The sequence below is a fragment of the Streptomyces sp. NPDC045956 genome (genome assembly GCF_056430705.1).
On sequence record NZ_JBWKKZ010000010.1, the window covers coordinates 230105 to 287775 of the forward strand.

At 74.8% G+C, this 57671-nt stretch carries 14 protein-coding genes (2 of these 14 running past the window's edge); 1 reads left to right on the top strand and 13 read right to left on the bottom strand.

Translation table 11 applies throughout. The features are described 5' to 3' along the window. From AC07FV_RS26030 to AC07FV_RS26085, 12 genes are all read right to left on the bottom strand, one after another. Positions 1-9880 carry the 5' portion of a type I polyketide synthase gene (locus tag AC07FV_RS26030; protein ID WP_479089653.1) on the bottom strand. The gene continues 7400 nt to the left of window position 1, outside the view, so only the first 9880 of its 17280 coding nucleotides appear in the window; the start codon lies at positions 9878-9880; the stop codon falls past the left edge of the window. Positions 9881-10109: 229 nt separating this feature from the next. Further along, on the bottom strand, positions 10110-10763 hold the full coding sequence (locus AC07FV_RS26035; protein ID WP_384694735.1) for a response regulator: 654 nt from the start codon (positions 10761-10763) through the stop codon (positions 10110-10112). Then, positions 10753-12051 carry a sensor histidine kinase gene (locus tag AC07FV_RS26040; RefSeq protein ID WP_479089654.1) on the bottom strand — a complete coding sequence of 433 codons (1299 nt, stop codon included), beginning with the start codon at positions 12049-12051 and terminating at the stop codon, positions 10753-10755. Before AC07FV_RS26040 ends, AC07FV_RS26035 begins: the two co-directional genes overlap by 11 nt. A gap of 26 nt (positions 12052-12077) precedes the next feature. Continuing rightward, positions 12078-12863: an ABC transporter permease gene (locus AC07FV_RS26045; RefSeq protein ID WP_479089655.1), complete on the bottom strand. Its 786-nt coding sequence runs from the start codon at positions 12861-12863 to the stop codon at positions 12078-12080. After that, the gene (locus AC07FV_RS26050) at positions 12860-13762 is read right to left on the bottom strand and encodes an ABC transporter ATP-binding protein (protein WP_383635732.1); all 903 of its coding nucleotides are present in this window, start codon (positions 13760-13762) and stop codon (positions 12860-12862) included. Before AC07FV_RS26050 ends, AC07FV_RS26045 begins: the two co-directional genes overlap by 4 nt. A gap of 156 nt (positions 13763-13918) precedes the next feature. Continuing rightward, positions 13919-14653 (bottom strand): class I SAM-dependent methyltransferase, encoded by a 735-nt coding sequence (locus AC07FV_RS26055; protein ID WP_479089656.1) that lies wholly within the window; start codon positions 14651-14653, stop codon positions 13919-13921. Then, positions 14650-15189 carry a sugar 3,4-ketoisomerase gene (locus AC07FV_RS26060; RefSeq protein ID WP_479089657.1) on the bottom strand — a complete coding sequence of 180 codons (540 nt, stop codon included), beginning with the start codon at positions 15187-15189 and terminating at the stop codon, positions 14650-14652. Before AC07FV_RS26060 ends, AC07FV_RS26055 begins: the two co-directional genes overlap by 4 nt. 118 nt (positions 15190-15307) lie before the next feature. Then, positions 15308-32965: a type I polyketide synthase gene (locus AC07FV_RS26065; RefSeq protein WP_479089658.1), complete on the bottom strand. Its 17658-nt coding sequence runs from the start codon at positions 32963-32965 to the stop codon at positions 15308-15310. Positions 32966-32969: 4 nt separating this feature from the next. Continuing rightward, positions 32970-43658 (bottom strand): type I polyketide synthase, encoded by a 10689-nt coding sequence (locus AC07FV_RS26070; protein ID WP_479089659.1) that lies wholly within the window; start codon positions 43656-43658, stop codon positions 32970-32972. A 35-nt stretch (positions 43659-43693) separates the two neighbouring features. Next, positions 43694-53149: a type I polyketide synthase gene (locus AC07FV_RS26075; RefSeq protein WP_479089660.1), complete on the bottom strand. Its 9456-nt coding sequence runs from the start codon at positions 53147-53149 to the stop codon at positions 43694-43696. 731 nt (positions 53150-53880) lie between these two features. Further along, positions 53881-54267, bottom strand: coding sequence for a hypothetical protein (locus AC07FV_RS26080; RefSeq protein WP_479089661.1), 387 nt, complete (start codon positions 54265-54267; stop codon positions 53881-53883). Positions 54268-54357: 90 nt separating this feature from the next. Beyond that, complete coding sequence (locus AC07FV_RS26085) at positions 54358-55092, bottom strand: translation initiation factor IF-2 (RefSeq protein WP_479089662.1); 735 nt, start codon at positions 55090-55092, stop codon at positions 54358-54360. A 359-nt stretch (positions 55093-55451) separates the two neighbouring features. On the opposite strand from AC07FV_RS26085, the gene AC07FV_RS26090 reads away from it, so the two are divergent. Beyond that, entirely contained in the window at positions 55452-55799 is a 348-nt protein-coding gene (locus tag AC07FV_RS26090; protein ID WP_479089705.1) for a DUF1330 domain-containing protein, read from the top strand. A gap of 46 nt (positions 55800-55845) precedes the next feature. Here AC07FV_RS26090 and AC07FV_RS26095 read toward each other — a convergent pair whose 3' ends face one another. Beyond that, positions 55846-57671: the 3' portion of an SDR family NAD(P)-dependent oxidoreductase gene (locus AC07FV_RS26095; RefSeq protein ID WP_479089663.1), read on the bottom strand. 8875 nt of this gene lie beyond the right edge of the window; the window shows 1826 of its 10701 coding nt (coding positions 8876-10701); its start codon lies off the right edge, out of view — the gene reads right to left on this strand; the stop codon is at positions 55846-55848.

Here is a 57671-nt window from a genome sequence, read left to right on the forward strand (position 1 = left end):
ACGCGAACAAACCCGCCTGCGCGAACACCGTCCGCTCCAGCAACCCGGTGTCCTCGCCGAACACCACCTCACGCAACGGACGCCCCACGTCCACCCGGGCGCACACCCCGTCGAAGGCATCCGCGAACACCGGGAACGCCTCGTACAGTTCCCGGCCCATCCCCACGCGCTGCGACCCCTGACCGGTGAACAGGAAACCCGTACGCCCGGGCGCGGCGGCTCCGCCCGGCGCGTTGCCGCGTCCCGCCGCCAGCGCGTCCAGTGCGCGCAGCAGTTCCTCGCGCCCCGTCCCCAGCACCACCGCGCGGTGCTCCAGTGCCGCGCGCCGGGTCGCCAGGGAGAGCCCGATGCCGACAGGCTCCTCGGCCGCGGCCGTTTCGCGCAGCCGGGCCGCCTGGGCGCGCAGGCCCTCCGGCGAGGCACCGCTCAGCACCCAGGGCACGAGCGTGTCCGGCCCTCGGGTGTCCCGACGGGGGGCCCGTCCGTCCTCGTCCGGTGCCTGTTCGATCACGGTGTGTGCGTTGGTGCCGCTGATCCCGAACGACGAGACCGCCGCGCGGCGGGGTCGCCCGGCCGACGGCCATGCCCGCTCCTCGGTGAGCAGTTCCACCGCTCCCGCCGACCAGTCCACGTGCGACGAGGGCTCGTCGGCGTGCAAGGTGCGGGGCAGCACGCCGTGGCGCAGCGCCAGGATCGTCTTGATGATGCCGCCGACGCCCGCCGCCGCCTGGGTGTGCCCGATGTTGGACTTCAACGACCCCAGCCACAGCGGCCGTTCCGCGTCCCGCCCCTGTCCGTACGTGGCCAGCAGCGCCTCCGCCTCGACCGGGTCGCCCAGCTTCGTGCCGGTACCGTGCGCCTCCACCATGTCCACGTCGCCGGGGGCCAGGCCGGCGTCGGCGAGAGCGGCGCGGATGACCCGCTGCTGCGAGGGGCCGTTCGGCGCCGTGAGGCCGTTGGACGCGCCGTCCTGGTTGACGGCCGAGCCGCGTACCACCGCGAGGACGGTGTGCCCGTGGCGTCGCGCGTCGGACAGCCGCTCCACCAGCAGCACGCCGGCGCCCTCCGACCAGCCGGTGCCGTCCGCGTCCGCCGAGAAGGACTTGCAGCGGCCGTCGGGCGCGAGTCCCCGCTGCTTGCTGAAGTCCACGAACACGCCGGGTGCGGACATCACGGTGACGCCGCCGACGACGGCCATCGAGCACTCGCCCGCACGCAGTGACCTGGCGGCCAGGTGCAGCGCCACCAGGGACGACGAGCACGCCGTGTCCACCGTCACGGCCGGGCCCTCCAGGCCGTACGTGTAGGCGATCCGGCCGGACACCACGCTGCCGGCGCCCCCGGTGGCCCGGTAGCCCTCGGTCTCGGGAAGGGCCTCGGCGGCCTGCGCGTAGTCGTGGTACATGACGCCGGCGAAGACACCGGTGTCGCTGCCGCGCAGGCCGGCCGGGTCGATGCCGGCCCGCTCGAAGGCCTCCCAGGACAGCTCCAGCAGAAGCCGCTGCTGGGGGTCCATCGCCAGCGCCTCGCGCGGCGAGATGCCGAACAGCTCCGCGTCGAAGTCGGCGGCGTCGTGCAGGAAGCCGCCGTGCCGTGCGTAGGTGGTGCCAGGGCTGGACGGGTCGGGGTCGTAGAGGCGCGCGAGGTCCCAGCCGCGGTCGGTGGGGAAGCCGGTGATGCCGTCGCGGCCCTCCCGGACCATCCGCCACAGTTCCTCGGGGCCGTCCACACCGCCCGGGTAGCGGCAGCTCATCGCGACGACGGCGATCGGCTCGTCCGCGGCGGCGTTCCGCGAGCGCGGTACGGCCGTGGCCGCGGTGGTGCCGCTCAGCTCCTCGCAGAGGTGGGCGGTGAGCGCGGCGGGGCTGGGGTGGGAGAAGACCAGGGTGGCGGCCAGCCGCAGCCCGGTGGCGGCGGCCAGCCGGTTGCGCAGTTCGACACCGGTGAGGGAGTCGAAACCGAGGTCCTTGAAGGTGCGGCCGGTGTCCACTCCGGTACCGGAGGAGTGGCCCAGAACGGCCGCGACGGTCGTCCGTACCAGCTCCTCCACGGCGCGCGTCCGTTCGGGAGCGGGCAGTGCGGCGAGGCCGTCGGCGTCCGCCGACGACCGGGCGGCGGCCGAACGGAGCACGGGCCGCGCCAGGTGCCGCAGCAGCGGCGGTACGTAGTCGTCGCCGGGGGCCGGTTCGGCGGCCGTGGCCAGTACGTGGGCGGGCCCGGCGGTCACGGCCGCGTCGAGCAGCCGCACACCCCGGTCGGGGTCGAGCGCGCCGCCCAGCCCGGCGAAGCGCGCACGGTCCGTCGTACCGAGTCCGGCGGCCATGCCCTCGGTGCCGCCCCACAGCCCCCAGCCCACCGACACGGCGGGCAGGTGCTCGGCGCGCCGGCGGGCGGCGAGCCCGTCGAGGAAGGCGTTGGCCGCCGCGTACGACGCCTGGCCGGCGGTGCCGAAGGAAGCGGCCACGGACGAGAACAGGACGAAGGAGGTGAGGCCGAGGTCGCGGGTCGCCTCGTCGAGGAGGGCGGCCGCCTCGGCCTTGGGGCGCAGCACCGCGGCGGCGCGTTCGGGGGTCAGCCAGGTGAGCAGGCCGTCGTCGAGGACGCCCGCGGTGTGGACGACGGAGGTGACGGGGTGGCCGGCGAGCACCCGGTCGAGGTCGCCCCGGTCGGCGGCGTCACCGGCGACGACCACCACGGTGGCGCCCAGCGCGGTCAGTTCGGCGGCGAGGGCGGCGGCACCCGGCGCGTCGGGGCCGCGCCGGCTGAGCAGCACCAGACCCGCGACCTCGTGCGCGGAGACCAGGTGGCGGGCGACGCGGGCGCCGAGCGCCCCCGTACCGCCCGTGATCAGGACGGTGTCGTGCGGGCCCCACGGCGGGTTGGCTCCGGCCCGCAGCCGGGACGCGCGCGGGGTCAGCGGGGTGCCGGCGCGGAGGGCGGCCTGGGGGACGTGTGCGGGCAGGCCCGCGGCGAGGGCGGCGGCCGACGCGGCCGTGCCGTCCAGGTCCACGAGGCCGAACCGGCCCGGGTGTTCGGCCTGCGCGGACCGCAGCAGGCCCCAGACCGCGGCGGCGGCGGGATCGACGCTCTCACCGTCGGCCGTGGCGACGGCGTTCCGGGTGACGACCAGCAGCCGGCTGCCGGAGCGGCGCTCGTCGTCCGCCCAGTCGCGCACCAGACGGAGTACGGCAGCGACCGTGTCGTGGGTGCGCCGAGCGAGGGCCGCGCCGGTCGCGGACGGTTCGGGACCGGCGCCCACGCAGGCGAGCACCGTGCCGGGCACGGCCGCCACGTCCGCCAGGGCTGCCGGGCCGGGGAAGGAGCCCGCCGCGACGACCGTGTGGAGGAGGTCGGTGGGGCCCACCGGTACGGCGGCGAACGGCACTTCGCGTTCCCCGTCGCCGGCGGGGGTCCAGTCGACGCCGTGGAGCACCCCGGAGGCCGTGTCGCCCAGCCGGTCGGCGGTCACGGGCCGGAAGGCGAGCGACCGCACCGTCAGCACGGGCGCGCCCGCCGGGTCGGCGAGGCGGACCGCGTACTCGTCGGCACCGCGCCGGGTCAGGGTGACGCGCAGCGCGGTGGCGTCGAGGGCGTGCCGGGTCACGCCGGACCAGGCGAACGGCAGCAGGGTCGCGCCGTCCTCGCGGAGCAGGCCGGTGGCACCGAGCGCGTGGAGCGCGGCGTCGTACAGCGGGGCCTGCGGCCCTTCGGGCAGCTCGACCTCCGCGTACACGGTGTCCCCGTCGCGCCAGGCGGCGCGCAGGCCCCGGAAGGCGGGGCCGTAGGAGAGTCCCGCGGCCGCGAGCGCGTCGTAACCGGGTGCGGTGGCCGTACCCGCGGGGTGCCAGGGGTCGGGTGTCCCGGGGGCGTCCACCAGCGGGTGGACCGGCTCCAGGACGCCGGCGGCGTGGGTGGTCCAGAGCGCACCGGGATCACCGTCGGGACGGCTGTGGATCTCGACGGTCCGGGCGGCCACGGTCATCTGGAGCTGGACGGCGCCCTGTTCGGGCAGGAGCAGGGGCTCACGCAGGGTCAGCTCGGCGAGCCCCGGCAGCCCGGCGCCGGCTCCCGCGTGGAGGGCGAGATCGACGAGGGCGGTTCCGGGCAGCACGACCCGGCCGTGGACCATGTGGTCGGCCAGCCAGGGGTGGGTGGCGAGACCGACGACGCCGGTCCATACCAGCCCGCCGTCGCCCGCCAGGGGCACGACGGCGCCCAGCAGCGGATGGCCGGCCGTGTCCACGCCCGCGGCGGCGAGCGCGGTGGTGGAGGCGGTCCGGGGGGTCCAGTAGCGGGTGCGCTGGAAGGCGTAGGAGGGCAGTTCCACGAGGCGGGAGGCGCCCGTACCCGCGACGGCCGCCCAGTCCAGTGGCACGCCGTGGGTCCACAGCACCGCGGCGGCTTGGGCGGGCCCGGTGCCGTCCTGGCCGCGACGCAGCAGCGGTACGGCGACAGCCTCCTCCAGGAGGGCCGGGGCGAGGGCGGACAGCACCCCGTCGGGGCCGAGTTCCAGGAAGGTCCGCACCTCGGGGAGCGAGGCGAGTGCGTCGGCGAACCGGACGGGCTCGCGTATCTGCCCCACCCAGTACTCCGGGGTGTCGATCGCACCGGGGGCCGTGGTGCGGACCGGGATCCGCGGGGCGTGGTACGTCAACGACTCCGCGACGGCAGCGAACTCCGCCAGCATCGGCTCCATCAGGCGGGAGTGGAAGGCGTGCGAGACCGCGAGCCGCTTGACGCGTACCTCCCGCGCCCGCAGCCGCTCCTCCAGCTCCGCGACCGCCTCCGCATCGCCCGAAACCGTCACCGAGGTGGGCCCGTTGACCGCCGCCAGGTCCACCCCTTCAGGCAGCTCCAGATCCTCCTCGGCCACCTCCACCGCCAGCATCGCCCCACCCTCGGGCAACGCGTCCATCAGACGCCCCCGCGCCGACACCAGAGCGCAGGCGTCGTCGAGCGAGAGCACTCCCGCGCAGTGCGCCGCCGCCAGCTCACCGATGGAATGCCCCACCAGCACGTCCGGGACCACACCCCAGGACTCCACCAGCCGGAACAGCGCCACCTCCAGCGCGAACAACCCCGCCTGCGCATAGACGGTCCGCTCCAGCAGCCCCTCGTCCTCGCCGAACACCACCTCCCGCAACGGACGCCCCACAGAAACCCGCGCACACACCGCGTCGAAGGCCTCCGCGAACACCGGAAACGCCTCATACAGATCCCGGCCCATCCCCAACCGCTGCGAACCCTGACCGGTGAACAGGAACCCCGTGCGCCCGGGCGACGCGACACCGTGCAGCACGCCGGCCGCCTCGTGGCCCTCCGCCACCGCGTCCAGGCGGGCCGCCAGTTCCTCACGGTCGGCCGCGAAGAGGGCCGCGCGGTGGTCCAGGGGGAAGCGGGTGGTCGCCGCCGACCGGGCGATCGCGGCAAGGGGTACGGACGGTTCGGCGTCCAGGAAGGCGCGCAGCCGGGCCGCCTGGGCGCGCAGGGCGGCGGCCCCCTGCCCGGAGAGGAGTACGGGCAGTGCCAGGCGGGGCTCGGGTTCCTCCTCGTCCGGGACGGCCGGTTCGGGTGCCGCCTCGATGACCGCGTGTGCGTTGGTGCCGCTGATGCCGAACGAGGAGACACCCGCCCGGTACGGCCGGTCCGCGGGGGGCAGGGTCACGTTCTCGGTGAGCAGCCGCACGGCACCCGCCGACCAGTCCACGTGCGGCGTCGGCTCGTCGGCGTGCAGGGTGCGGGGCAGCACGCCGTGCCGCAGCGCCAGGACCGTCTTGATGACGCCGGCGACACCGGCGGCGGACTGGGTGTGCCCGACGTTGGACTTCAACGACCCGAGCCACAGCGGCCGTTCCGGGTCCCGGTCCTGCCCGTACGTGGCCAGCAGCGCCTGCGCCTCGATCGGGTCGCCCAGCCGTGTCCCGGTGCCGTGCGCCTCCACCACGTCCACGTCGGAGGGTTCCAGACCGGCCGCGTCGAGGGCCGCCCGGATGACCCGCCGCTGGGCCAGGCCGCTGGGTGCGGTCAGCCCGTTGGAGGCCCCGTCGGAGTTGACGGCGGATCCCCGCAGCACGGCCAGCACGTGCTGCCCGTCGGCCAGCGCGTCGGACCGGCGGCGCAGGACGAGCATGCCCGCGCCCTCGGACCACCCGGTGCCGTCGGCACGTGCTCCGAACGCCTTGCAGCGGCCGTCCGGGGAGAGGCCGTCCTGCCGCGCGAACTCGACGAGGACACCGGGCGTCGCCATCAGGGTGACGCCACCCGCCAGGGCCGTGGAACACTCCCCCGCGCGCAGCGACTGCGCCGCCAGGTGCAGCGCCACCAGCGACGACGAACACGCGGTGTCCACGGTCACCGCCGGGCCGTCGAACGCGAAGGCGTAGGCGATCCGGCCGGAGGCGACGCTGGCGGTCGTACCGGTCAGCAGGTAGCCCTCGGAACTCTCGGCGGGCTCGTGCATCCGGGGGCCGTAGTCCTGCGCGGTGGCTCCGACGAAGACGCCGGTGCGGCTGCCGCGCACGTCGGCCGGGTCGGTGCCGAGCCGCTCCAGCGCCTCCCACGTGACCTCGAGGAGCAGCCGCTGCTGCGGGTCCATGGCGACGGCCTCGCGGGGCGAGATGCCGAAGAGCCCGGCGTCGAAGCCCGCGATGTCGTCCAGGAACCCGCCGGCCGTGGGAAGCGCGGTGTCCAGGGCGGCGAGGGCGGACTGCCAGCCCCGGTCCTCGGGAAGGCCGGTCAGTACCTCGCGGCCCTCGCTCAGCGCCTCCCACAGTGCCGCGGGCGAGTCGATGCCGCCGGGGAAGCGGCAGGCCATGGAGACGATGACGACGGGGTCGTCGGCGTCGGCGGGCTGCGGGGCGGGCGTGGCGCGGGAGGGGCGGGGGGCGTCCTCACCGCGCAGCGCGTCGCACAGGTGGCGGGCGGCCGCGGCCGGGGTGGGGTGGTCGAAGAGGAAGGTGGGCGGCAGGGAGAGCCCGGTGGCCGCGGCGAGCCGCGTCCGCAGCTCGACCAGGGTCAGGGAGGCGATCCCGAGGGCCTTGAAGGTCTGTTCCGGGTCCACGTCCCCGGCCGCGGCGAACCCGCCGACCACGGCGGCGTGGGACCGGATCAGCTCGCGCACCGTGCTGCGGGCGGACTGCGGCGAGAGGGCGCGCAGCCGGTCGCGCAGTGAGTCGTCCGGGGCGGCGGCCGTGTCCGGTTCGGCGCCGGTGGCCGGGTCGGCGGCGTTCCGGACGGGCTCGCCGGTGCCGTTCCAGGACGCCGCGGCCTCGCCGGGCCGCCAGTGGCGCTCCCGCTGGAAGGCGTACGTGGGCAGGTCCACGACCGTGCCCGGCGGGGCGGGCAGCCGGACGTCGCGGCCGTGGGCGAGCAGTTCGGCGGCGGAGCCCAGCAGCCGCGCGCGGCCCCCTTCGCCGCGCCGCAGCGAGCCGACCACCGCGGTGTCGGGCGCGTCCAGCTCGGCCAGGGTGTCGCGTACGGCGGCCAGCAGCACCGGGTGCGGGGTGGCCTCGACGATGAAGCGGAAGTCCTCGTCGGCGAGCCGCCGGACGGCGGCGGCGAACTCGACGGTGGACCGAAGGTTCCGGTACCAGTAGGCGGCGTCCAGGCCGGCCGTGTCGGTCCACTCGCCGGTGACGGTGGAGAGGAACGGCACCTCGGACGTCCGGGGTTCGATGTCCGCGAGCGCGGTCAGCAGCTCGTCCCGGATCAGCTCGACGTGCGAGGAGTGCGAGGCGTAGTCCACCGGTACGCGCCTGGTCTCGACGCCGTACGCGACGCACCGTGCCGCGAAGTCGTCGAGGGCGTCGACCGGCCCCGAGACCACGACCGCGGTGGGTCCGTTGTCGGCGGCGATCGAGAGGGCGGGTGCGGTCTCCAGCCACGGGCGGACCCGTGCCGCCCCGGCCTGCACGGACAGCATCCCGCCCGATCCGGCCAGGGCGCCGATGGCGCGGCTGCGCAGGGCGACCACCTTGGCCGCGTCCGGCAGCGACAGCGCGCCCGCCACGCAGGCCGCGGCGATCTCGCCCTGGGAGTGTCCGGCGACGGCGTCGGGGACGACCCCCAGTGACCGCCAGGTCTCGGCCAGCGCCACCATCACGGCGAAGAGCGCGGGCTGCACCACGTCGACCCGCTCCAGCGTGGGCGCGCCCTCGGCGCCGCGCAGGACGTCCGTCAGCGAGAAGTCGGTGTACGGGGCGAGAGCCTCGGCGCAGGCGTGGATCGTGCGGGTGAACACCTCGTCGGTGTCGAGGAGTCCGGTGGCCATGGCGGGCCACTGCGAACCCTGCCCGGAGAAGATCATGGCCAGCCGTCCGGTGCGCGCGGCACCCTCGCTGACGCCCGTCGCGGGCAGTCCGGCGGCCACTGCGGAGAGCTGGGCGAGCAGCTGCTCCCGGTCCTCGGCGAGGAGCACGGCGCGCCGGGCGAAGCGGGTGCGGGTGGTGGCCAGGGAGTGCGCCACGTCCGCCACGGCCAGGTCGGCTCCCTCCACCGCGTCCTTCAGCCGGGCGGCCTGGGCGCGCAGCGCCCGCGCGGTGTGGCCGGAGACCAGCACGGGCACGGGAGGAGTGGTCCCGTCGGCGGCCGGAGCCGGCGGTTCGGTGGCCGGCCGGGCCACCGGGTCGGGTGCGGGGCCCAGCACCAGGTGGCAGTTGGTCCCGCCCATGCCGAAGGAGCTGACCCCGACGAACCCCTCGCCGCCCAGCGGCCCCGCCTCGGTCTGCACCCGCAGGTTGAGCCGTTCCAGCGGGATACCGGCGGGCGGGGAGGCGAAGTTGAGGCTCGGGGGGACGACGCCCCGCTCGACGACGAGCGTGGCCTTCAGCAGGCCCGCGATGCCGGCCGCGCCCTCCAGGTGCCCGATGTTGGTCTTCACCGAGCCGACCGGCAGCGGCGCGGTGCGTGCGGTGCCGAGGGCGGCGCCGAGGGCGGCGGCCTCGACGGGGTCGCCGACCGGGGTGCCGGTGCCGTGCAGTTCGACGTAGCCGACGGCGTCCGGGGCGATCCCGGCGCGGGCGTGCGCGGCGCGCAGGACGGCTTCCTGGGCGGCGGCGCTGGGGGTGGTGAGACTGGGGCCGCCGCCGTCGTTGTTGACGGCGCTGCCGCGGACGACCGCGTGGATCCGGTCGCCGTCGGTGAGGGCCCGGGCCAGCGGCTTGAGGACGACGACCCCACCGCCCTCACCGCGTACGAACCCGTTGGCGCGTGCGTCGAAGGTGAAGCAGCGGCCGTCCGGGGAGAGTCCGCCGAAGCGCAGCGCGGAGACGGTGCTGTCGGGGGCCAGGACGAGGTTGACCCCACCGGCGAGGGCCAGCTCGGACTCGCCGCGCGCCAGGCTCTGGCAGGCGAGGTGGACGGAGACCAGGGAGGAGGACTGGCCGGCGTCCACGGTGAGGCTGGGGCCGTGCAGCCCGAGCGTGTAGGACAGGCGGTTGGCGATGAGGCCGCGCTGGAGTCCCGGCATGGAGTGCCGGTCGACGACCGCGTCCCCCGCACGGTGCAGGAGGGCGGCGTAGTCGTCCCAGATGGCGCCGAGGAAGACACCCGTGCGGCTGCCGCCGAGGCCGGCCGGGAGGTGCCGGGCGTCCTCCAGCGCCTCCCAGGCGAGTTCGAGAGCGAGGCGCTGCTGGGGGTCGGTGGCGGCGGCCTCGCGCGGGGACATGCCGAAGAAGCCGGCGTCGAAGTCCGCGGCCCGTTCGATGAACCCGCCGCGCGTGACCGAGGGAACGCGCGCGCGGTCGGAGGGTATGTCGGTGAGCGCGTCGGTCCCCGTGGCGAGCAGGTCCCACAGCGGTGCCGGTCCGGGCGCGCCGGGCAGCCTGCACGCGTACCCGATGATCGCGAAGGCCTCGGAACCACCGGTGTACGTATCCGACATGAATGCCCCGAAATCACTTGACGGCGCGAGATCGCCGGACCCGACCGGCCGGCTGCCAGGGCAGACGGTTGCGCGCCCACCGTGTTCCGGCCGCTCTTCCCCGGCTGAAGCACTCCGACGCTAGCCAGGGGGCCGACGAGCGGCCAACCCCTAGCCTGCGCGCCGCCGCCCCTGACCAGGCGACTAGGGGGAGGCGGCGCGGTCCGGCCCAGGGGGTACGGGGGCGTGGTCAGCCCAGGAGGCCGCGACGGTAGGCGACGGCGACCGCGGCGGCCCGGTCCCTCGCGTCCAGCTTGTCGTAGATGTGGGTCAGGTGCGTCTTGACGGTCGCCTCGCTGATGAACAGCTCGCGGGCGATCTCCCGGTTGGACGTGCCGCGCGCCACGTGCTCCAGCACTTGCAGTTCCCGGGCGGAGAGCGTGTCGTCGACCGGCCGCCGGGCGGGGCCGCGCACCGCCGTGACGAGGCGTGAGGCGACCGCCGGGGACAGTACGGTGCGGCCCTCCGCCGCCGCCCGGATGGCCGCGAACAGCTCGTCGCGCAGCGCGTCCTTCAGCAGGTACCCCGTCGCCCCGGCCTCGATGGCGGGCAGGGTGTCGGAGTCGGTGTCGTAGGTGGTGAGCACCAGCACGCGGGCCCGTGCGCCCCGCCGGGTCAGCTCGGCGATGGCCTCCACGCCGCTGCCGGCCGGCATGCGCAGGTCCATCAGGACGACGTCCGGGTCCATGCGCAGCGTCATCTCGACCGCTTCCGTGCCGCCGGACGCCTCTCCGAGCACGGTGAAGCCGTCCGCGGGCTCCAGCATGCCGCGCAGGCCGTCGCGCACCACCGGGTGGTCGTCGGCGATCAGCAGGGTGATCGTCCCGTTGTTCTCAGCGTCCATAGGGAACCGACGGTACGCGTGCGGACACGGCGGTGCCCAGGCCCGGCTCGGACTCCACGGTCAGCTCCCCCGCCAGCCGCTCCGCGCGGGCCCGCATGCCCTTGAGGCCGAACCCGGACGCGGTGTCGCGCTCGGGCAGGGCGGACGGGTCGAAGCCCCGGCCGTCGTCGCGCACGTCGAGCACGACCTCCTCGCCCATGTAGGAGAGGGTCACGCCGACCCGGGTGGCTCCGGCGTGGCGTGCCGTGTTGGACAGGGCCTCCGCGGCGATCCGCAGCAGCGTCCCCTGTACTTCCTCGTGCAGCGGTTCGTCGGAGCCGGTGAGGGCGAACTCGGCCTGCACCCCGGTGCGTTCGGACCAGCGGACGACGGTCTTCTTCAGCGCCTCGGGCAGGTCGTCCTCGGCCAGCGCGACGGGCGCGAGGTTGGCGACGGCCCGGCGTGCCTCGCCGAGGCTGTGCCGGGCCAGGTGCAGGGCGCGTTCGGCGTGCACGCGGGCCGGGCCCTGTTCCTGGGTGTCGGTGACGACCTGGAGCTGGGTGATGACGCCGGTCAGGTCCTGGGCGACGGTGTCGTGGATCTCCGCGGCGAGCCGGCGGCGCTCGTCCGCGATCCCGGCCTCCCTCGCCTGGAGCATCAGCTGGTCGTGCAGGGCCGCGTTCTCCACCAGGGCCCGCTCCAGCGCGATGTTGGCGTGTTCCAGCTCGCGGATGGTCTCCACCCGTTCGCGGGCGCGGTCCTCCTCCTTCTCCGTGTCCTGCTGGACGGTCAGGAAGATGCCCGTGTTGACGGCGACCAGCATGCCGTAGAACACCCAGCTCGCCGTGTCGTCGGGGGGCAGGCCCCCGATCTGCGCGCCGGCGATCGTCGCGGCGGTGGCCAGCAGGCCGAGGGGAACCCAGCGGCGGGGCACCAGGCGCTCGGTGTCGAAGCATCCGACCGCGGCGTAGAAGGCGCAGAAGGGGTTGATCCAGGCCAGGCCGAACGCCAGGACCGAGCGCAGCGCGTAGTACAGGGCGCCGGCCGGGCCGGGGCCCGGGCGGCCGCGTGCCGCGCGGTCCCACCACAGTTGCAGGGCGAGCGCCGCGGCGGCCAGTATTCCGGCCGCCGTCCACTCGGCGCCGTCCATGCCGACCAGGGACGAGGTCGCCGCGGCGAGCACCAGGCCGACGCCGAGGAGGACGGGAGGGCTGAAGCGCAGGAGCAGCCGGGGCTGCGCGGGGGGCGCGGCCTGCGGCTCGGGGACGGGGAGGGTCGCGTCGGGTGCCACGCCCTCAGTGTCGGCCATGGCACCCGGCGCGCGGGACACGTTCGTCACTCCCAGCGGAACCAGCGCGTGGCGGAAGCGGACAGCACCAGCGTCCACAGCGCCAGTACGCCGAGGTGGATCCAGTCCGGCCAGTCGCCGGCGGTGGCCTGGTTGAGGGCCTGGGCGGCGGCGCCGAAGGGCAGCGCCTCCACGATGGAGGCCATCAGGTCGGGCATCTGCTGGACGGGCATGTAGACACCGGCCGCGAGCATGGCGGGGAAGAACACCGTCAGGCTGACCGCCTGGGCGATCTTCGCGGTGGGGGACAGCGCGGAGATCAGCGCGCCGAGCGCCATCAGGCACACCACCGCCAGCAGCAGGGTCAGCGCGTAGCCCAGGACCTCGCCCGGCAGGCCGACGTCGGAGACGATGCGCCCCACCGCGAGGGTGAGCACGGCGGAGATCAGCGAGGCGACGGCGTGCAGTCCCACCTGGGCGCCGAGAACGGCGGTGGGGCGCACCGGGGTGGTGGACATCCGGCGCAGGATGCCGCGCTCGCGGTAGCCGGTGATCACCGGGGGCATGGCCATCAGACCGGCCATGATCATCGAAAGGAGTACGGCGACGGGCACGTAGGCCTCGACCGTGGTGAGACCGCCGAGTTCGTCCATGGGCTCCGTCATGGAGGGGATGAAGCCGAGGACCACCAGCAGCAGCGTGGGGAAGGCCATGACCCAGAACACCGAGCCGGGCTCGCGGAAGAACAGGAGCAGTTCGGCGCGGAGCACGGCCCGCCCGGGGCGGGGCGTGGCGGTGGCGGAGGGTACCGGGGGTGCGGTGGCGGCGCTCATGCGTCGGCTCCCGTCAGGTTGAGGAAGGCGTCGTCGAGGGTGGAGTCGGTGACGCGCAGCTGGTGGGCGCTGACCCGGTTGCGGGCGAGCAGGGTGATCACCGCGTTCACGGTCTCGTCGGTTCCGGCGAGGGTGATCCGTCCGTCGTGGTGGGAGACGGAGGCGAGGCCCGGCAGGGCCGCGAGGACGTCCTCGTCCAGCGGGCGGGAGGGGGTGAAGGAGATGACGGTGCCGCTCGCGGACTGCGCCACCAGCCCGGACGGGGTGTCCAGTGCGGCGACCCGCCCCCGGTCGAAGATCGCGACCCGGTCGCACAGCCGCTGCGCCTCCTCCATGAAGTGCGTGACGAGGAGGATGGTGACGCCGCTCGCCCGGACCTCCTCGATCAGCGACCACACCTCGCGGCGTGCCGCCGGGTCCAGGCCGGTCGTCAGCTCGTCCAGGATGACGACCCGGGGGCTGCCGACCAGGGCGAGGGCGATGGCCAGCCGCTGCTTCTGGCCGCCGGACAGCTGGGCGAAACGGGTGTCGAGCTTCTCCTCCAGGCCGAGGCGCACGGCCAGGGTGCGCCAGTCGGCGGGGCGGGGGTAGCAGCCGGCGTAGAGCTGGAGTGCCTCGGTGACGGTGAGCTTTCCCTGCAGCTCGCTCTCCTGGAGCTGCGCGCCCACGATGAGGGTCGTCTTCGCACGGTCGGCGACCGGATCGAGACCGCACACGCGGATCGTGCCGCTGTCCGGGACGCGCAGTCCGAGGATGGACTCGACGGTGGTGGTCTTGCCGGCGCCGTTGGGTCCGAGGACCCCGAAGATCTCACCCTCCTCCACCGCGAGGGAGACGCCGTCCACGACGGGACGTCCGCCGTAGCTCTTGCGCAGGTCGCTCACTTCGATCAGAGTCATGCTTCCACCGTGCCGGGCCGGGCCCGGTCGGCACATCGCCCATCACGCTCGTCAGGGGGATCAACCGATCGGTTGATCCCCCTTACGCCCCCCTACGGGACGACCCCTACGACCCTGACGTCCGTCTCGGGGTTCTCTCGGGGGCGCGGCCGTCGGTCAGGCCGCGGGGGCGGTTCCGACGAACAGACCGCGTGGCGCGAGCGGGCGTTTCACGTACTCGACCTCGCACCCCGCGCGGGCGAAGGCGCTCTCGTACTCCTCACGGGTGAACAGCGTGGTGCGGTGCACGTCGGAGAAGTGCGTGACGCCGTCCTCCGCGGACGCCACCAGGTAGTGCACCTCCATGTGGCTGACCCCGCCGTCGCGGACGGAGTGGGACACGCGGACGTAGGTACGCCCGCCCGACTCGACCGTGTCGGTGCCCACGTAGCCCTCCAGGAAGTCCTCCGGGAGCCAGAAGGGTTCGATGACGATGACGCCGCCCGGCACGAGGTGGCGGGCGAAGCTGCGGAGGGTGGCGGTGAGTTCGTCGGGGTCGGCGCAGTACGCCACCCCGCTGAACAGGCTGACCACCGCGCCGAAGGTGCGGTCGAGGGTGAAGTCGCGCATGTCGCCCCGGTGGACGGGGACCCCGGTGTTCTTCCCGGCCAGCTGCACCATGTCCTCGGACAGGTCGAGGCCCTCGACGTGCCCGAAGGAGGCGGCGAAGCGCGCGAGGTGGTCGCCCGAGCCGCAGGCGACGTCCAGCAGCGAGTCGGCCTCCGGCAGCCGCTCCCGCACCAGGGACGTCACCAGGTCGGCCTCACCCGTGTAGTCCTTGCCCCGGCCCCGGTAGAAGGCCTCGTACATCTCGCCGCGTTCGTAGATGGTCTGGTGCCGGTCGGTCGTCACGCGTCTGCTCCCAGGGGTCGTTCGGTCGTCTGTGCGTCCAGGTGCCTCTCGCCCGGCCCGTCCGTCCCCACCAGGCCGGCGGCGGCTCCGGCACGGGGAAGGCGTACGGTCCGCACGAACTCGTCGTAGTCGTAGAGGTAGTCGTCCAGTGCGTACGGGGCCGAGGCGAGGACCAGGCAGAGCGCGTCGGGCGAGAAGCCGGCGAACTCGGTCCACACGCCGGGTTCCACGTGCAGCGCCTGGTCCGGGCGGTCCAGGCGCACCGTGGCGCGCGAGAACCCGTCGTCCACGACGACCTCGAAGGATCCGGCGGCGGCCACGATCAGTTCGTGCAGTTCCCGGTGCATGTGCAGTCCCCTGACCGCCTGCGGCGGTACTCCGTGCACGAAGAAGACCCGCTCGACCGGGAAGTCGACGTGCTGTCCCCGCTCGATCACGGTGAGGGAGCCGCGCGGGTCGGTGTTGTCCGGGAGCGTGACGAGACGGCAGCCGCGCACCGTCTTCAGGGGCGCCTCGGGGCTCTGGTCTGTGACCATGGGGGCCTTCCTCGGGTGTGGGATGTGAGCTGTCCGGGCACCCGGGCGGGCTGCGGGGCCTGGACGCCGGCTCAGGGGCGAGGCCGGCCGGAGTGCCGGTGGGGTGGCTCCGCCGCGGTCATCGGGGCAGCTCCTCGATCCACCGGTGGACGGCGCGGGCCGTGGTGCCGGCGTGCTCGGCCATCATCGTGAAGTGGTTGCCCGGTACGTCGACGATGTCGCGGGCCGCCTTCCACGAGCTGCGCCAGTCGCGGCCGTCGGCGGGCTCGCGCAGGGGCTCCGAGGCACGCAGCAGGAGCGTGGGAACGCGGGTGTCGGGGCGCGGCGTCTCCCAGAACAGGTTGCCGTACCAGGTCATCGCGGTGAGACGGCTGTCGTCCATGGGTACGAACTGCTCCGCCCGCTCGAAGACCCCTTCGGAGAGTTCGGCGCTCCAGTCGGCCATCAGGGGGTCGTCGAGCCGGTAGACGTCCGCCAGCACCAGCCCGGCCGGGGGTGCGCCGAGTTCGGCGAGGCGCACGGCGAGGCGGTGGGCGAGGATCGCGCCACCGGAGTGCCCGAAGAGGACGACCGGCGTGTCCTGGGCGTGGGCGAGGATGCCGCGGGCCTGCCAGTCGAGGGCGACTTCGGGGGTCGCGGGCAGCAGCTCGCCGCGGCCGTAGCCGAGGACGGGGACCGCGGCCACGCGCCGTGCGCCGCGCAGGGGCGCGGCCAGGCGGACGAACTCCTGGGGACCGCCTCCGGCCGTCAGTCCGCTGACGCAGACCAGCAGCTCGGACGCCGGGCCGTCGGCCAGGGCGGTGAGCGTCGCCGGTCCGCCGGCCTGGGTCACGTGGTCGGCCATCGGCCGGAACTTCGCGGTCTCGCCGACCAGTTCGAGGAGCTCCGTGATGCGCCCGGTGCGCACGGCCTCCCGGTAGAGGGAGTCCAGCAGGCCCACCGGGTTCCGGTCGGTGGGCGAGATGCCGAGCGTCACGGCGGGCGCCGTGCTGTCCGTGGCCCCGCCGTCGGCGGCCGTGGCGGCGGCGAGGTGGCGGGCGAGGGCGGCCGGTGTGGGGTGGTCGAAGACGACGGTGGCCGGCAGCGTCAGGCCCGTCGCCCGCTCCAGGGTGGCGCGGATCTCCAGCGCGGCGAGCGAGTCGACGCCGAGTTCCAGGAACTGCCGGTCGGGGGCGACGGACGCGGCGTCGGTGTGGCCGAGCACCGTGGCGGCCGTGCCGCGGACGAGGTCGAGCGCCGCCCCGGGCCGGTCGAGACCGGCGGGGCCGGGGGCCGCGCCCGCATCCGGTGCCGTGCCTGGCGCCGGTGCCGTGCCCGGTTCCGGTGCCGTGTCGGGCGCGGGGGGCGGTGCCGCGGTGGGGTGCGGCTCGGGCCAGTAGCGGCGTCGCTGGAAGGCGTACGTCGGCAGGTCGGGGCGGGGCCCGGTGACGGGTCCGAGGAGCGCGTCCCAGCCGACGGGGACGCCGGCCGTGTGCAGCCGGGCGACGGCGGTGAGCAGCGCGGCGGGTTCCTCCCTGCCGGAGCGCTGGAGCGCCACGCAGAGGGTGCCGGTGGTGTCGTCGAGGGAGCGGGCGCGTTCCAGGTTCCGCTCCAGCGGGACGGTGAGCGCGGCACCGGGTCCGATCTCGGCGAAGCGGGTCACGCCCTGGTCCAGCAGGGTGTCGACGGCGTCGGAGAAGCGAACGGTGGCGCGTATCTGACGGACCCAGTACTCCGGAGCGGACATCGCGCCGTCGTCCGGGAGGCCCGTGACCGTGGACACCAGCGGGATGCGGGCGGGGTGGTACGTCAGGGACGCGGCCACGGCGGCGAAGTCGGCCAGCACGGGGTCCACGCGCGGGGAGTGGAAGGCGTGCGAGACGTCCAGGAAGCGGAAGGTGCGACCGGTCCGCCCGGCCTCCTCGGCCAGCTCCGCCAGGGCGTCGGCGTCGCCGGAGAGGACGACGTCGTCCGGGCTGTTGACGGCGGCGACCGCCGCCCGGTCCTCGTACCCGCTCAACGCGGCGTGCGCCTCGGCCTCGGTCATCCGCACGGACATCATCGCGCCGCCCTCGGGCAGCGCCCCCATGAGCCGTCCCCTGGCGGCCACCAGGGTGCAGGCGTCGGCGAGCGGGAGGACGCCGGCGACGTGGGCGGCGGCGACCTCGCCCACGGAGTGCCCGGCCAGCCGGTCGGGGGTCACGCTCCAGGACTCCAGCAGCCGGAAGAGCGCGACCTCGAAGGCGAAGAGGCCGAGCTGGGTCCAGGCGGTGCGGCCGAGCGCGTCGGCGTCGTGCAGGACGACCTCGCGCAGCGGGCGGTCCAGGTCCGGGTCGAGGTGGGCGCAGACCGCGTCGAAGGCGTCGGCGAACACGGGGTACGTCTCGTACAGTTCGCGGCCCATGCCGACGCGTTGCGCGCCCTGGCCGGAGAAGACGAAGGCGAGGTCGCCGCGCCCGGCCTCGCCCCGGACGGTGCCGGCCGCGGTCCCGGCCGCGTCGGCGAGCCCGGCGAGTCCGCGGCGGAGCCCTTCGGCGTCGGGTGCCAGCACGACGGCGCGGTGTTCCAGGGCGGCCCTGGCGGTGGCCAGGTGATGGGCGGCGGCGCGCAGGTCGAGCGTGGCGCCGGTGCGGTCGACGTGCGAGCGGAGCCGGTCGGCCTGGGCCCGCAGTGCGGCCTCGGACCGGCCCGAGACCGGCCAGAGCAGGAGCGGGGCAGCGGTGTCCGGCCCGCCGGCCGGCGACGGTGCGGTCCCGGGCTCCGGCGGAGCCTCCTCGATGAGGACGTGGGCGTTGGTGCCGCTGATCCCGAACGAGGACACGCCGGCTCTGCGGGCCCGGCCCGTCCGCGGCCAGCGCCGGTCGTCGGTGAGGAGTTCGACGGCGCCGGCCGACCAGTCGACCTCCGGGGTGGGCTCGTCCACGTGCAGTGTCCTGGGCAGCACGCCCCGGCGGATCGCCTCGACGGTCTTGATGACGCCCGCGATGCCCGAAGCGGCCTGGGCGTGACCGATGTTGGACTTCACCGACCCCAGGTAGAGGGGTACCTCGCGGTCCTGGCCGTAGGTGGCGAGCAGCGCCTGCGCCTCGATCGGGTCGCCCAGCTTCGTGCCGGTGCCGTGTGCCTCCACCGCGTCCACCTCGGCGGCCTCCAGGCCGGCCGCGGCCAGCGCGGCGCGGATGACCCGCTGCTGCGCGGGGCCGTTCGGGGCCGTCAGGCCGTTGGAGGCGCCGTCCTGGTTGACCGCGCTGCCCCGCACCACGCCGAGCACCCGGTGCCCGTTGCGGCGCGCGTCCGAGAGCCGCTCCAGCAGCACCAGGCCCACGCCCTCGCCCCAGCCGGTGCCGTCCGCGGAGGCGGCGAAGGAGCGGCAGCGGCCGTCGGAGGCGAGGCCGCCCTGGCGGCCGAACTCGGCGAACACGACGGGCGAGTGCATCACGGTGACGCCGCCCGCGAGCGCCATGGAGCACTCGCCGCTGCGCAGCGACTGCGCCGCCAGGTGCAGGGCCACCAGGGACGACGAGCAGGCCGTGTCCACGGTGACCGCGGGGCCCTCCAGGCCGAAGACGTAGGAGACGCGGCCGGACAGCACACTGCCCGAGGTGCCGGTCATGGCGTGGCTCTCGGAGCCCTCCGGCAGGACGCCGGCCATGGCGTAGCCGCCGGCGGAGGCGCCGACGAAGACTCCGGTGCGGGTGCCCCGTAGGGCGGTCGGCGCGATGCCCCCGCGCTCCAGCAGTTCCCAGGCGCTCTCCAGGAGCAGCCGCTGGTGGGGGTCCATGGCGACGGCCTCGCGGGGCGAGATGCCGAACAGGTCGGCGTCGAACTCGGTGGCGTCGTGCAGGAATCCGCCCTCGGCGGTGAAGTCGCCCGTGTCGGGCAGGTCCCAGCCGCGGTCCACGGGGAAGGGCGACATGGCGTCGGTCCCGGCCGCGACCACCTCCCAGAGGTTCTCCGGGGAGTCGGCGCCGCCCGGGTAGCGGCAGCTCATGGAGACGATGACGACCGGGTCGTCCGCCGCGGCCCGCTCGGCGGGACGTGCGGCTGCCTGCGTGGGGGCCGGCTCCGCGGCGCCCAGCCGGGAGAGCAGTTCGGTGGCGGCCGCGCGGGCGGTGGGGTGGTCGAAGACCAGGGTGGCCGGTAGCCGGAGGCCGGTGGCGCCGGTCAGGCCGTCGCGGACCCGGAGCGCGGTGAGCGAGTCGATGCCGAGTTCGGTGAAGACGCGGTCGGGGTCGACGGCCCGGGGGCCGGGGTGGCCGAGCACGGTGGCGACCACGCTGCGCACGACGTCGAGCAGGAGGCGGTGGCGGTCGGCGGCGTCGGCCGCTTGGAGTCTGGCACGCAGCGCGCGGCCCTCCGCGCTGCCGTCGGTCCCGGCCGTGGCCTCGGAGGCGTCGGCCCGGCCGGTGGCCGCCTCCGGCAGGTCGCTCACCAGGGGGCTGGGCCGGCGGGCGGTGAACGTGGGAACGAAGCGGTCCCAGTCGACGTCGGCGAACACGCCGGTGGGGCGGCCGGAGTCGACGGCGGAGGCCAGGGCGGCCAGGCACAGCCGGGGCGGCATGGGGGTGATGCCCCGCTCCCGCAGGTAGTCGCCGGCGTCCCGGTCGGCGACCATGCCGCTGCCGTCCCAGGCTCCCCACGCGACGGCGGTGGCCGCCCGGCCGTGGGCCCTGCGGTGTTCGGCGAGCGCGTCGAGGTGGGCGTTGGCGGCGGCGTACGCGGCCTGCCCTCCCCCGCCCCAGACACCGGCGATCGAGGAGAACAGCACGAAGAGGTCGGCCCGGTCGCCCAGCAGGGCGTCCAGGTGGACGGCGCCGAGCACCTTGGCGCGGACGTGGTCGGCGATCTCGGCCGGCGAGGTGCCGGCCAGGGGCGCGGTGGTCGAGATGCCCGCGGTGTGGACGACGCCGGTGACCGGGTTGCGTTCCAGCAGGGCGGCGAGGGCCTCCCGGTCGCTGACGTCGCAGGCGGCGACGACCGCGGTGGCTCCGATCCCGGCCAGTTCGGCGACCAGTTCGCCGGTGCCGGGGGCCTGCGGTCCCGTCCGGCTGACGAGGAGCAGCTCGGTGACGCCGCGTCGGGCGAGCCAGCGGGCGACCTCGCGGCCGAGCGCCCCGGTCCCGCCGGTGACCAGGACCGGGCCGCCGGGGGTCCACGGGGCCGTGACGGGTTCCGCCGCGGCACGCCGTACCCGGCGGGAGAACACCCCGGAGGGTCGTACGGCCAGCTGGTCCTCGTCCTCGGCGGCGCCCGCCAGGAGTGCGCCGAGCCGGGCGGTAAAGCGGGCGTCCGCGGTCGCGGACAGGTCGATGAGCCCGCCCCAGCGCTCGGGGTGCTCCAGCGCGGCCACCCGGCCCAGGCCCCACAGCATGGCCCGGTCGGGGTCGGCCGCCGTGTCGAAGCGGCCCACGGTGACCGCGCCGCGGGTGAGGCACCACAGCGGGGCGCCGATCCCGGCGTCGCCGAGCGTCTGCACCAGGGTGACGGTGTCGCCGGTTCCGGGGGCGAGGACCTCGTCCCCGGGGTGCGGCCGGTCGGCGACCGCCAGCAGGGAGACGACCCCCGTGAAGTCGCCCGGTGCGGACAACTGGCGCAGTGTCCCTGCCAGTGCGCTCCGTTCGGTGCCGGCGGGGACGCGGATCTCGGTGACCTCGGCGTGGGCCAGTGCGGTGCGTACGGTCTCCGTCTCCGCCTCGGCGCCGGCCGGCGGGAGGGCGAGCAGCCATCGTCCCGTCGGCGTGGTGGCCGGCAGGCCGACCAGGGGGCGCCAGGTCACCTCGTAGCGCCGGGAGTCCACGGTGGCGTCCTCGCGGCGGGCCCGCCGCCAGGAGGCGAGGGCGGGCAGCACCTGGTCGAGGCCCTGTGCGTCGAGGCCCGGCGCGTCGAGGCCCAGGGTCCTGGCGACGGCGGTGGTGTCGCCGCGTTCGACGTCGTTCCAGAACGCCTGCTCCGCCCGGTCCGTTCCGCCGGGGGGCGAGCCGGCCCGCCCGTCGGCGGCGTGCTCGACGGGGTCGGGCCAGTAGCGGTCGCGGTCGAAGGCGTAGGTGGGCAGGTCGACCGGACGGCCCTCGGGGAGGAGGCGCTGCCAGTCGATCCCGACTCCCCGCACGTGGGCCTCGGCGAGCGCGGTGAGCCAGCGTTCCCGGCCGCCCTCGCCGCGTCGGAGGGTGTTCAGGACGGCGCCGGGGAGGTCCGTGTCGTCCAGGGTCTCCCGCAGGCCCACGGTGAGCACGGGGTGGGGGCTGACCTCGATCAGCAGCCGGTTCCCGTCGTCCAGCAGGGCGCGGGTGGCGTCCTCGAAGCGGACGGTGGCGCGCAGGTTGTCGTACCAGTACTCGGCGCCCAGGGTGGACGTGTCGATCCGTCCGCCGGTGAGTGCCGAGTAGAAGGGCACGGAGGAGGGCGCCGGGTCCACGTCCCGGAGGTCGGTCAGGAGGCGGGTCCTGAGCCGCTCGACGTGCGCGGAGTGCGACGCGTAGTCCACCGGCAGGCGGCGGGCCCGTATCCCGGCGGCGGCGCAGTGGGCGACCAGTGCCTCCAGCCCCGACACGTTCCCCGAGACGACCGTCGAGCCGGGGCCGTTGACCGCCGCGACCGAGAGGCCCTCCCAGCGGCCGGTCAGCTCCTGTGCCGCCTCGCGGGAGACGGCCAGCGACACCATTCCGCCGAACCCGGCCAGCTCGTCGGCGATGGCACGCGCCCGCAGCGCCACCACCCGCGCCCCGTCGTCCACGGACAGCGCCCCCGCCACCACCGCGGCCGCGATCTCTCCCTGCGAATGCCCCACCACCGCGGAGGGGGCGACACCCGCCGAAGCCCACAGCTCGGCCAGCGACACCATCACCGCCCAGAGCACCGGTTGCACGACCTCGACCCGCTCCAGTGCGGCCCCCTCGCCCCTGACCACCTCCAGCAGGCAGAAGTCGGTGAAGGGCTCCAGCGCCTGTCGGCACTGCTCCATCCGCGCGGCGAACACCGGTTCCGCGTCGAGCAGTTCGGCCGCCATGCCGGCCCACTGGGAGCCCTGTCCCGGGAACACGAACACCGTGCCGCCCCGGACCGCGCCGCCGCGCACCACTCCGGCCGTCTCCTCGGCGGCCGCCAGTGCCCGCAGCTGTGTCGCGTGGTCGGGGCCCAGCAGCACGGCACGCTGATCCAGCACCGCGCGCCCGGTGGCCAACGACCAGGCCACGTCCACGGGATCGGTCCCACCGGCGGTCAGCAGCCGCTCCGCCTGCCCGCGCAGCGCTTCCCCGCTCCGCGCCGACAGCAGCCACGGCACCACCGCACCGGCGCCCGACGGATTCGCCTCCGCCGGGGCGCCGGTCGCGTCGAGGGCCTGCGGCGCGCTCTCCAGGATCACGTGCGCGTTGGTGCCGCTCATCCCGAACGAGGACACACCCGCTCGGCGCGGCCGGTCCGACTCCGGCCACCGCCGCGCCTCGGTGAGGAGTTCCACGGCCCCCGCCGACCAGTCCACCTGTGCGGAGGGCTCCCGCGCGTGCAGGGTGGCGGGCAGCAGTCCGTGCCGCAGCGCCTCCACCATCTTGATGACGCCGGCGACGCCCGCGGCCGCCTGCGTGTGCCCGATGTTCGACTTCACCGACCCCAGGTACAGGGGCTCTTCGCGCCCCTGCCCGTACGTCGCCAGCAGCGCCTGCGCCTCGATCGGGTCGCCCAGCCTCGTGCCCGTACCGTGTGCCTCCACGGCGTCCACCTCGGCGGCGGTCAGCCGCGCGTCGGCCAGCGCCGCCCGGATCACCCGTTCCTGCGAGGGGCCGTTCGGCGCGGTCAGACCGTTGGAGGCGCCGTCCTGGTTGACCGCGCTGCCCCGCACCACCGCCAGTACCCGGTGCCCGTTGCGTTCCGCGTCGGAGAGCCGCTCCAGCAGGAGCAGACCGACGCCCTCTCCCCAGCCGGTGCCGTCGGCGTCGGCGGAGAAGGCCTTGCAGCGGCCGTCGGAGGAGAGCGCGCCCTGGGTGCTGAACTCGATGAACGTGCCGGGCAGCGGCATCGCGGTGACGCCGCCGGCCAGGGCCATCGAGCACTCCCCCGCCCGCAGGGACCGGGCGGCGAGGTGGAGCGCGACCAGGGACGAGGAGCAGGCGGTGTCCACGCTGAGGGCGGGCCCGCGCAGGCCGAACGTGTACGAGATCCGGCCGGAGAGGACGCTGGCGGAGTTGCCGGTGCCCAGGTGTCCCGCCGTGGCGGCCTCGGAGCCGAGCAGCAGCGCCAGGTAGTCCTGGCCGTTGGTGCCCGCGAACACTCCGGTGTCGCTCCGGCGCACGGAGGTGGGGTCGATGCCCGCGCGCTCGAACGCCTCCCAGGCGCTCTCCAGCAGCATCCGCTGCTGCGGGTCCATGGCGAGCGCCTCGTGCGGGGAGATGCCGAACAGGCCCGCGTCGAAGGCGGCGATGTCGTCGAGGAAGCCGCCCGAGCGGGTGTGCGAGGGGCCGTCGTGGCCGAGCAGGGTGTCGAGGTCCCAGCCCCGGTCGGCGGGGAAGTCACCCATCGCGTCGACGCCGTCCCGCACCAGACGCCACAGCGCCTCGGGCGAGTCGACTCCGCCGGGGAAGCGGCAGGACATGCCGATGATGGCGATGGGTTCGTCGGCCGCCGCCCGGCCCCCGTCTCCGGCGCGGGGAGTGTCGGAGGCGGCCGCTCCGCCGGACAGCGAGCCGAGCAGGTGTTCGGCGAGCGCGCCGGGGGTGGGGAAGTCGAAGACGAGGCCGGCGTGCAGGGTGAGCCCGGTCCGGGCGGCCAGGAGGTTGCGCAGCTCCAGGGCGGTGAGGGAGTCGAAGCCCATGTCGTGGAAGGCGCGTTCGCGGTCGACGTCGGCCGGTGAACCGTGACCGAGGACGCCCGCGACGGCCTCCAGGACGAGGTGTTCCACGTGGCGGGCCTGCTCGGCGGCGTCGGCGCCCGGCGCGGTGGGGGTGACCGGGCCGGTGGCCTGGACTGCGCGGACGACCGGGACCGCCTCGGGGAGTTCGGCGAACAGCCGGCTGCGCCGTACCGCGGTGAAGCCCGGCACGAAGCGTTCCCAGTCGATGTCGGCGACGACCAGTGCGCCGTCCCTCTCGGTGAGGGCGGTGGCCAGGGCCTCCAGGGCCCGGTTCTCCTCCATGCCGGGCAGTCCGCCGCGTGCCAGGCGGGCGGCGGCGGCCGGGTCGGCGGCCATGCCGGCCCCGGCCCAGGCGCCCCAGGCGAGGGCGGTGCCGGGCAGACCCCGGGCGCGGCGGCGTTCCACCAGGGCGTCGAGGTGCGCGTTGGCGGCCGCGTAGGGGCCCTGTCCGGCGCTGCCGATGACGCCCGCGACCGAGGAGAAGACGACGAAGTCGGTCAGCTCGCCGGTGAGTTCGTCCAGTGCGTCGGCGGAGTGGGCCTTGGCGTCGAGTACGGCGGCGAGCCGCTCCGGGGTCAGCGCGTCGAGCACACCGTCGTCGACGATCCCCGCGGCGTGGACGACCGCGGTCACGGGGTGGCGTTCCAGCAGCTCGGCCACCGCGCCGCGGTCGCTCAGGTCGCAGGGGACGACGACGGCGTCGCAGCCACGTTCCGCGAGGTCCGCGACGAGGTCGGACGCGCCGGGTGCGGCGGGGCCGCGCCGGCTCGCCACGACCAGGCGAGTGGCGCCGCGTTCGGCCAGCAGTCGGGCGACCTTGGCGCCGAGCGCACCGGTGCCCCCGGTGAGCAGGACCGGACCGTCGGCGCGCCACTCGGCGGGCCGGGGCTGACCGGGCGCGCCGGTGGGGGCGCGCCGCAGCCGGCGGGCGTGCAGGCCCGTGGGCCGGACGGCCGCCTGGTCCTCGCCCGAGTCTCCGGCCAGCAGCTGGACCAGCCGGTCGGCCGCTCGCCGGTCGAGGTGGGCCGGTACGTCGACCAGGCCGCCCCAGCGGTCGGGGTGTTCGAGTGCGGCGACGCGGCCGAGGCCCCACAGCTGGGCGGCCGTCGGGTCGCACACGTCACCGGGTGCGACCGCGACCGCGCCGGAGGTGAGGCACCACAGCGGTGCGGCGAGTCCGGCGTCGCCCTGGGCCTGGACGAGCCGCAGCAGGTCGGCGGCGGTGTCCACGCGGGCGAGCATCCCGGCGACGGGACGGCCGCGCTCGGCGGCGGCCGAGGCCGCACGGGCCAGAGCCGCGGCGCACTCCGCGCGGTCCGTGCCGGCTTCCGTCAGCTCGACGAGGTCGGCACCCGCGCCGCTCAGGCCGTCGACGAGCCCGCCGGGCACCTCGCCCCCGGTGACCAGGAGCCAGGTGCCGGTCAGCCGTTCCTGGCGGTCGGTGACCTGGCTCCAGCCGACGCGGTAGCGCCAGGCGTCGGTGGTGGCCCTGTGGCGGCTCTGCTCCCGCCAGGCGGCGAGCGCGGGCAGGACGGCGCCGAGGCCCTCGCGCTGCTCCTCGTCCAGGCACAGCGCACCGGCGACGGCCTCGGCGTCGGTCGAGTCCACGGCCGCCCAGAAGTCACGCTCGGCCGGGTTCTCCCCGGCGACGGGGCGAGGGGCGGCCACCGGCTCGGGCCAGTACCGGTGGCGGGCGAAGGGGTAGGTGGGCAGCGCGATCCGGGCGCCCGCGAAGGGGGCGAGGTAGCTGGACCAGTCCACGGGGACGCCCCGGGTGTACAGGCGGGCGACGGCATGGACGAGGGTGGCGGCCTCGGGACGGTCCGGGCGCAGCGCGGGAACGGGGACCAGGGTGTCGTCCTGCTCCTGGGCCAGGGCGGAGAGCACCCCGGCGGGGCCCAGCTCCAGTGCCGTCCGCACCCCGGTGAGCCGGCCGAGGGCGTCGGCGAAGCGGACCGGCTCGCGCACCTGGCCCACCCAGTACTCGGGGGTGGCCAGGTCACCCGGGGCGGTGGTGAGGACCGGGATCTGCGGGGCGTGGTACGTCAACGACTCCGCGACGGCCGCGAAGTCGGCCAGCATCGGCTCCATCAGGCGGGAGTGGAAGGCGTGCGAGACCGCGAGGCGCTTCACCCGCACACCTTGTGTCCGGAGCCGCTCCTCCAGTTCGGAGACCGCTGCCGCCTCACCGGAGACCGTCACCGACGTGGGCCCGTTGACCGCTGCCAGGTCCACCCCGTCGGGCAGCTCCAGGTCCTCCTCGGCCACCTCCACGGCCAGCATCGCCCCACCCTCGGGCAACGCGTCCATCAACCGCCCCCGCGCCGAGACCAGAGCGCAGGCGTCGTCCAGCGACAACACCCCCGCCACATGCGCGGCGGCCAGCTCGCCGATGGAATGCCCGACCAGCACATCCGGGACCACACCCCAGGACTCCAGCAGCCGGAACAGCGCCACCTCCAGCGCGAACAACCCCGCCTGCGCGTAAACCGTCCGCTCCAGCAGCCCGGCATCCTCGCCGAACACCACCTCACGCAACGGACGCCCTACATCCACCCGCGCACACACCGCGTCGAAAGCATCCGCGAACACCGGAAACGCCTCGTACAGCTCCCGGCCCATCCCCGGCCGCTGCGAACCCTGACCCGAGAACAGCAGCGCCAGGCCACCGTGCACTACCTTGTCGGTCACCGCGTCCTGGGTGTGCTCGCCCGTGGCGAGGGCCGTCAGGGCGGCCGTGTGGGAGCCGAGGACCACGGCGCGGTGCGCCAGTTCGGCCCGCGTGGTGGCCAGGGAGTGCGCCAGGTCGGCGGTGTCCGCGTCCAGCCCGGCGAGCAGGGCGGCTTGCCTGGCCAGTGCGTCCGGCGTGGCGCCGGACAGCGCGACGGGCAGCGGGAGGCCGGGGCGTTCGCCTCGTACATCGACGGGTCCCCGGCCCGTTTCCGGCGCCTCTTCCAGGATGGTGTGGGCGTTGGTGCCGCTGATCCCGAACGAGGAGACGCCGGCCCGGCGCGGGCGGCCCGCCTCGGGCCAGGGGCGGTTCTCGGTGAGCAGTTCCACCGTGCCGGGCGACCAGTCCACCTCGGGGGTCGGCTCGTCCACGTGCAGCGTCGCCGGCAGGACCCCGTGCCGCAACGCCATGACGGCCTTGATCACGCCCACGACTCCGGCGGCGGCCTGGGTGTGGCCGATGTTGGACTTCACCGACCCCAGGTAGAGGGGTTCCGCGCGGTCCCTGCCGTACGTCGCCAGCAGCGCCTCCGCCTCGATCGGGTCGCCGAGCCGTGTGCCCGTACCGTGCGCCTCCACCAGATCGACGTCGGTCGCCTCCAGTCCGGCGGAGGCCAGCGCCGCGCGGATCACCCGCTGCTGTGCGGGCCCGTTCGGTGCCGTCAGGCCGTTCGAGGCCCCGTCGGAGTTGACGGCGCTGCCACGGACCACGGCCAGCACCTCGTGCCCGCGCCGGCGGGCGTCCGAGAGCCGCTCGACCAGGAGTACGCCGACGCCCTCTCCCCATCCGGCGCCGTCCGCGGAGGCGGCGAAGGCCTTGCAGCGGCCGTCGGCGGCCTGGCCGCGCTGCTTGCTGAACTCGGCGAAGACGGACGGCAGGGAGATCACGTTGACTCCGCCGACCAGGGCGAGGTCGCTCTCCCGGTACCGGAGCGACTGGCAGGCCAGGTGCAGGGCGACCAGGGACGACGAGCAGGCGGTGTCCACGGTGACCGCCGGGCCCTCCAGCCCGAAGGCGTAGGCGACCCGGCCGGACAGGACGCTGGGGGAACCGCCGGTGACCAGGTAGCCTTCGCCGGCCGCCGGGTCGCCCGCCAGCACGGCCAGGTAGTCCTGACCGCCGGTGCCGGCGTACACCGCCGTGCGTGAACCTGCCAGCGACCGGGGGTGGATGCCCGCGCGTTCCAGCGCCTCCCACGAGGCTTCGAGGAGCAGTCGCTGCTGCGGGTCCATGGCCAGCGCCTCGCGCGGCGAGATGCCGAACAGCTCGGCGTCGAAGTCGGTCGCGTCGGGGAGGAAACCGCCCGTCCGCGGGTAGTCGCCGCCGAGCGCGTCGAGGTCCCAGCCGCGGTCGGCCGGGAAGGGCCCCATCGCGTCGGTGCCGGACTCGACCAGTCTCCACAGGTCTTCCGGGGAGCGGACGCCGCCGGGGAAGCGGCAGGCCATGCCGACGATGACGATCGGGTCGTCCACGACGGGGGTGCCGTCGCCTCCGGGCACGGCCGCGGCGGCGGCCTCGGCGACGCCGTCCTCGCTGCCGCCGATGATCTCGGTGGCCAGGAAGCGGGCGAGGGCCAGCGGGCTGGGGTGGTCGAAGACGACCGTCGCGGAGATGCGCAGCCCGGTGGTGAAGGTGAGGCGGTTGCGCAGCTCGACGGCGCCCGCCGAGGTGAGGCCGAGTTCACCGAGCGCCCGGCCCGGCTCCACCTCGGAGCCCGACTCGTGGCCGAGCACCAGCGCCACCTGGTCCCGGACCAGGTCGAGCAGGAACCGGTTGCGTTCCGCCTCCGAGGCCCCCGCCAGCCGCTGGGCCGGCGAGAGACTCTCCTGGTCGGTGGCGCTGCTCCGGGCAGGCTCCTGCTGTGCGGTCTGCCGGAGCTTGCGCACGTCCGGGAGTTCGTCGAGCAGGCGGCTGGGGTGGGTGGCGGTGAAGAACCAGGAGAAGACCTCCCAGCGGATGTCGGCGAGGGCGAGCGTGGTCTCGTCGCCCTCCAGCGCCGAACGCAGGCCCGCCAGGGCGTGCTCGGGTTCCATCCGGGGGATGCCGTGGCGCTCCAGGACGTCACCGAAGTCGCCCTCCGCCATGCCGGCGCCCGCCCACGAGCCCCAGGCGACCGAGGTCGCGACCAGGCCCTGGGAACGGCGGTACTGCGCGAAGGCGTCCAGGAAGGCGTTGCCGGGTGCGTAGTTGCCCTCGCCGGCCGAACCGAAGACACCGGCGAGCGACGAGAAGAGGACGAAGGCCGACAGATCCAGGTGGGCGGTGGCCCGGTGCAGGGTGAGGGCGCCGGCGACCTTGGCCCGCAGCACGGTCTCGACGCGGTCCGGGGTGAGCGAGTCCAGGATGCTCGAGTCGACGATCCCGGCGGCGTGGAAGACGGCGGTCAGCGGTCGGGCGGCGGGCAGGTCCGCGAGGACGGCGGCCACCGCGTCGTGGTCGGCCGCGTCCACCGCGGCCACGGTGACGTCGGTGCCCGACTCCCTCAGCTCGGCGACGAGTTCCGTGGCGCCGGGGGCCTCGGGACCTCGCCGGCTGAGCAGCAGCAGGTGCTCCGCGCCGGAGGCGGCGAGCCACCGGGCAACGTGTGCGCCGATGCCGCCGGTGCCGCCGGTGACGAGCACCGTGCCGGACGGCTGCCACATCCGGCGGGGCGGGGCGGGCTCGGCGCGGCGCAGCCGGGGTACGAAGATCCCGGTGGCGCGGAGCGCCGCCTGGTCCTCGTCGGTGCCGGCGAGGACGGTGGCGAGCCGGGCGAGGGCGCGCGGTTCGGGTGCGGCGGGCAGGTCGACGAGGCCGCCCCACTGGGTGTACTCGTGGGCGGCGACCCGGCCGAGCCCCCATGCCAGGGCCTGGTCCGGGTGAGTGACCGTGTCCCCCGGCGCGGCGGCGACGGCGCCGGAGGTGGCGCACCACAGGCGGAGCGGTTCGCCCGTGTCGTGCACGGCGTGCAGCAGGGTGAGGGCGGCGGCGAAGGCGGCCGGGGTGGCGGGGTGTTCGGGGACGGGGCCCTCGGTGAGGAAGAGCAGCGACAGTACGCCGCTCGCGCCACGCAGCCGCTCGGCGAGGGCGCCGCGCTCGTCGTGGTGGGTGACGGGCAGAGGTTCTGGGGCGGCGCCGGCCTCCGCCAGGGCCGCGGAGACGGCGGTGACCAGCGGGTGTGCGGGGAGGTCCGGCGGTACGGCCAGGACCCAGCGGCCGTCGAGCCGCCCGGCGGGGAGCGCGGTGGGTGTCCAGGCGGTCCGGTAGCGCCAGCCTTCGATCCGGCTGCGTTCGCGGTCCCGCCGGTGCCATGCGGAGAGAGCGGTGAGCGCCTCTTCGAGCGGGGTCCGGCCGCTCACGTCGAGCATGCGCTGGAGGGCGGGCAGGTCCTCCTGTTCGACGGCGGACCAGAACCAGTCCTGCGGGCGGTCCTCGGCGGGCGGTTCGAATGCGACGGTGTCCAGCCAGTAGCGGCGGCGCTGGAAGGCGTAGGTGGGCAATTCGACGCGGGTGCCGCCGCGGCCGGCGTACACCGCGGCCCAGTCGACGCGTACGCCGTGCACGTGGGCCTCGGCGACCGCGGTGAGCCAGCGCCGGACCCCGCCCTCGCCTCGGCGCAGGGTGCACAGGACGGAGGCGCGCAGTCCGAGGGCCTCGACGCTCTCGCCGATGCCCAGGCTGAGGCCGGGGTGCGGGCTGACCTCCAGGAACAGGGTGCGTCCTTCGGTCAGCAGGGCATGCGTGACCTCCTCGAACCGCACCGTGTTGCGGAGATTTTCGTACCAGTACTCCGCGTCCAGTCCGGCGGTGTCCATCCGCTCACCGGTGACCGTCGAGTGGAACGGCACTGTGGAGGAGACCGGGGCGATGGGGGCCAGGTCCTCCAGCAGCCGCTCCCGGATCCGTTCCACCTGCGCACAGTGCGAGGCGTAGTCCACGGGGACCCGCCGCGCCCTGATCCCCTCCGCCTCGCAGTGCGCCAGCAACTCCTCCACCGCGCCCGCCTCACCGGACACCACCGTGGAACCCGGCCCGTTGACCGCCGCCACCGACAACCCCGGCCACCGTGCCGCCAGCTTCTCCGCCTCCAGGACCGGCACCGCCAGGGACACCATCCCGCCCCGCCCCGCCAACTCCCGGGCGATCGCACGCGCCCGCAGCGCCACCACGCGCGCCCCGTCCTCCAACGACAGACCCCCGGCGACCACCGCCGCCGCGATCTCCCCCTGGGAATGCCCCACCACCGCCGCCGGCACGACCCCGACCGAAGCCCACAGCTTCGCCAGCGACACCATCACCGCCCACAGGACCGGCTGGACCACCTCCACCCGCTCCAGCCCGGCACCCTCACCCCGCACCACCTCCCGCAGCGAGAAATCGGTGAACGGCTCGAGCGCCCTCGCGCACTCCGCCATCGCCTCGGCGAACACCGGCTCCCGCTCCCACAGCTCCGCGGCCATCCCCGCCCACTGCGACCCCTGCCCCGGAAACACGAACACCGTGCCGCCCTGCCCCGGGTCCTGGGTACGGGCGATCACCTCCGCGGTCTCCCGGCCCTCGGCCAGGGCGGTCAGGCCGCGGCGGAACCCGGCATGGTCCTCGGCCAGCACCACCGCGCGGTGCTCCAGGGTCGCCCGGGTGGTGGCGCAGGAGTATCCGATGTCCACGGGCGTCGGGGCGTTCTCCTCCCCGACGTCCCGGAGGTGGCTGAGCAGCCGTGCGGCCTGTCCCCGCAGCGCCTGCCGGCTGCGCCCGGACAGGATCCAGGGCAGCACCGGGGGCGCTGATCCTGCCGGCCCGTGCTCCTCCACGGGCGCGGCGGCGGGCTCCGGTGCGCGGTATTCCTCCAGCACCACGTGCGCGTTGGTGCCGCTGACGCCGAAGGAGGACACCGCGGCACGGCGCGGCTGCTCCCCGCTCGGCCACTCCAGCGGCTGGGTGAGCAGCTCGACGGCCCCCGAGGACCAGTCCACGTGCGGGCTGGGCTCGTCCGCGTGCAGGGTGCGCGGCAGCACCCCGTGCCGCAGCGCCTGCACCATCTTGATCACACCACCGGCACCCGCCGCGGCCTGCGTGTGCCCGATGTTCGACTTCAGCGACCCCAGCCACAACGGCCGGCCGGCGGGCCGGTCCTGACCGTAGGCGTTCAACAGCGCCTGCGCCTCGATCGGATCACCCAGGGTCGTACCCGTACCGTGCGCCTCCACCACGTCGATGTCCGCGGCGGTCAGCCGGGCCGCGGCCAGCGCTGCACGGATCACGCGCTCCTGCGAGGGGCCGTTCGGCGCGGTCAGTCCGCTGGACGCGCCGTCCTGGTTGACCGCGGAACCGCGCACCACCGCCAGCACCTCGTGCCCGTTGCGGACGGCGTCCGAGAGGCGCTCCACCAGCAGCACACCGACGCCCTCGGCCCAGCCGGTGCCGTCGGCGTCCGCCGAGAAGGCCTTGCAGCGGCCGTCGGAGGCGAGGCCGCCGGACAGGGCGAAGTCGAAGAAGGTGTTCGGGGTGACCATGATGGCCACGCCGCCGGCCAGGGCCAGCGAACTCTCCCCGCTGCGCAGCGACCGCATGGCCAGGTGCAGCGCCACCAGCGACGACGAGCAGGCGGTGTCCACGGTCAGGGCCGGGCCCTCCAGCCCCAGCGTGTAGGCGACCCGGCCGGAGACGACGCTTCCGCTGTTCCCGGTGCCGAGGTGCCCGGCGACCTCGTCCGGGACGGACATGATGCGCGACGCGTATTCGTTGTACATGACACCGGTGAAGACGCCGGTGCGGCTCCCGCGCAGGGACAGCGGGTCGATCCCCGCGCGTTCCACGGCCTCCCAGGAGGTTTCCAGCATCAGCCGCTGCTGGGGGTCCATCGCGAGCGCCTCGTTCGGCGAGATGTTGAACAGCGACGGGTCGAAGTCGGCGACGCCGTCGAGGAAGCCTCCCTCCCGGGAGAACTGCACGTCCGCGGCGACACCGGTCTCGAAGTGCGTCAGGTCCCAGCCGCGGTCGGCGGGGAAGGGACCCATCGCGTCGACACCGTCCCGCACCAGGCGCCACAGCGCCTCGGGCGAGTCCGCTCCGCCGGGGAAGCGGCAGGACATGCCGATGATGGCGATCGGCTCGTGCTCGGTGGACTCCGCGGCACGCAGCCGCTGACGGACCGAGGCGAGGTCCGTGGTGACCCTCTTCAGGTAGTCCCGCAGCTTGTCCTCGGTGGACACGGCACGTGCGCCGACCGTCTCGTCCGGCATCGCCTCAGGCTCCCAGTTCGTTGTCGATGAAGGCGAAGAGGTTGTCGTCGTCCGCCGCGTCGAGGTTTCCGGCGGCGGTGACGAGGCCCGAACCGTCCGCGGTGTCGTGCCGGGCGAGCAGTGCGTGCAGTCGCGAGATCACCCGGCTGCGGGTCTCGTCCCCCGGACCGGTTCCGGCGAGGGCGGCGTCGAGCCGGTCCAGGTCGGCCAGGAGCGCGGCGGGGCCGGACTCGGCGCTCTCGACGACCAGTTGGTCCAGCAGGTGATCGGCCAGGCGACTGGCGGTCGGGTGGTCGAAGACCAGCGTGGTGGTCAGTCGCAGGCCGGTGGCGGCGCTGAGCTGGTTGCGGACCTCGATCGCGCTGAGCGAGCTGAACCCCAGGTCGACGAAGCCCGTCTCGGGATCGACGGCCTCGGCGGAGGCGTGTCCGAGGACGGCCGCCGCGTGGCCGCGGACCAGGTCGAGCACCACCTGCCGCCGCTCGGACGCATCGAGGGGGGCCAGACGCGCGCTGAGCGACGGCGCCTCCGGCCTCTCCCCCTCGGCCGCCCGCCGGACCGGCGGTGGAACGAGGGTGCGCAGCAGCGCGGGCACCGCGACGCCGTCCCCGCGGGCCCGCAGGGCGGCCAGGTCCAGACGTGCCGCCACCAGGTGGGCGCGGCCGGCGGTGAGGGCGGCGTCGAGCAGGGTGAGGCCGTCCTGGTCGGACAGGGCGGTGCCGCTGCCGGTCGCGTCCTCGCGTGCGGCGTCGGCGAGGTGGCCGGTCATGCCGGTGCCCGTGGCCCACATGCCCCAGCCGATGGAGAGGGCGTCCCCGCCCCGGGCCCGGATCCGGGCGGCCAAGGCGTCCAGAGTGGCGTTGGCGGCGGCGTAGTTGGCCTGGCCGGCCGGCCCGAAGGTGCCGCCGGCGGAGGAGAAGAACACGAACAGTTCGGCCCCGGTCAGTCTGCTCAGGTGGAGCGCCGCGTCGGCCTTGGGACGCAGTACGGCCGCGACGCGCTTGGGCGTCATCGACTCGAGGACTCCGTCGTCGAGGACGCCCGCCGCGTGCACCACGGTGGCGATCCGGCGGCCGGTGAGCACCTCGGCGAGGCGGTCCGCGTCGGCGGTGTCGCAGGCCACGATGTCGGCCCGTGCGCCGAGCGCGGCGAGGTCGGCGGCGAGGTCGGCGGCTCCGGGGGCGTCCGGGCCGGAGCGGCTGAGCAGGAGCAGGTCGGTGATGCCGTGGGCGGTGGCGAGGTGCCGGGCCACCAGGCCGCCGAGGACGCCGGTGCCGCCGGTGACCAGGACGGTTCCGGCGGGCAGCGCGGGCTCGCCCGCGGGCCGGGCCCGCACCAGGCGCGGCACCAGCAGGGAACCGCCGCGCAGGGCGGTCTCCGGCTCGCCGGGGACGAGTGCCTCGGCGAGTCCGGTGAGGTCGCCGTCGGTGTCGACGAGGACGAAGCGGCCGGGGTGTTCGGCGTGTGCCGACCGCAGCAGTCCCCGGGCGGCCGCGCCGGGCAGATCGGTGATGTCCTCACCGTCCCGTACGGCGACGGAACCGCAGGTGAGCAGCGCGATGCGGGACGCGTCGAAGCGCCGGTCCGCGAGCAGGGTCTGCGCCGCGTCGAGGACCTCGGCCACCCGCTCGTGCACCGTCTGCGGGTCGTCCTCGTCCGGCGTTCCCACCCCCGAGAGGAGGACGACCTCGGGCACGTTCATCCCGGCGTCGGCGTAGGCGAGCAGCGCGGCGGTGTCGGCGTGCCACTCGACGGCGAAGTTCTCCTCGGCCAGGTGGTCGGCGGCGCCGAGGACGTCGCCGCCGACCACGGCCCAGGACGCGGGGAAAGGGCCGGGTGCGGCGGACGTCCAGTCGGTGGTGAACAGCGCGTCGCCGGGCCCGTTCGCGGAGGCCAGCTGGGCCGCGGAGACCGGTCGGAGGTCCAGCGACTCGACATGGAGTACCGGGGCGCCGGTGGTGGTCACGGCCTCCAGGCGTACGGCCTCCCGCTCGGCGGAGCGGCTCAGCCGGACCCGCAGTTCGGTGCTGCCCGCCGCGTGCAGGGTGACGCCCTGCCACGCGAAGGGGATCAGTACCCCGCCGGTGCCGGGAAGGAGCCCGCCGGCTCCGATGGCGTGCAGGGCGGCGTCGAAGAGGGCGGGGTGGACGGAGAACCCCTCGGCGCCGGCGCGGGCGTCCTGAGGGAGCGTGACCTCGGCGAACACCTCGTCGTCCCGCCGCCAGACGGAGCGCAGGCCCCGGAAGGCGGGACCGTAGCCGTACCCGCTGTCGGCGGCGGGCTCGTAGAACCCGGCCAGGTCGACCGGTTCGGCGTCCGTGGGCGGCCACGGGACCGGCTCCGGTACGTGGCCGGACGGGTCGGCGGCACGCACGGTGCCCCTCGCGTTGCGGGTCCAGGGCCCGTCGTCACCCTCCAGGCGGGAGTAGACGGTGAGGGAGCGCGTGCTCTGCGTCGGGACACTGTCCGCGACGACGACCTGCAGGATGACCGCCCGTCCCTCGGGCAGGGTGAGAGGAGCCTCCAGGGCGAGGTCGTCCAGGTGCGGGCAGCCGGCCGCCGTGCCGGCCCGGACGGCCAGTTCGGCCAGTGCGGTGCCGGGGAGCAGGACGGTGCCGAGCAGGACGTGGTCGGCGATCCACGGGTGGGTGTCCGCGGCGATCCGTCCGGTGAGCAGCACGCCGTCCGTCCCGGCCACGGGAACCGCCGCGCCGAGCATCGGGTGGTCGGCGCGGTCGAGGCCCATGGCGGAGACATCGGCGGGCAGCGTCCTGGTCTCGGGCCAGAAGCGGTCCCGCTGGAACGGGTAGGTGGGCAGCTCGACGCCGCTGCCGGTGCGGTCCGCCAGTACGCGCGTCCAGTCGACGGGGGCGCCGTGCACATGGGCCTCGGCCAGCGCGGTCACCCAACGCCGCACACCCCCCTCACCACGCCGCAACGTCCCCAGCACCACCCCCGCACCACCGGCCGCCTCGATGCTCTCCTGCACCCCCACAGCCAGCACCGGATGCGGACTGACCTCAACGAACAGCGAGCGCCCCTCAGCCAGCAGCGCACGCGTGACCTCCTCGAACCGCACCGTGTTGCGGAGATTTCCGTACCAGTAGTCGGCGTCCAGCGCGGCGGTGTCCATCCGCTCACCGGTGACCGTCGAATGGAACGGCACCACGGAGGAAACAGGAGTGACCGGGGCCAGGTCCTCCAGCAGCCGCCCGTGGATCTGTTCCACCTGCGCACAGTGCGAGGCGTAGTCCACGGGGACCCGCCGCGCTCTGATGCCCTCCGTCTCGCAGTGCGCGAGCAACTCCTCCACCGCGCCCGCCTCACCGGACACCACCGTGGAACCCGGCCCGTTGACCGCCGCCACCGACAACCCCGGCCACCGTGCCGCCAGCTTCTGCGCCTCCAGGACGGGCACCGCCAGGGACACCATCCCGCCCTGTCCTGCCAACTCCCGGGCGATCGCGCGCGCCCGCAGCGCCACCACGCGCGCCCCGTCCTCCAAGGACAGACCCCCGGCGACCACCGCCGCCGCGATCTCCCCCTGGGAATGCCCCACCACCGCCGCCGGCACGACCCCGACCGAAGCCCACAGCTTCGCCAGCGACACCATCACCGCCCACAACACCGGCTGGACCACCTCCACTCGCTCCAGCCCGGCACCCTCACCCCGCACCACCTCCCGCAGCGAGAAATCGGTGAACGGCTCCAACGCCCTCCCACACTCCACCATCGCCTCGGCGAACACCGGCTCCCGCTCCCACAACTCCGCGGCCATCCCCGCCCACTGCGACCCCTGCCCCGGAAACACGAACACCGGAGACACCCGCGAACGCGCCACACCCCGCACCACACCCGGATGCGCCACACCCCCCGCCAACGCCCCCAACCCACCCACACGATCCGGCCCCACCACCACCGCACGGTGCTCCAACACCGCGCGTCCGGTGGCCAGTCGCCACGCGGCGTCTTCGGGGTCCGTTTCGTCCGCCACGGCGAGGAGCCGGGCGGCCGACTCCTGGAGGGCGGCCGCGCTCTTGCCGGACAGGAGCCAAGGCGGCACCGGGAGAGCGGGCCGCGCCGGCACGCTGTCGTCGCCGGGCTCGGGTGAGGGTGCCGGTGCCGGTGCGCGGTATTCCTCCAGCACCACGTGCGCGTTGGTGCCGCTGATACCGAAGGAGGAGACCGCGGCGCGGCGCGGCTGCTCCCCGCTCGGCCACTCCAGCGGCTGGGTGAGCAGTTCGACGGCCCCGGAGGACCAGTCCACGTGCGGGGTGGGCTCGTCCGCGTGCAGGGTGCGCGGCAGCACCCCGTGCCGCAGCGCCTGCACCATCTTGATCACACCACCGGCACCCGCCGCGGCCTGCGTGTGCCCGATGTTCGACTTCAGCGACCCCAGCCGCAAGGGCCGGTCGGCGGGCCGGTCCTGGCCGTAGGCGTTCAACAGCGCCTGCGCCTCGATCGGATCGCCCAGGGTGGTGCCGGTGCCGTGCGCCTCCACGACGTCGATGTCGGCAGGGGTCAGCCGGGCCGCGGCCAGCGCTGCACGGATGACGCGTTCCTGCGAGGGGCCGTTCGGCGCGGTCAGGCCGTTGGACGCGCCGTCCTGGTTGACCGCGGAACCGCGCACCACCGCCATGACCTCGTGCCCGTTGCGGACGGCGTCCGAGAGGCGCTCCACCAGCAGCACACCGACGCCCTCGGCCCAGCCGGTGCCGTCGGCGTCCGCGGAGAACGAGCGGCAGCGGCCGTCGGACGCGAGGCCGCGCTGCCTGCTGAAGTCGACGAAGACGCCCGGGGTGGAGAGCACCGTGACGCCGCCCGCCAGCGCCATGTCGCACTCGCCGTTGCGCAGCGCCTGGCAGGCCAGGTGCAGGGTGACCAGGGACGACGAGCAGGCGGTGTCCACGGTCATGGCCGGGCCCTCGAGTCCGAAGGTGTAGGACACCCGGCCGGCCAGCACGCTGCCCGCGGTGCCGGTGCCGAGGTAGCCCTCGACCCCCTCCGGCAGCACGGTCACGGTGGCGCCGTAGTCGTGGTACATGAGTCCGGCGAACACTCCGGTGGAGCTGCCGCGCAGCGAGGTCGGGTCGAGTCCGGCCCGTTCGAAGGCCTCCCAGGAGGCTTCCAGCATCAGCCGTTGCTGGGGGTCCATCGCCAGCGCCTCGCGCGGTGAGATGCCGAAGGGCACGGGGTCGAAGCGGTCCGCGTCGTGGACGAAGCCGCCCTGGAGAACGTAGGACTTGCCGGCCGCGTCGGGGTCGGGGTCGTAGAGGGCCGTGGTGTCCCAGCCGCGGTTGTCCGGGAAGGGACCGATGGCGTCGGAGCCCGTCGCCACCAGGCGCCACAGGTCCTCGGGGCTGTTCACCTCGCCGGGGTAGCGGCAGCTCATCCCGACGATGGCGATGGGCTCGTCGCTGCCGACGGTGCGGTCGGCCCGCGCCGGAGCCGCGGTGTCCGCCCCGATCAGGCGGGGCAGCAGGTGGGCCACCAGGGCCTGCGGGGTGGGGTGGTCGAAGACGAGGCCCGCGGACAGCCGCAGTCCCGTCACGGCGCCGAGGCGGTTGCGCAGTTCCACGGCGGTCAACGAGTCGAAGCCCAGGTCCTTGAACGGCTTGTGGTCCTCGATCGGCTCCGCGCCGGTGTGCCCGAGGACACCGGCGACCTCGGACCGCACCACCTCGGTGAGCAGTTCGGTCCGTTCGGCCTCGCCGAGGCCGGCGAGGCGTTCGCCCAGCGGGGAGGCGGCACCGCGCACCGCACGCCCCGCCTCGGGCAGGACGCGGCGGGTGACCAGACCCCGCAGCAGGGGCGCCACCCCGGCCGGGTCGCGGTCCGCTGCCTCCCGCAGCTCGGCGAGGTTCAGGCGGAGGGCGACCAGGTGCGGGGTGTCGCCCGTCCGGACGGCGTCCAGGACGGCCAGTGCTTCGTCGGTGGCCAGCGCGGAGCCCACCCGCCGGATCCTGGCCCGTCCCGTCTCGTCAAGACCGGCGGAGATGCCGGAGGTCTCCGCCCACAGGCCCCAGCCGACGGAGACGGCGCCCGGCCTGCGGCGGGCGACGGCGTCCAGGACCGCGTTCGCCGCCGCGTAGCCGGCCTGGCCGGGGGACCCGAAGGTCGCCGAGGCGGAGGAGAACAGCACGAACAGGGAGACGTCGCCGACCAGGTCGTCCAGGTGCAGCGCGGAGGCCGCCTTGGCGTCCAGCACCGCGTCGAGCCGGTCAGGGGTCAGGGAGGTGACCACGCCGTCGTCCACGATGCCGGCGGCGTGCACCACCCCGGTCAGCGGTCGGTCGGCGGGGATGCCGGCGAGTACCTCGGCGAGCGCCTCGCGATCCGCCACGTCGCAGGCGAGGGCACGGGCGCGGGCCCCCAGGGCGGCCAGCTCGGCGATCAGTTCGTCGGCCCCGGGTGCTTCGGGGCCGCGTCGGCTCACCAGCAGCAGGTCGCGGACGCCGTGCCGGGCGGCCAGGTGCCGGGCGACACGGCCGCCCAGGACGCCGGTGCCGCCGGTGACGAGTACCGTGCCGTGTGCCTCCGCCGGGTCCGGCGCGACGGGGGGAACGGCGGCGCGGACGAGGCGGGGGGCGCACAACCGGCCGTCACGTAGGGCGAGTTGCGGCTCGTCGGCCTCCGGCAGGCCGGTGACCGGTGTGCAGCCTTCGGACGGGTCGAGGTCGAGCAGGACGAAACGCCCCGGGTGCTCGGACTGCGCGCTGCGCACCAGTCCCCACACCGCGGCGGCGGCCGGGTCGACGGGGGTGTCCCCGGCGGGCACGGCGCCTCGGGTGAGCAGGACGAGACGGGAGGCGGCGAAGCGCTCGTCGGCGAGCCAGGTCCGCACGTACTCCAGGGCACGGTGGGCGGCGCGGCGGACCGCGGCGGGCCCGTCCAGGGTCACCGGGCCGTCAGGGTCCCCGGGGTCCGTGTCGGTGTGGACGGCGACGAGGGCGGGGGGCTCGGCCAGGGCCGCCAGTCCGCTCGCGCCGGTGACCAGCGTCCACGGGGCGTCCGGGCCTGAGGCGGGCAGGGCGGTCCACTCGACGCGGAAGAGCGTGTCGGGCGGGATCCGGCCCTCCACGGGCGCCGCCGGACGCAGCACCAGGGACTCCACGGAGGCGACCGGTCGTCCCGTAGGGTCGGCGAGTTCCAGCGAGACGGCGTCCGTCCCGGTGGGGGTCAGGCGTACGCGCAGGGCGGTGGCGCCCTTGGCGTGCAGGGTGACGCCGGACCAGCTGAACGGGATCCGGACGGCCGGGTCCTGCCGCGAGGGGCCGCTCAGGGCCGCGCAGTGCAGGGCGGCGTCGAAGAGCGCGGGGTGCAGGTCGAAGCCGGCGGCGTCCGGGGCGGTCGCGCCGTGGGCCGGGACGGGCAGCGCCACGTCGGCGTACACCGCGCCGTCGGGGGCGCGCCAGGCGCCGCGCAGCCCTTGGAAGAGGGGCCCGTAGTCGAGGCCGGCGGTTGCCGCGGTGGCGTAGAAGTCGTCCAGTACCACCGGTTCGGCGTCGCGCGGCGGCCACTCGGCCAGGGTGTCGTCGCCCGCCGTCGGACGGGCCGGGGTCAGGACGCCGGTGGCGTGCCGGACCCAGCCGCCGTCGGTGTCCACGGTCCCGTCGGTCTCGTCGGGGCGGGTGTAGAGGGCGATCTCCCGGGCGCCGTCCGCCAGCGGGGGGCCCACCTCCGCCTGGATCCGGAGACCGCCCGCCTCGGGCAGGTGCACCGGGGTGTCCAGGGTCAGCTCGTCCACCACGGCGCAGCCCACCTGGCTGCCGGCGTGCAGGGCGAGGTCGACGAGCGCGGTGCCCGGGACGAGTACCGCGCCGAGCACCCGGTGGTCGTCGAGCCAGGGGTGGGTGGCGCGGGAGAGCCGGCCGGTGAGCACGAGGCCCCCGTCACCGGCCACCGAGACGAGCGCCCCCAGCAGGGGGTGTCCGGCGCCGCTCAGGCCGACCGTCCTGAGGTCGGTCGGGCTGGTGAGGGTCGGCCAGTAGCGCTGCCGCTGGAAGGCGTAGGTGGGCAGGTCCACCCGGCGCGGACTCCACGGTTCCAGGACGGCCGCCCAGTCGGGGTCGAGCCCGGCGACGTGCAGCCGCGCGACGGCCCGCAGCAGGCTGTCCGTCTGGTCGCGGCCTTTGCGCTGGAGCGGAACGGTGACGGCGGTGTCGTCCTGGGCGCCGATCAGGGCGCTGAGCAGTCCGTCGGGGCCCACCTCGACGTACCGGGTGACGCCCTGGCGTGCCAGTTCCCCGGCGGTGTCGGCGAACCGGACGGTCGAGCGGACCTGAGCGACCCAGTGCTCCCAGGTCGTCGGGTCGCTGTCGGGGCCGACGGTGGAGACCAGCGGGATCGTCGGCGGGTGGTAGGTCAGGTCGCGGGCGGTCGCGGCGAACGCGTCGAGCATGGGTTCCATCAGGTGCGAGTGGAAAGCGTGCGAGACCGCGAGCCGCTTGACCTTGCGGCCCTGACCGCGCAGCCGTTCCTCCAGCGCGCCGATGGCGCGGGCGTCACCCGAGACCGTCAGGGACGTCGGCCCGTTGACCGCCGCGAGGTCCACGCCCTCGGGCAGTTCGATCTCGCCCTCGGCCGCCTCGACGGCCAGCATCGCGCCGCCCTCGGGCAGGTCCTCCATCAGCCGGCCGCGGGCCGCGACCAGACGGCAGGCGTCGTCCAGCGACAGGATGCCCGCGACGTGGGCGGCGGCCAGCTCGCCGATCGAGTGGCCCGCCAGTACGTCGGGGCGCAGGCCCCACGACTCGGCCAGCCGGAAGAGGCCGACCTCCACGGCGAACAGGGCCGGCTGGGTGTGGACGGTGCGGTCCAGCGCGGCGCCGTCCTCGAAGACGACCTCCTTGAGTGGCCGCTCGCCGCCGACCTTCCGGCACACCGTGTCGAAGACCTCGGCGAACACGGGGAAGGTGGCGTACAGGTCACGCGCCATGCCCGCGTGCTGCGCGCCCTGCCCGGTGAACAGGAAGGCGGTCAGGCCGGGCCGTACGGCGTCGATCAGCACGTCGGGCCCGGTGCGGTCCTCTTCGACGTCCCGCAGGCCGGTCCGGGCGTGCTCCGGGTCGGTGGCGAGGACGACGGCGCGGTGCTCGTGGGACCGGCGGGTCGCGCCGAGGGAGTGGGCGAGGTCGACGAGTTCGGTGGCGGCACCCGCCCCGTCGAGGAAGGTGCGCAGCCGTTCGGCCTGGGCCGTCAGGGCCGGCGCGGTCCGGCCGGACACCGGCAGCGGCACCGTGCCGGGGGCGGGCCGGCGGGTCGCGGGCCCCTCGGCGGGGGCGTCGACGGGTGCCTCGGCGGGGGCTTCCTCCAGGATGACGTGCGCGTTGGTGCCGCTGATGCCGAAGGAGGAGACGGCTGCCCTGCGGGGCTGTTCTCCGGGTTCCCAGGGCTGCTCCCCGGTGAGCAGTTCGATGCGGCCGGAGGACCAGTCCACGTGCGGGGTGGGCACGTCGGCGTGGAGGGTGCGGGGCAGCACGCCGTGGCGCATCGCCAGCACCATCTTGATCACGCCGGCGGCTCCGGCGGCGGACTGGGCGTGGCCGATGTTGGACTTCAGCGAGCCGAGCCACAGCGGTCGGTCCCGGTCCCGGCCGTAGGTCGCCAGCAGCGCCTGCGCCTCGATGGGGTCGCCGAGCGTGGTGCCGGTGCCGTGCGCCTCGACGGCGTCGACCTGGTCGGGCGTCAGGCGGGCGTCGTCGAGCGCGGCGCGGATGACACGTTCCTGGGCCGGACCGCTGGGGGCGGTGAGGCCGTTGGAGGACCCGTCCTGGTTGACCGCGCTGCCGCGGATCAGCGCGAGCACCGGGTGGCCGTTGCGGCGGGCGTCGGAGAGCCGCTCGACGAGCAGTACGCCGACGCCCTCGCTCCAGCCGGTGCCGTCCGCGTCGGCGGAGAACGCCTTGCACCGGCCGTCGGAGGCCAGGCCGCCCTGACGGTTGAACTCGTGGAAGGCGATCGGGTGCGGCATGACGGTGACCCCGCCGGCGAAGGCCATGGAGCAGTCACCGGCGCGGATGGACTGGGCCGCCAGGTGCAGGGCGGTCAGCGACGAGGAGCACGCGGTGTCCACACTGACGGCGGGCCCCCGCAGGCCCAGGGTGTAGGCGATACGGCCGGAGAGTACGGCGGTGGCGCTGCCGGTGAGCTGGTAGCCCTCGGTACCGGCCATGCCCGCCTGCATGTTGATGCCGTAGCCCTGCCCGGTGGTGCCGATGAACACACCCGTACGGGAGCCGCGCAGTGTGTCGGGATGGATTCCGGCTCGCTCCACCGCCTCCCAGACCGATTCCAGGACGAGCCGCTGCTGCGGGTCCATGGCCAGGGCCTCGCGCGGGTTGATGCCGAAGAACGCGGGGTCGAACATGCCCGCGTCGTGCAGGAAGCCGCCCTGGGCCGCCTCGGGGGCCGCGACGCCCTCGGCTCCCACCAGCGGACCGTCGTCCCAGCCTCGGTCGCCGGGGAACGGGGTGACGGCGTCCGTGCCGGAGGCGAGCAGCCGCCAGAGGTCCTCGGGCGAGCGCACGCCGCCGGGCAGGGTGCAGGCCACCGACACCACGGCCATGGGCTCGTGCTCCTGCGACTCGGCCTCGCGCAACCGCCGGCGCGTGTCGTGCAGTTCGGCGATGGCGCGGCCGAGGTAGTCACGGAGCTTGTGCTCGGTGGGGCTCTTGCTCGCTTCGGTCGTCATCGTGCTCTCCTGCGGGGGTCTTGGAGCGGCGGCGGTCACTTGAGTCCCAGATCCCTCTCGACCAGATCGAACAGTTCGTCGTCCGTGGCGTCTCCGAGCCGGTCGGCCAGGGCGGCGCTCTCGGTGGAGGCCGTACCGGTCCCGCTCCGTGCCGTGGCGAGCAGCGACTCCAGTCGCATCACGATCCGGACCCGGTCGAGGTCGTCGCCGGAGCGGCGGGCGAGCGCCGCTTCGAGCCGGTCGAGGTCGTCCGCCGACGGCAGGTCGTCGACGGTGTCCTCGGGCATCAGCAGGCCCAGCAGGTGCTCCGCCAGCGCGACGGGGGTCGGCTGGTCGAAGACGAGCGTGGCCGGCAGGGTCAGGCCGCTCGCGGAGGCCAGCCCGTCCCGCAGTGCCACGGCGGTCAGCGAGTCGGCGCCGAGGTCGCGGAAGGTGCGTTCCGGCTCGATGTCCTCGGCTCGCGCGTGGCCGAGCGCGACGGCGGCGTGGGTGCGGACCAGTTCCAACGCCGCGCGTTCGCGCTCCACCGGCGACAGCCCGGCCAGCCGGGCGCGGAACCCGTCCTGCACCGTGTCGGCAGCGGCCGTGGCCGCGGCGGGCTTCAGGGCGCGTACCTCGGGCAGTTCGGCCAGCAGCGGGCTGGGGCGCAGCGCGGTGAAGGAGGGTGCGAACCGCTCCCAGTCGACCTGCGCGGCGGCGGTGGACGGTTCGCGGGCGTCGAGTGCCTGACGCAGGGCGACCAGGGCGGGGCCGGGCTGGAGGAGTGAGATGCCGCGGCGCAGCATGGGTTGCACGGCGGCCTGGTCGACCATGCCGCCGCCGTCCCACGGCCCCCAGGCGACGGAGAGGACGGGGGCGCCTTCCCGGCTGCGCCGGTGGGCGAGCGCGTCGAGGTAGGCGTTGCCGGCCGCGTAGCCCCCGTGCTGTCCGACGCCCCACATCGCGGCGATGGAGGAGAAGTGGACGACGGCGTCCAGTCGCGTGGGGTCGAGCAGTTCGTCGAGGTGACGGGCGCCGGCGATCTTGCCGCCGACCAGGTGGGCGAGGTCCGCGACGCCGGTGTCGGCGAGCGGGGCCAGCACGCCCATGCCCGCGGTGTGCATGACGGTCCGGACGGTGACGCCGTCGGCGGCCAGCGCGTCGAGCACCCGGCTGACGTCGCCGCGGTCCTCCAGATCGCAGGCGACGACGGTGACACGGGCGCCGAGGGCGGTGAGTTCCGCGGTGAGGTCGCCGGCACCCGGGGCGTCGGGGCCGCGCCGGCTCAGCAGGACGAGGTGTTCGGCGCCCTCGGTGGCCAGCCAGCGGGCGACGTGGCCGCCGATGGCACCGGTGCCGCCGGTGATCAGTACCGTGCCGTCCGGTGTCCATCCCGTACCGGGTCGCGAGGGGACGGGGTCGGCGTGGCGCAGCCGTCGTCCGAGGGCGGCCGCGGCCCGGACCGCCACCTGGTCCTCGCCGTCGGTGCGGGTCAGGGTCGCCGCGAGGCGGGCGGCCGGGCCCGGGTCGTCGCCGAGGCCGTCGGCGGGCAGGTCGACCAGACCGCCCCAGTGGCGGGGGTGTTCCAGCGCCGCCACCCGGCCCAGGCCCCACACGGCGGCCTGGGCCGGGCTGGTCGGTGCCTCGTCCTCGCCCGCGCCGACGGCGCCCGCGGTGACGGTCCACAGCGGGCCGGGGTCGACGTCGAGCGCGGCGTGCAGCAGGCAGAGGGTGCCGGCCAGGCCGGCGGTGAGCACCGGGTGGTCCGGGTGCGGCGTCTCGTCCAGGGCGAGCAGGGAGACCACACCGCGGAGTTGCTCGCCGGGGACGACGTAGTCGCGGAGCAGGTCCGCGAACTCCTCCGCGTCGGTGTGGGAGGGGTCGACGAGGAGCAGGTCGACATCGCCCTGCCGTTCGGTGATCGCCGCGCGGCAGGCGTCGACCGTCGCGTCGGCGTCGTCCGTGGCCACCAGGAGCCACCGTCCCGCGCAGGATGCCGTGGACGGCTCCTCCAGGGGCTGCCAGTCGATCCGGTACCGCCAGGAGCCGACGGTCTCGTACGCGCGGGCCTCGCTGTGCCAGGCCGACAGGGCCGGCAGCAGGGGTTCCAGCGCCGCCGGGTCGAGGCCCGCGGTGGCGGCCAGGGAGTCGACGTCGCCGTCGTCGACGGCCGCCCAGAAGCGGGACTCCGCCGGTGAGGCGGTTGGCGCCGGTGCCGCGGTCGCGTCGGGCGCCGGGGGGTCGGGCCAGTAGCGGGTGCGCTGGAAGGGGTAGGTGGGCAGCTCGACCCGGTCCCCCGCGCCCGTCACCGCCGGCCAGTCGACCTCCGCGCCCCGTACGTGAGCCCGGGCCACCCCGCGCAGCAGCGTCTCGGCCTCGCGGTGGCCCGAGCGCAGCGCGGGGGCGGCCACCAGGCCGTCGACCTGCTCCTGGGCCAGGGCGGAGAGCACCCCGGCGGGGCCCAGCTCCAGCGCCGTCCGCACCCCGGTCAGCCGGTCTAGGGCGTCGGCGAAGCGGACCGGCTCGCGCACCTGGCCCACCCAGTACTCGGGGGTGGCCAGGTCACCCGGGGCGGTGGTGAGGACCGGGATCTGCGGGGCGTGGTACGTCAACGACTGCGCGACGGCCGCGAAGTCGACCAGCATCGGCTCCATCAGGCGGGAGTGGAAGGCGTGCGAGACGGCCAGGCGCTTGACCCGTATCTCCTGTGCCCGCAGCCGCTCCTCCAGCTCCGCGACCGCTGCCGCCTCACCCGACACCGTCACCGATGTGGGCCCGTTGACCGCCGCCAGGTCCACCCCGTCGGGCAGCTCCAGGTCCTCCTCGGCCACCTCCACGGCCAGCATCGCCCCACCCTCGGGCAACGCGTCCATCAACCGCCCCCGCGCCGAGACCAGAGCGCAGGCGTCGTCCAGCGACAACACCCCCGCCACATGCGCGGCGGCCAGCTCGCCGATGGAATGCCCGACCAGCACATCCGGGACCACACCCCAGGACTCCAGCAGCCGGAACAGCGCCACCTCCAGCGCGAACAGCCCCGCCTGCGCATAGACGGTCCGCTCCAGCAGCCCGGCATCCTCGCCGAACACCACCTCACGCAACGGACGTTCGAGGTCAACCCGCGCACACACCGCGTCGAAAGCATCCGCGAACACCGGAACCGCCTCGTACAGCTCCCGGCCCATCCCCGGCCGCTGCGAACCCTGACCCGAGAACAGCAGCACCAGGCGGCCGGAGTCGGCGAGGTCGCGGACGGTCAGGTGGCCGGCGTCGGCGAGGTCGGCGAGATCGGTGAGCAAGGCCTCCCGGTCGTGTCCCAGGGCGACGGCGCGGTGTTCCAGGTGGGCCCGGCCGTCCGCCAGGGAGACCGCCACGTCGACCGGGTGGAGAGCGTCGTCCCGCGTGACCCGCTCGGCCAGTCGGACGGCCTGCTCCCGCAGCGCCTGCGGAGTGCGGGCCGAGAGCACCCACGGGACCAGCGGCGGGGCCGCCCGGCGCACGGGGCTCGCGGAGCCGGTCGGAGCGGGAGCGTGTTCCAGCACCACGTGTGCGTTGGTGCCGCTGATGCCGAAGGCGGACACCCCCGCGCGGCGGGGACGGTCCAGCTCCGGCCACGGACGGGCCTCGGTGAGCAGTTCGACCGCGCCCGTCGTCCAGTCCACCTCGGGGGTGGGCTCGGTGACGTGCAGGGTACGGGGCAGCACACCGTGCCGCAGCGCCATGACCGTCTTGATGATGCCGCCGACCCCGGCCGCCGCCTGGGCGTGTCCGATGTTGGACTTCAACGAGCCCAGCCACAGGGGGCGTTCGGGGTCGCGCTCCTGTCCGTAGACGTTGAGCAGTGCCTGCGCCTCGATCGGATCGCCCAGCTTCGTGCCGGTGCCGTGCGCCTCCACGAGGTCCACCTCGTGCGGCCCGAGGCCGGCCGTCGCCAGCGCCGCCCGTATCACCCGCTGCTGGGAAGGGCCGTTCGGCGCCGTCAACCCGTTGGAGGCGCCGTCGGAGTTCACCGCGGAGCCGCGCACCACCGCCAGCACCTCGTGCCCGTTGCGCCGCGCCTCGGAGAGCCGCTCCACCAGCAGCAGCCCCACCCCCTCGCCCCAGCCGGTGCCGTCCGCGTCGGCGGAGAACGCCCGGCAGCGGCCGTCGGAGGCCAGGCCGTCCTGCCGGGCGAACTCGGAGAAGACGCCGGGGCTGGTCATCACCGCGACGCCGCCGACGACGGCCATCGTGCACTCGCCGTCGCGCAGCGACCGCGCGGCGAGGTGCAGCGCCACCAGGGACGACGAGCAGGCGGTGTCCACGGTCAGCGTCGGGCCCTCCAGCCCGAAGACGTAGGCCAACCGGCCGGACAGGACGCTGCCCGACATTCCGGTGAGCCAGTGTCCTTCGGAGCCGGGGACGGTGACGCCCACTCCGTACCCGGACGGTGAGGCACCGATGAAGACCCCGGTGGGCGTCGAGCGCACGGTGTGCGGTCCCAGACCGGAGCGCTCGAACAGCTCCCAGGAGGTCTCGAGCAGCAGCCGCTGCTGCGGGTCCATCGCCATGGCCTCGCGCGGCGAGATGCCGAACAGGCCGGCGTCGAAGGAGGTGGCGTCGTGTACGAAGCCTCCTACGCGGGTGTAGGAGGTGCCGGGTCCCGTGTCGTCGTCGGTGGGCCACCCGCGGTCGGACGGGAAACCCCCGACCGCGTCGACGCCCTCGGTGACCAGCCGCCACAGGTCCTCGGGCGAGGAGGCGCCCCCCGGGTACCGGCATGCCATGCCGACGATCGCCAGGGGCTCGTCGGACGCCTCGGCCGTCGTGACGGTCTCGCGGTCCTCGCCGCTGACCAGCGAGAGCACGTGGCGGGAGACGTCCGAGGGGGTCGGATGGTCGAAGACCAGCGTCGTGGGCAGACGCAGGTCGAGAGCGCCGGCCACCCGGTTGCGGACGGTGACGGCGGTGAGGGAGTCCACGCCGAGGTCCTTGAACGGACGGTCGGCGTCGACCGGTTCGGCGTAACCGAGGACCGCCGCCGTCTCCCGGCGGACCAGGTCCAGGACGGTACGGGCCCACTCCGACTCCGGCAGCCCGGCCAGCAGGCTCCGCACGGCCGAGGCCCGGTCCTCGGCGGCCGGCCCTCCGGTCAGGGCCTCGGTGGCCTCGGGGAGGGCCGAGAGCAGCGGGCTGGGCCTGCGGCTGGTGAAGGCGGGGGTGAAGCGCGCCCAGTCGACGTCCGCGACGACCACGCAGGTGTCGCCGGCGTCGATGGCGTTCTCCAGGGCGGTGACGCACAGCCCCGGCGGCATGGGGCGCAGACCCCGGCGCCTCAGGTACTCGTCGGCACCGTCCCGGGCGGCCATGCCGATCTCGGCCCAGGAGCCCCAGGCCACGGCGGTGCCGGTCCGGCCGACCGCCCTGCGGGCCGCGACGAGGGCGTCGAGGTGGGCGTTGGCGGCGGCGTAGGCGGCCTGGCCCCCGCTCCCCCACACTCCGCCGATGGAGGAGAACAGCACGAACAGTTCGGCGTCGGGCAGGAGCGCGTCGAGGTGCTCGGCGCCGACGGCCTTGGCCCGCAGACCCTCGGCCAGGACGGGTACGGAGGTGGAGTCCAGCGGTTGGGCCGGATCGGTTCCGGCCGCGTGCACGACTCCGGTGACCGGGTGCTCGGCGAGCAGGGCGGCCAGGGCGTCCCGGTCGGTGGCGTCGCACACGAGGGCGACCGCCGTGGCTCCCAGGTCGGCGAGTTCGGCGACCAGTTCGGCGGCGCCGGGCGCGCCGGGGCCCCTCCTGCTGGTCAGTACCAGTTTCCGGGTGCCCCGGCGGGCGAGCATACGGGCAGTCTCGGCGCCCAGCGCGCCGGTGCCACCGGTGATCAGCACCGCCTCGGGTGCCGCCTTCCCGGGCGGGGCGTCGGCGGCCGGCGCGTGGAGCAGGCGGCGCGCGTAGACGCCTTCGGCCCGTACGGCGACCTGGTCCTCCTCGGCGGCGAGCACGGAGGCGAGTCGGGCGATCGCCCGGGGCTCGGGGTCGACCGGGAGGTCGATCAGTCCGCCCCACCGCTCGGGGTGCTCCAGCGCGGCCACCCGGCCCAGCCCCCAGAGGCGGGCGGTGGCGGGGTTTACGATCCGGTCGGCGCGGTGCGTGGCGACGGCGCCGGTCGTGACGCACCACAGCGGGGCGGTGACCTCGGCGTCGGCCAGTGCCTGGACGGTCGTGAGGGTCGCGCCGAGGCCGACGGACACCGCCCCGTCCTCGGGATGGGCCCGATGGTCGTCGGCGAGGAGCGACAGGACTCCGGTGACCGGTTCCGGTTCCGCCCCCTCCGCTCCTCCGGCTGCCTCGCGCAGGAGTTCGCTGAGCCCCCACCGGTCGAGGGCGTCGTCGGGGACCGTGACGTCGATCGGTTCCGCACCCGCCTCCAGCAGCGCCCGGGCGCAGCGTTCGGCGTGGTCGGTGTCCACGCCCTTGGTGTGCAGCAGGAGCCAGCGCCCGTCGAGGGTGCCGGCCCGGGGGGTGTCGAGGGGTTGCCAGGCTTCGCGGTAGCGCCAGGAGTTCACGGTGGAGTGTTCGGCCCGGTCCCGACGCCATACGGCCAGCGCGGGCAGGACGGACTCCAGGCCGTCATGTGCGTCCAGGCGCAGGGTGCCGGACACCTGCTCGTAGTCGAGCCGGTCGACGGCTTCCCAGAAGTCCGCCTCGACGGGGTCGGCGTCCGTGGCGCCGCTCGCGGCGGTCGCCGCCTCGGGCGGGTCGGTCATCCAGTAGTGGGCGCGCTGGAAGGCGTAGGTCGGCAGGTCGACGGGGTCGGCCTGCGGAAGTACGTGCGTCCAGTCGACGGGGGCGCCGTGCACATGGGCCTCGGCCAGCGCGGTCACCCAACGCCGCACACCCCCCTCACCACGCCGCAACGTCCCCAGCACCACCCCCGCACCACCGGCCGCCTCGATGCTCTCCTGCACCCCCACAGCCAGCACCGGATGCGGACTGACCTCAACGAACAGCGTGCGCCCCTCAGCCAGCAGCGCACGCGTGACCTCCTCGAACCGCACCGTATTGCGCAGATTGCCGTACCAGTACTCCGCGTCCAGTCCGGCGGTGTCCATCCGCTCACCGGTGACCGTCGAGTGGAACGGCACCACGGAGGAAACAGGAGTGACCGGGGCCAAGTCCTCCAGCAGCCGCCCGTGGATCTGTTCCACCTGCGCACAGTGCGAGGCGTAGTCCACGGGGACCCGCCGCGCCCTGATCCCCTCCGCCTCGCAGTGCGCCAGCAACTCCTCCACCGCGCCCGCCTCACCGGACACCACCGTGGAACCGGGCCCGTTGACCGCCGCCACCGACAACCCCGGCCACCGTGCCGCCAGCTTCTCCGCCTCCAGGACCGGCACCGCCAGGGACACCATCCCGCCCCGCCCCGCCAACTCCCCGGCGATCGCACGCGCCCGCAGCGCCACCACGCGCGCCCCGTCCTCCAACGACAGACCCCCGGCAACCACCGCCGCCGCGATCTCCCCCTGGGAATGCCCCACCACCGCCGCCGGCACGACCCCGACCGAAGCCCACAGCTTCGCCAGCGACACCATCACCGCCCACAGGACCGGCTGGACCACCTCCACCCGCTCCAGCCCGGCACCCTCACCCCGCACCACCTCCCGCAGCGAGAAATCGGTGAACGGCTCGAGCGCCCTCGCGCACTCCGCCATCGCCTCGGCGAACACCGGCTCCCGCTCCCACAACTCCGCAGCCATACCCGCCCACTGCGACCCCTGCCCCGGAAACACGAACACCGGAGACACCCGCGAACGCGCCACACCCCGCACCACACCCGGATGCGCCACACCCCCCGCCAACGCCCCCAACCCACCCACACGATCCGGCCCCACCACCACCGCACGGTGCTCCAACACCGCCCGGGAGACCGCCAGGGTGCGGGCGACACCAGCCGGGTCGAGGTCGCCGGCGACCTCGGCCAGCCGTTCGGCCTGGCCCCGCAACGCCTCAGGGGACCGGGCGGAGAGGATCCAGGGCAGCGCCGTGGTGTCGAAGACGCGCGGCGCGGGCTCGTCGGTGCCGTCGGCCTTGTGCTCGGCCTCTTCCTCGGCCCTCCTCTCGCCCTCGTCGCCGGCCGGTGCGGCCGTGGCGTCGGCGCCCTCCAGGACGAGGTGGGCGTTGGTTCCGCTGATGCTGAATGAGGAGACGCCCGCACGGCGGGGCCGCTCGGGGTCCTGCGGCCAGGATGCGGGGTCGGTCAGCAGCCGGACGTGGCCCTCGGACCAGTCGACGTGCGGGGTGGGTTCGGTGACGTGGAGGGTGGGCGGCAGCTCCCCGGCCCGCAGGGCCATCACCATCTTGATGAGGCCGGCGACACCGGACGCGGCCTGGGCGTGCCCGATGTTGGACTTGATCGAGCCCAGCCACAAGGGCCGGTCGGCGGGCCGGTCCTGGCCGTAGGCGTTCAGCAGCGCCCGTGCCTCGATCGGGTCGCCCAGGGTGGTGCCGGTGCCGTGCGCCTCCACCACGTCGATGTCGGCGGCGGCGAGCCGGGCGTTCTCCAGCGCGGCGCGGATGACGCGTTCCTGCGAGGGGCCGTTCGGGGCGCTCAGGCCGTTGGACGCGCCGTCCTGGTTGACCGCGGAGCCTCTGATCACGGCGAGCACCCGGTCGCCGCGGCGGCGGGCGTCCGACAGGCGGCGCAGCACGAGGACGCCGGCGCCCTCGGACCAGCCGGTGCCGTCGGCGTCGGCGGAGAACGGCTTGCAGCGGCCGTCGGCCGCGAGGCCTCGTTGCCTGCTGAACTCGGTGAAGATGCCCGGGCTGGTCATGACGGTGACGCCGCCCGCGAGCGCGGTGTCGCACTCGCCGTTGCGCAGCGCCTGCACGGCGAGGTGGGTGGCGACCAGCGAGGACGAACAGGCGGTGTCCACGGTGACCGCGAGCCCTTCGAGGCCCAGGGCGTAGGCGACGCGGCCGGAGACGACGCTGGGCGCGCTGCCGGTGAGCAGGTGGCCCTCGACGCCCTGCGGGAGGGTGCGCAGACCGGTGCCGTAGGCGGAGGACGAGGAACCGATGAAGACGCCGGTGCGGGATCCGCGCAGGGACAGCGGGTCGATGCCCGCGCGTTCCAGGGCTTCCCAGGAGGTCTCCAGCATCAGCCGCTGCTGGGGGTCCATCGCGAGCGCCTCGTGGGGGGAGATGCCGAACAGGTCGGCGTCGAACTCGGCCGCGTCGTGGAGGAATCCGCCCTCCCGCACGTACGTCGTGCCGGCGGCCTCGGGGTCGTCGTCGTGGACGGCGGTGTCCCAGCCCCGGTCGAGGGGGAAGCCGGAGATCCCGTCACGGCCCTCGGAGACCAGGTGCCAGAGGTCTTCCGGGGAGTGCACACCGCCGGGGTAGCGGCAGCCCATGCCGACGACCGCCACGGGTTCGCTCCCGCGCGCCTCGACCTCCCGCAGTTGGCGCCGGGTCTGCCGCAGGTCCGCGGTGAGCCGCCTGAGGTAGTCGAGATACTTCTGATTGTCGGCCACGCGATGCCACCTTCTCCGGACCGGCAGTTCATTTTTTTCGCGCCGGGAATTTCGCACAGCTCACACGGGCCGCGTGATGTGAAGTGTCGTGGGTTACCGAATGAATTCGGGTCCCTGGAAAACCGCCCCGATACCGCCGGCAAAAACCCTCACCGAGGCTACGAACGACTCCAAGTCGCGGACAACCCCTAGCCCACCCCTAGGGGACGTCCGGACGATCAAGGATTTCGCCAGGGTGACGCGGCGGAGTGACCTGATGAGCGCTGGGGAGAGGGGCCGTGCGGAGGTGGCCGTGCTCGTGCAGCGATTGATCACGGAGGCGGGCTCAGAACGCCCCGCCCCATGCCCGCGCAACGCTCCCTGCACGGGTCGGTCAGTTGACCGCCCGGAGGAACTCCCGGATCGCCTCGCGACCCCGACCGGCCGCTTCGGACCGCATGGCAAGTGGGAAACCGCATGGCAAGTGGGAAGTCGTATCGCGGCAGCCGGTGTTTCCCGCTTTCCGATGCGGGGTGCGGTTTCCCGCATGTCCTCGCCGTAGGTGGTGCGGTAGCCGGGGGCGACGATCAGGCTCACGGGAGACTCCTCGTGGACCAGCGCGACGAAGGCGTCCAGGTCCCTCGCGGGCCGTGGCGCGGGGGCCGGCTCAGGGGCTTCCTCGAAGTCGTCCCGATGGACGGGTACGACGACGTCGGGTTCCTCCTCGGCTCAGATCGGGTTCCGCTGCCGTTTCAGCTGCGGTGGCGGGAGCCCGTACCCGCAAGACCCGTGCACAGAAGAACGTATGCGGCCAGAGCCAGGGTCGGTATCTGCCCGCCCGTCCGGTCGATGTCGTCGATGAAGTACCCCGAGACCCCTACCCAGGCCAGCCCACCGGTGACCATCAGCACTGTGTTGCCGACTTCCCCCATCACCCTCATGCCGGTCCACAGCATCAGGGGCATGAGAGCCCAGGAGGCGGCCGTCGTGACCAGGAACTCGAAGGCCCCGGAGAACACCGTGTCGTCTGCGGACGCGCTGTTGCGGGCCCACGTGTAGCCGGAAGACATGAGGGTGTGACCGGCCGCGGTGGCGGCGGTGACGGTCAGGGCCCCTTTGGCATGTCGTGCGTAGCGCATGGCGGAGATCCTCGTTCTTCCTCGGCTGTGGGCCGGGCGCCTGAACAGGAGTCAAGGTTCCGGTGGACTTCGGCGCGGCGGAGCGTCCGCTCAGTGCGGCGGTGGCAGCGGGTGCAGGGCGTTGCCGACTGTGCAGCCGCCCTCTCCGGGCATCCGCTGGATCCGGGGCGGCATCCACACCTCTGTGGTGCCGGGTTCCACGCGGGCCAGGAGGCAGTCCTGCGGGTCGAAGTGGTTGCCTTCGACCGACAGCATCACGCCGACCCGGCCCCCTTCCGCTTTCACCTCGGTGCGTATCGCGGGGTCCAGGTCGAGGGCGGCGAGCGTACGGCGCAACCCGGCCTCGTCCACCCGGCCGCCCTCCGGCACCCGGGGAAGTGAGGCGCGGAGTTCCCTGAAAGGCAGCCGGGGTGGTGCGGGCGGCGGCGCGAAGGACAGTGGAGGGCCATCCGGGCAGTTCACTTCGCGGGGTGTCTCTCCCCACCGGGACCGGGGAGACACCCGTACGGCGAAGCAGCGCCGGACGACGATCTCCTGGACGTCGAACCACTCGTTGTACGCCGAGCCGGTCGTACGGACTGTCACGTCGACGCCGTCACCGTCGTGTGTCGAAGTACCCGTCACCCGCAGGACCTCCACACCGTCGATACCCGTGGCGGAGCGTCCTATCTCCTCCGCCGTGCGGGGGCGCTGACTGCGCAGCAGCTCGCCCGCCCTCGTGGCCACCTCCCGTGCGGCGTCCGTCGCCTCCTCCTCGGAGGACCGCATCGCGCCGCAGCCGGCAGTGAGCATCAACAGCAGGGCGAGCAGCAGTGGTCGGCGCATGGCCCCACCCTTCCGGCGCCGCACGCGGCGGGCATCCGCTCGCGTACTCAGACCGGTGCAGGTGATCATACTCAGCCGGTACGGCGATCAGCCGTGGACGTCTTCGCCCGCACTCGAAGCTCGCCGCCTCACGTCCGGCCGTTGACGCGGTGATCGACGCAGCGGCCCGGGTCGCGGTCGCCTTCCTTCGTCGCCGCGGCGACCGAGCCGGTCCTGTACGGGTTCGGGTGTCTCCCGGGTTTCCCGGCCACCGGACGTCGGTCACCAGAGGCTACGGTTCGCCTACTTGTCAGGTCATCGAACCCGGTGCGCCGGAGTGCCATGCTGTCGACGTGAGATCGACCGACCGGAAGGACACCATGCCCGCCTACGCCATCGCTCATCTGCAAGAGGCCGCTCCGCACCCGGACGTCGTCGAGTACGTCGAGCGCATCCCCGCCACCTTCGAGCCGTACGGTGGGCGCTTTCTTGTGCACGCCACCCAGCATGAGGTGAAAGAGGGCAGTTGGCCCGGGCATGTGGTGTTGATCGCCTTTCCCGGGATCGCCGAGGCACGGGCTTGGTGGGACTCACCCGCGTATCAGGAGATCGCACCCCTGCGCTCGAGGCACATCGAGGGCGACATCATCCTGGTGGAAGGCGTCCCGGACGGCTATGACCCGGTGGTCACCGCACATGTCATGCGAGAGGCCCTGCCTGCCGAGTAGGTGGAGCTTCAGAGGCCCGGGGCGATCCCGGCACCCGGTGGGTGGGTCACGGGCTCTCCAGCTCGTTGTCGATGAGCGCGAAGATGTTCTCCTCGGTGGCGGAATACAGATCGGCGTCCCGGGCCTCGTCGGCGGTGTCCGGGCCGTCGGGTCGATCCGCCCACCGGGCGAGCAGGGCGCTCATCCTGACCCGTAGCCGGGAGCGGTCGCTGTCGGACAAGTCGTCGGAGGCGGCCTCCAGTCGGTCCAGCCCGGCCATCATGGCCTCCGCCGGGTCGTGGTCGGGCGGCACCAGGTCGGCTCCGAGCCGCTCGGCGAGCGCGTCGGGCGTCGGGTAGTCGAACACGAGGGTGGCGGGCAGCCGGGTGCCGGTGGCCGCGCCGAGCCGGTTGCGCAGTTCGACGGCGGTGAGCGAGTCGAAACCGAGGTCCTTGAACGCCCGGTCCCGTTCGACGGCTTCCGCTCCGGCGAAGCCGAGCACGGTGGCCGCCTCCGACCTCACCCAGTCCAGAAGCACCTGGGCCCGTTCGGCGGGGGGCAGGGCCCGCAGCCGGTCGGCGAAGCCGGTCTCCCGGGCCGCGGTGGCGGCGGTGCGCCGGCGGCCCCGGACCAGACCGCGCAGCAGATGCGGCACGTCGGGGCGGCCGGCGAAGCCGGTGACGTCGACGGCACCCGGCACCACGGCGGGGTCGGGCCCGGTGAGAGCCTCGTCGAGCAGGGTCAGGCCTTCGTCGGCGGTGAGCACGGGCAGACCGGAGCGGGCGGCCCGCAGGCGGTCGCCGTCGGTGAGCACGCCGAGCATGCCCGCGCCGACGTCCCACGGGCCCCAGGCCAGGGACAGGGCCGGCAGCCCGCTGCCGTGGCGGTGGTGGGCCAGGGCGTCGAGGTAGGCGTTGGCCGCGGCGTACGACGCCTGGCCGGGGCTGCCCAGGGTGGCGGAGACGGACGAGAAGAGCACGAACTCCTCCACGTCGGGCAGGAGTTCGTGCAGCGCGCGGGCCGCGGTGATCTTGGGTGCCAGGACCGGGGCGACCCGTTCGGGTGTGAGGGCGGTGGCCACCCCGTCGTCGAGGACGCCCGCGAGGTGGAAGACGGAGCTGACGCGCCGCCCGTCCAGCACCGCGGCCAGGGCTTGGGGATCGGTGACGTCGCAGGCCACGATCTCGACCCGTGCTCCGGCCGCCTCGAGGTCCGACCTCAGCGTGTCCGCGCCCTCGGCGTCCGGGCCGCGGCGGCTGAGCAGCAGCAGCCGGTCCACCGCGCGCCGGTCCACGAGGTGCCGGGCGACCGACGCGCCCAGAGCGCCCGTGCCACCGGTGATCAGCGCCGTGCCGCCGGGCTCCACCGCACGCGGCAGGGACAGTACGACCTTGCCCACGTGCCGGGCCTGGCTCATGAAGCGAAACGCCTCCGGTGCCCGCCGTACGTCGAAGGTCCGCACCGGCGGCAGGCTGAGCACGCCCCGCGCGAACAGAGCCAGCACCTCGTCCAGCATCCGCCCGATCCGCTCGGGCCCCGCCTCGCTCAGGTCGAACGCACGGTACGTCCGGCCGGGCACCGAGTCCGGATCGCGTACGTCCGCCTTGCCCATCTCCACGAACCGTCCGCCCACGGTCAGCAGCCGGACCGAAGCGTCGACGAACTCACCCGCCAGGGCGTTCAGCACCACGTCCACCCCGCGACCGGCCGTACGCTCCGCGAAGACCTTCTCGAACCCCAGGTCACGCGAGGAGGCCAGGTGCTCCGCGTCCAGCCCGGTCGCGCCCCACTTGCCGGGCGAGGCCGTGCCGTACACCTCGGCTCCCACGTGCCGGGCGATCTGCACCGCCGCCATGCCGACCCCGCCCGCGGCCGCGTGGACCAGCACCGACT

Coding starts and splice junctions, on each gene's coding strand:
- AC07FV_RS26035 (WP_384694735.1), bottom strand. CDS start 10,763: ATGGACGCTGAGAACAACGGGACGATCACCCTGCTGATCGCCGACGAC.
- AC07FV_RS26040 (WP_479089654.1), bottom strand. CDS start 12,051: ATGGCCGACACTGAGGGCGTGGCACCCGACGCGACCCTCCCCGTCCCC.
- AC07FV_RS26045 (WP_479089655.1), bottom strand. CDS start 12,863: ATGAGCGCCGCCACCGCACCCCCGGTACCCTCCGCCACCGCCACGCCC.
- AC07FV_RS26050 (WP_383635732.1), bottom strand. CDS start 13,762: ATGACTCTGATCGAAGTGAGCGACCTGCGCAAGAGCTACGGCGGACGT.
- AC07FV_RS26060 (WP_479089657.1), bottom strand. CDS start 15,189: ATGGTCACAGACCAGAGCCCCGAGGCGCCCCTGAAGACGGTGCGCGGC.
- AC07FV_RS26065 (WP_479089658.1), bottom strand. CDS start 32,965: ATGCCGGACGAGACGGTCGGCGCACGTGCCGTGTCCACCGAGGACAAG.
- AC07FV_RS26070 (WP_479089659.1), bottom strand. CDS start 43,658: ATGACGACCGAAGCGAGCAAGAGCCCCACCGAGCACAAGCTCCGTGAC.
- AC07FV_RS26080 (WP_479089661.1), bottom strand. CDS start 54,267: ATGCGCTACGCACGACATGCCAAAGGGGCCCTGACCGTCACCGCCGCC.
- AC07FV_RS26085 (WP_479089662.1), bottom strand. CDS start 55,092: ATGCGCCGACCACTGCTGCTCGCCCTGCTGTTGATGCTCACTGCCGGC.
- AC07FV_RS26090 (WP_479089705.1), top strand. CDS start 55,452: ATGCCCGCCTACGCCATCGCTCATCTGCAAGAGGCCGCTCCGCACCCG.